At 66.4% G+C, this 56,480-nt stretch carries 53 protein-coding genes (1 of these 53 running past the window's edge); 22 read left to right on the forward strand and 31 right to left on the reverse strand.

Features of this window, described 5'->3' with window-relative positions:
• The first annotated feature begins 761 nt into the window (after positions 1–761).
• Entirely contained in the window at positions 762–983 is a 222-nt protein-coding gene (locus tag U5805_RS31735; protein WP_415914512.1) for a hypothetical protein, read from the forward strand.
• A 777-nt stretch (positions 984–1,760) separates the two neighbouring features.
• On the opposite strand, the gene U5805_RS00010 is transcribed toward U5805_RS31735, so the two are convergent.
• The 10 genes from U5805_RS00010 to U5805_RS00055 all read right to left on the reverse strand — a co-directional run bounded on the left by U5805_RS00010 (position 1,761) and on the right by U5805_RS00055 (position 10,720).
• On the reverse strand, positions 1,761–2,405 hold the full coding sequence (locus U5805_RS00010; RefSeq protein ID WP_322101373.1) for a glutathione S-transferase: 645 nt from the start codon (positions 2,403–2,405) through the stop codon (positions 1,761–1,763).
• 11 nt (positions 2,406–2,416) lie between these two features.
• Positions 2,417–2,953, reverse strand: a complete 537-nt coding sequence (locus U5805_RS00015; protein ID WP_322101374.1) for a chromate transporter — start codon at positions 2,951–2,953, stop codon at positions 2,417–2,419.
• Positions 2,946–3,566, reverse strand: a complete 621-nt coding sequence (locus U5805_RS00020) for a chromate transporter (RefSeq protein ID WP_322101375.1) — start codon at positions 3,564–3,566, stop codon at positions 2,946–2,948. The genes U5805_RS00015 and U5805_RS00020 overlap by 8 nt, the downstream gene beginning before the upstream one ends.
• Positions 3,563–5,104: a tripartite tricarboxylate transporter permease gene (locus U5805_RS00025; RefSeq protein ID WP_322101376.1), complete on the reverse strand. Its 1,542-nt coding sequence runs from the start codon at positions 5,102–5,104 to the stop codon at positions 3,563–3,565. The genes U5805_RS00020 and U5805_RS00025 overlap by 4 nt, the downstream gene beginning before the upstream one ends.
• Before the next feature lie 13 nt (positions 5,105–5,117).
• Entirely contained in the window at positions 5,118–5,765 is a 648-nt protein-coding gene (locus U5805_RS00030; protein ID WP_322101377.1) for a tripartite tricarboxylate transporter TctB family protein, read from the reverse strand.
• A gap of 117 nt (positions 5,766–5,882) precedes the next feature.
• The gene (locus U5805_RS00035) at positions 5,883–6,263 is read right to left on the reverse strand and encodes a VOC family protein (protein ID WP_322101378.1); all 381 of its coding nucleotides are present in this window, start codon (positions 6,261–6,263) and stop codon (positions 5,883–5,885) included.
• Positions 6,264–6,348: 85 nt separating this feature from the next.
• Positions 6,349–7,344, reverse strand: coding sequence for a tripartite tricarboxylate transporter substrate binding protein (locus U5805_RS00040; RefSeq protein ID WP_322101379.1), 996 nt, complete (start codon positions 7,342–7,344; stop codon positions 6,349–6,351).
• 57 nt (positions 7,345–7,401) lie between these two features.
• Entirely contained in the window at positions 7,402–8,385 is a 984-nt protein-coding gene (locus U5805_RS00045) for a PhnD/SsuA/transferrin family substrate-binding protein (protein ID WP_322101380.1), read from the reverse strand.
• Between the two features lie 240 nt (positions 8,386–8,625).
• A complete protein-coding gene (locus U5805_RS00050) occupies positions 8,626–9,366 on the reverse strand; it encodes an FCD domain-containing protein (RefSeq protein ID WP_322101381.1) in 741 nt (246 codons plus the stop codon).
• Between the two features lie 196 nt (positions 9,367–9,562).
• The gene (locus tag U5805_RS00055) at positions 9,563–10,720 is read right to left on the reverse strand and encodes a porin (protein ID WP_322101723.1); all 1,158 of its coding nucleotides are present in this window, start codon (positions 10,718–10,720) and stop codon (positions 9,563–9,565) included.
• Between the two features lie 327 nt (positions 10,721–11,047).
• On the opposite strand from U5805_RS00055, the gene U5805_RS00060 reads away from it, so the two are divergent.
• On the forward strand, positions 11,048–12,316 hold the full coding sequence (locus U5805_RS00060) for an Hsp70 family protein (RefSeq protein ID WP_322101382.1): 1,269 nt from the start codon (positions 11,048–11,050) through the stop codon (positions 12,314–12,316).
• A gap of 303 nt (positions 12,317–12,619) precedes the next feature.
• On the opposite strand, the gene U5805_RS00065 is transcribed toward U5805_RS00060, so the two are convergent.
• Both U5805_RS00065 and U5805_RS00070 read right to left on the reverse strand, forming a co-directional pair.
• A complete protein-coding gene (locus U5805_RS00065; protein ID WP_322101383.1) occupies positions 12,620–13,375 on the reverse strand; it encodes a 3-oxoacyl-ACP reductase FabG in 756 nt (251 codons plus the stop codon).
• Complete coding sequence (locus U5805_RS00070; protein WP_322101384.1) at positions 13,372–14,733, reverse strand: MFS transporter; 1,362 nt, start codon at positions 14,731–14,733, stop codon at positions 13,372–13,374. Before U5805_RS00070 ends, U5805_RS00065 begins: the two co-directional genes overlap by 4 nt.
• Before the next feature lie 505 nt (positions 14,734–15,238).
• Here U5805_RS00070 and U5805_RS00075 point away from each other — a divergent pair.
• Both U5805_RS00075 and U5805_RS00080 read left to right on the forward strand, forming a co-directional pair.
• Positions 15,239–15,961 (forward strand): FCD domain-containing protein, encoded by a 723-nt coding sequence (locus tag U5805_RS00075; protein ID WP_322101385.1) that lies wholly within the window; start codon positions 15,239–15,241, stop codon positions 15,959–15,961.
• A gap of 98 nt (positions 15,962–16,059) precedes the next feature.
• Positions 16,060–17,454 carry an MmgE/PrpD family protein gene (locus U5805_RS00080; protein ID WP_322101386.1) on the forward strand — a complete coding sequence of 465 codons (1,395 nt, stop codon included), beginning with the start codon at positions 16,060–16,062 and terminating at the stop codon, positions 17,452–17,454.
• Positions 17,455–17,541: 87 nt separating this feature from the next.
• Here the strand turns inward: U5805_RS00080 and U5805_RS00085 are convergent, their stop codons facing one another.
• Together U5805_RS00085 and U5805_RS00090 are read right to left on the reverse strand one after the other, a co-directional pair.
• Positions 17,542–18,867, reverse strand: a complete 1,326-nt coding sequence (locus tag U5805_RS00085; RefSeq protein WP_322101387.1) for an MFS transporter — start codon at positions 18,865–18,867, stop codon at positions 17,542–17,544.
• A 394-nt stretch (positions 18,868–19,261) separates the two neighbouring features.
• Positions 19,262–19,693: a VOC family protein gene (locus U5805_RS00090; protein WP_322101388.1), complete on the reverse strand. Its 432-nt coding sequence runs from the start codon at positions 19,691–19,693 to the stop codon at positions 19,262–19,264.
• 375 nt (positions 19,694–20,068) lie between these two features.
• Here U5805_RS00090 and U5805_RS00095 point away from each other — a divergent pair, with 375 nt between their 5' ends.
• Positions 20,069–20,998, forward strand: a complete 930-nt coding sequence (locus U5805_RS00095; protein ID WP_322101389.1) for a LysR family transcriptional regulator — start codon at positions 20,069–20,071, stop codon at positions 20,996–20,998.
• 79 nt (positions 20,999–21,077) lie between these two features.
• Here U5805_RS00095 and acpA read toward each other — a convergent pair whose 3' ends face one another.
• From acpA to U5805_RS00115, 4 genes are all read right to left on the reverse strand, one after another.
• Complete coding sequence (gene acpA / locus U5805_RS00100; protein WP_415914513.1) at positions 21,078–22,883, reverse strand: acid phosphatase; 1,806 nt, start codon at positions 22,881–22,883, stop codon at positions 21,078–21,080.
• Between the two features lie 111 nt (positions 22,884–22,994).
• Positions 22,995–24,458: an MFS transporter gene (locus tag U5805_RS00105; RefSeq protein WP_322101390.1), complete on the reverse strand. Its 1,464-nt coding sequence runs from the start codon at positions 24,456–24,458 to the stop codon at positions 22,995–22,997.
• Between the two features lie 140 nt (positions 24,459–24,598).
• Positions 24,599–26,593 (reverse strand): aconitase family protein, encoded by a 1,995-nt coding sequence (locus tag U5805_RS00110; protein WP_322101391.1) that lies wholly within the window; start codon positions 26,591–26,593, stop codon positions 24,599–24,601.
• Between the two features lie 338 nt (positions 26,594–26,931).
• On the reverse strand, positions 26,932–27,819 hold the full coding sequence (locus tag U5805_RS00115) for a LysR family transcriptional regulator (protein WP_322101392.1): 888 nt from the start codon (positions 27,817–27,819) through the stop codon (positions 26,932–26,934).
• A gap of 95 nt (positions 27,820–27,914) precedes the next feature.
• Here U5805_RS00115 and U5805_RS00120 point away from each other — a divergent pair, with 95 nt between their 5' ends.
• From U5805_RS00120 to U5805_RS00135, 4 genes are all read left to right on the forward strand, one after another.
• On the forward strand, positions 27,915–29,147 hold the full coding sequence (locus U5805_RS00120; protein WP_322101393.1) for an FAD-dependent oxidoreductase: 1,233 nt from the start codon (positions 27,915–27,917) through the stop codon (positions 29,145–29,147).
• A 418-nt stretch (positions 29,148–29,565) separates the two neighbouring features.
• Positions 29,566–30,780 carry a sugar transporter gene (locus tag U5805_RS00125; protein ID WP_322101394.1) on the forward strand — a complete coding sequence of 405 codons (1,215 nt, stop codon included), beginning with the start codon at positions 29,566–29,568 and terminating at the stop codon, positions 30,778–30,780.
• A gap of 422 nt (positions 30,781–31,202) precedes the next feature.
• The gene (locus U5805_RS00130; RefSeq protein ID WP_322101395.1) at positions 31,203–31,397 is read left to right on the forward strand and encodes a hypothetical protein; all 195 of its coding nucleotides are present in this window, start codon (positions 31,203–31,205) and stop codon (positions 31,395–31,397) included.
• Positions 31,398–31,617: 220 nt separating this feature from the next.
• Positions 31,618–32,289, forward strand: coding sequence for a cation transporter (locus tag U5805_RS00135; RefSeq protein ID WP_322101396.1), 672 nt, complete (start codon positions 31,618–31,620; stop codon positions 32,287–32,289).
• A gap of 250 nt (positions 32,290–32,539) precedes the next feature.
• On the opposite strand, the gene U5805_RS00140 is transcribed toward U5805_RS00135, so the two are convergent.
• Positions 32,540–33,376 carry an ATP-binding cassette domain-containing protein gene (locus U5805_RS00140; RefSeq protein ID WP_322101397.1) on the reverse strand — a complete coding sequence of 279 codons (837 nt, stop codon included), beginning with the start codon at positions 33,374–33,376 and terminating at the stop codon, positions 32,540–32,542.
• A 280-nt stretch (positions 33,377–33,656) separates the two neighbouring features.
• On the opposite strand from U5805_RS00140, the gene U5805_RS00145 reads away from it, so the two are divergent.
• From U5805_RS00145 to U5805_RS00160, 4 genes are all read left to right on the forward strand, one after another.
• Positions 33,657–34,268 carry a nitroreductase gene (locus U5805_RS00145; protein WP_322101398.1) on the forward strand — a complete coding sequence of 204 codons (612 nt, stop codon included), beginning with the start codon at positions 33,657–33,659 and terminating at the stop codon, positions 34,266–34,268.
• 183 nt (positions 34,269–34,451) lie between these two features.
• Positions 34,452–35,123 carry a hypothetical protein gene (locus tag U5805_RS00150; RefSeq protein ID WP_322101399.1) on the forward strand — a complete coding sequence of 224 codons (672 nt, stop codon included), beginning with the start codon at positions 34,452–34,454 and terminating at the stop codon, positions 35,121–35,123.
• 252 nt (positions 35,124–35,375) lie between these two features.
• Positions 35,376–36,632 (forward strand): MFS transporter, encoded by a 1,257-nt coding sequence (locus U5805_RS00155; RefSeq protein ID WP_322101400.1) that lies wholly within the window; start codon positions 35,376–35,378, stop codon positions 36,630–36,632.
• 180 nt (positions 36,633–36,812) lie between these two features.
• Positions 36,813–37,709: an alpha/beta hydrolase gene (locus U5805_RS00160; RefSeq protein ID WP_322101401.1), complete on the forward strand. Its 897-nt coding sequence runs from the start codon at positions 36,813–36,815 to the stop codon at positions 37,707–37,709.
• 4 nt (positions 37,710–37,713) lie between these two features.
• Here the strand turns inward: U5805_RS00160 and U5805_RS00165 are convergent, their stop codons facing one another.
• The 3 genes from U5805_RS00165 to U5805_RS00175 form a co-directional block, all read right to left on the reverse strand.
• Complete coding sequence (locus tag U5805_RS00165) at positions 37,714–37,995, reverse strand: DUF1488 domain-containing protein (protein WP_322101402.1); 282 nt, start codon at positions 37,993–37,995, stop codon at positions 37,714–37,716.
• A 58-nt stretch (positions 37,996–38,053) separates the two neighbouring features.
• Complete coding sequence (locus U5805_RS00170) at positions 38,054–38,533, reverse strand: hypothetical protein (protein ID WP_322101403.1); 480 nt, start codon at positions 38,531–38,533, stop codon at positions 38,054–38,056.
• 152 nt (positions 38,534–38,685) lie between these two features.
• Positions 38,686–39,435, reverse strand: a complete 750-nt coding sequence (locus U5805_RS00175) for an SDR family oxidoreductase (protein WP_322101404.1) — start codon at positions 39,433–39,435, stop codon at positions 38,686–38,688.
• A gap of 96 nt (positions 39,436–39,531) precedes the next feature.
• Between U5805_RS00175 and U5805_RS00180 the strand changes: the two genes are divergently transcribed.
• Positions 39,532–40,425, forward strand: a complete 894-nt coding sequence (locus U5805_RS00180; protein WP_322101405.1) for an AraC family transcriptional regulator — start codon at positions 39,532–39,534, stop codon at positions 40,423–40,425.
• A gap of 205 nt (positions 40,426–40,630) precedes the next feature.
• Here U5805_RS00180 and U5805_RS00185 read toward each other — a convergent pair whose 3' ends face one another.
• Positions 40,631–41,095, reverse strand: coding sequence for a low affinity iron permease family protein (locus U5805_RS00185; protein WP_322101406.1), 465 nt, complete (start codon positions 41,093–41,095; stop codon positions 40,631–40,633).
• 184 nt (positions 41,096–41,279) lie between these two features.
• On the opposite strand from U5805_RS00185, the gene U5805_RS00190 reads away from it, so the two are divergent.
• Positions 41,280–42,299: an alcohol dehydrogenase gene (locus U5805_RS00190; protein ID WP_322101407.1), complete on the forward strand. Its 1,020-nt coding sequence runs from the start codon at positions 41,280–41,282 to the stop codon at positions 42,297–42,299.
• A gap of 96 nt (positions 42,300–42,395) precedes the next feature.
• Here U5805_RS00190 and U5805_RS00195 read toward each other — a convergent pair whose 3' ends face one another.
• Positions 42,396–43,697, reverse strand: a complete 1,302-nt coding sequence (locus tag U5805_RS00195; protein ID WP_322101408.1) for an aspartate aminotransferase family protein — start codon at positions 43,695–43,697, stop codon at positions 42,396–42,398.
• 124 nt (positions 43,698–43,821) lie between these two features.
• Between U5805_RS00195 and U5805_RS00200 the strand changes: the two genes are divergently transcribed.
• Positions 43,822–44,721 (forward strand): LysR family transcriptional regulator, encoded by a 900-nt coding sequence (locus U5805_RS00200; RefSeq protein WP_322101409.1) that lies wholly within the window; start codon positions 43,822–43,824, stop codon positions 44,719–44,721.
• Positions 44,722–44,857: 136 nt separating this feature from the next.
• The gene (locus U5805_RS00205; protein WP_322101410.1) at positions 44,858–46,075 is read left to right on the forward strand and encodes a GGDEF domain-containing protein; all 1,218 of its coding nucleotides are present in this window, start codon (positions 44,858–44,860) and stop codon (positions 46,073–46,075) included.
• Positions 46,076–46,138: 63 nt separating this feature from the next.
• Here the strand turns inward: U5805_RS00205 and U5805_RS00210 are convergent, their stop codons facing one another.
• The 3 genes from U5805_RS00210 to U5805_RS00220 form a co-directional block, all read right to left on the reverse strand.
• Complete coding sequence (locus U5805_RS00210; RefSeq protein ID WP_322101411.1) at positions 46,139–47,329, reverse strand: porin; 1,191 nt, start codon at positions 47,327–47,329, stop codon at positions 46,139–46,141.
• Between the two features lie 321 nt (positions 47,330–47,650).
• Positions 47,651–48,481: a CmcJ/NvfI family oxidoreductase gene (locus tag U5805_RS00215; protein ID WP_322101412.1), complete on the reverse strand. Its 831-nt coding sequence runs from the start codon at positions 48,479–48,481 to the stop codon at positions 47,651–47,653.
• 14 nt (positions 48,482–48,495) lie between these two features.
• Positions 48,496–48,963, reverse strand: a complete 468-nt coding sequence (locus U5805_RS00220; RefSeq protein ID WP_322101413.1) for a hypothetical protein — start codon at positions 48,961–48,963, stop codon at positions 48,496–48,498.
• Between U5805_RS00220 and U5805_RS00225 the strand changes: the two genes are divergently transcribed.
• From U5805_RS00225 to U5805_RS00245, 5 genes are all read left to right on the forward strand, one after another.
• Positions 48,950–50,101, forward strand: a complete 1,152-nt coding sequence (locus U5805_RS00225) for an ABC transporter substrate-binding protein (protein WP_322101414.1) — start codon at positions 48,950–48,952, stop codon at positions 50,099–50,101. The genes U5805_RS00220 and U5805_RS00225 overlap by 14 nt on opposite strands.
• Entirely contained in the window at positions 50,098–50,925 is an 828-nt protein-coding gene (locus U5805_RS00230) for an ABC transporter ATP-binding protein (RefSeq protein WP_322101415.1), read from the forward strand. The genes U5805_RS00225 and U5805_RS00230 overlap by 4 nt, the downstream gene beginning before the upstream one ends.
• 76 nt (positions 50,926–51,001) lie before the next feature.
• Entirely contained in the window at positions 51,002–51,790 is a 789-nt protein-coding gene (locus tag U5805_RS00235; RefSeq protein WP_322101416.1) for an ABC transporter permease, read from the forward strand.
• A complete protein-coding gene (locus U5805_RS00240; RefSeq protein ID WP_322101417.1) occupies positions 51,783–52,655 on the forward strand; it encodes a transporter substrate-binding domain-containing protein in 873 nt (290 codons plus the stop codon). The genes U5805_RS00235 and U5805_RS00240 overlap by 8 nt, the downstream gene beginning before the upstream one ends.
• A gap of 235 nt (positions 52,656–52,890) precedes the next feature.
• Positions 52,891–53,106, forward strand: coding sequence for a zinc ribbon domain-containing protein (locus tag U5805_RS00245; RefSeq protein ID WP_322101418.1), 216 nt, complete (start codon positions 52,891–52,893; stop codon positions 53,104–53,106).
• Positions 53,107–53,159: 53 nt separating this feature from the next.
• Here the strand turns inward: U5805_RS00245 and U5805_RS00250 are convergent, their stop codons facing one another.
• The 4 genes from U5805_RS00250 to U5805_RS00265 form a co-directional block, all read right to left on the reverse strand.
• A complete protein-coding gene (locus tag U5805_RS00250; protein ID WP_322101419.1) occupies positions 53,160–53,342 on the reverse strand; it encodes a DUF2474 domain-containing protein in 183 nt (60 codons plus the stop codon).
• Positions 53,343–53,364: 22 nt separating this feature from the next.
• On the reverse strand, positions 53,365–54,375 hold the full coding sequence (gene cydB / locus U5805_RS00255; RefSeq protein ID WP_322101420.1) for a cytochrome d ubiquinol oxidase subunit II: 1,011 nt from the start codon (positions 54,373–54,375) through the stop codon (positions 53,365–53,367).
• Positions 54,376–54,387: 12 nt separating this feature from the next.
• Positions 54,388–55,830: a cytochrome ubiquinol oxidase subunit I gene (locus U5805_RS00260; protein WP_322101421.1), complete on the reverse strand. Its 1,443-nt coding sequence runs from the start codon at positions 55,828–55,830 to the stop codon at positions 54,388–54,390.
• 179 nt (positions 55,831–56,009) lie between these two features.
• A protein-coding gene (locus U5805_RS00265) for a four-helix bundle copper-binding protein (protein WP_415914514.1) crosses the window boundary here: on the reverse strand, positions 56,010–56,480 show its 3' portion. 75 nt of this gene lie beyond the right edge of the window; only the last 471 of its 546 coding nucleotides appear in the window; its start codon lies beyond the right edge, outside the window; its stop codon occupies positions 56,010–56,012.

The raw sequence follows: 56,480 nt of genomic DNA on the forward strand, positions 1-56,480 counted from the left end.
AATTACGTAGGATAACTAATTGAATGACAATGAAGATTAGCGCGGCTACGCCTGAGGTACTGGCATTCAGTGCGGAAGACGGCACGCCATGTCCAGTCACGGCAGATTTCGGTGCAAGTGGACTGGTATAAGTATTACATCTCAGATTCGTCTCAAAAGAGATAGGAATCGTCTGAATTTCCTTACGCCGTCGGATTTACGCCGTCCTGCTGTGGGCGCGTAAAGGCGGGCGAGTAAAAGATGGGGTTGAAGCAGGGCCTGGGCTGCCGGCGCGCGGCTGGTGTCACCGGAGGTTTCGTTCGACTTGGCGCTAACTTCGCTGAAAGCCCCTGCCGCCGCACTGGCGGCCCGATTGGGCGCACTGCGGGCGTGCCGCGCATCCTGATAGCGCGACCCGGATTGGCATGATTGGCTCGAGTCGCCGGGAGGGCCATCTCTGTCAGCCGGAGCTACCCACCTTCCCGATGTCATGCCGGACCTGTCAACATTGACAGATCAGGGTGTATTTCGGAGTTTGTTGGCGCTCTGTTTCAGCGTATGGATTTCAAACCGAGGCATCCGCCGGTAAGCGAACGGTCGGGTCAGCACGCCGAGCGCCAGCTTGACGGTGCGAAGCCAAACCGTACCCGCGCCGACAAGACATCGGGAAAAGACACGAAGCGGGCGCAACTCGACGCGCTGCTCATCTTCATCCGCTGCAGTGACACGCTGGCCGTGCGCTGGCACGACAGCGCGGTGCGAATCGCGGCCGCAGACCTGCGTTGTCCGGTGCGCAGCAAGTCACCGATACGCGGCGTCGCGCGGAGGCCGCTGGACGCAAGGCGCAGATCGCCAGCGATTACGGGATCAGCCGCGAAACGCTGTACCCGGGGCAGAACCGGCTTGCGGTCGACCGCGCGAACCTTGGGCGGATCGAGCGTATGTTGTTCACGCTGAAATGGCTTCGGGACCGTCGCTTCGGCGGCGCGGGTTCGCTGGAATGAACAAGGGGCGTTCTTCTATCGTCTTGGCGAGATACGGGACCGCTCGTACGAAAACCCGCGTCACCGCGCCGGTAGCGCTGTACCTGGCGGCGGCCGCGGTCACGCTCTGCAACACGTTCGATGTGGAACGTTCGGTCTGCGCGTTGCGGCAGCCTTCGGTCGATCTCGTGAAGCGCTTCACGGTGAGCCGCACGCCTCAAGGCGCTGTTCGTGCCGAGCCGCCAATGGCTCGTGGGCCGTTCTGCGCGCCGGCGCCCGCGCGTATCCGCCGTGAGTCTCGTCGACACGCGCGAGCGGCATGGCCGGCGCGCGTTGCTCCATGCGCACCGGCCGGCGGCTTGGCGAGGCTGCCGCAAACCGCGACGTGAATGCGTACTCCTGGGCGAACGTCGCGTATCGCGACGAAGAACAGGTGCATGCGCGCAACGCGATCCTTCAACGCAGTGCTCGACGCGCGGCGCATGCGCGCGAACCGGCTTCGGCATTTCAACACTTCGCTGCTGGGGCGGCTCGCGCGTTCACGCATTCACGCGCCGATCATCGGCGGTATATGAAGCCTATGGCGGACGCTACGGCGCACTTGCCGTAACGCTGATTCGCTCGATCGTGGCGGGGGCTTGGGGAACGGACTGACGGCGAAGCCTGCGTCTATACATTCGCCAGCGCGAAGTATCGGCGGCGGGATCGCGCGACGGATGAGCGACTTCGCAAGTGGGCGGAACACCATGGCTCGCGCTCGGGACGTCGCCGATTTCGCGTGACGACGGCCCCAACCCCTCACCCCCGCAACGCCTCGCCAAACGCCTCGCGCTCGCGCAATGCCGCGAGCCAGCGCGCGACATTCGGCATCTCCGCTTCGGCGGGCAGCAAGTCGGCGAAGCGCTCACCCAGGCCGTACCAGCGGTGCGCCGCCAGTCCCACGACAATATCGGCGAGCGTGAAGCGGCCGAGCGCAATGAACGGCTGCGCCGCGAGTTGCGCATCGAGCAAACGCAGAAGCCGCGCGGCCTCCGCGAACGACGCGTGAATCGCCGCCATGTTGCGCGCTTCGGGCGCCGTGCGCGTCAAGCCAAGAAATGCGACGCGCAGCGTGGCCCAAAGCGTGCCGAGCTGCCAGTCCATCCAGCGCTCGACGCTCGCGCGCTCGCCCGGAGCCGCGGGCAGAAGCGCCGCGCCCGCCGCGTGCGTGCCCGCGAGATAACGCAGGATCGTGTTCGATTCCCAAAGCGTGTTGCCGCCGTCGATCAGCGTCGGCACGAGACCGTTCGGGTTGAGCGCGCGATAGGCGGGCGTATCGATCACGCCGTATTCGAGGCCGGCGTCGATGCGCTCGTAATCGCGGCCTTCGGCGAGGCCGAGTTCGCCGAGACACCAGAGCACCTTCTGCACGTTGATCGAACTGCGTCTGCCATAGAGTTGCATTGCGCGCTCCTTTACGCGAAGCGGCCGGCCACGATATTGAGAAGGCCGGCGCAAAACAGCACGGCCAGGGGATTCGCCTTCGGCCGCGTCATGAACACCGCGAGCGCGCCCAGCGCGAGGCCCCATACGGCCCACGTCGCCGACGACGCGCGCAGCACCGTATACGAGCTCGACAGTATGAGGCCTGTGGCGATGGGCGCAAGCCCGCGTTCGGCAATGCGATGCCACGGATGCCGCTCGTGGCGCCGCCACACGAGCGTGGCCACGTACGCGAGCAGGGAAGACGGCACGAACAGCGCCAGCGAAGCGACCACGGCGCCGAGCCAGCCGCCCGCTCGCCAGCCGATCAGCGTGGTGAGCAGCGCGCCGGGGCCGGGCGCCGCGCGCGAGATCGCGAACAGATCGACGAACTGCGTTTGCGTGACCCAGCCGTGGATCGTCACGGCCTGCTGGTTGATTTCGGCGACGATGCTCTGCCCGCCGCCGATCGAAAGCAGCGAAAGCGGCGCAAACACCGCGATCAATTGCAGATAGAGGTTGTCACGCATCGCGTGCGCTCCTTGCCGCCAGCGCAAGCCCGGCCGCGCCCGCGACCACGGCTACCGGCACGAGCGGCCAGCGCAGAATGCCCACGGCCACGAACACCGCCACGATCAGCACGAGCGGCCAACGCTGCGTGGCCGTGGCCGTGCGCGCCGTGCGAAAGCCGACGGACGCCGTCATGCCGATCGCGCCCGCCGCCACGCCTTCGAGCAGCCGGTGGACCCACAACCATTGCGTGAACGCGTGAAAGACGCTCGCGAACAGCACGATCACGATCATCGGCGGCGCGAGCAGCGCCGTCACCGCCACCGTGCTGCCCGCCGCGCCGCGCATGCGGTAGCCCACGTAGATCGACAGATTCACGACGTTCGAGCCGGGCAGGATTTGCCCGAGCGTGAGCGCGCCGAGAAATTCGTCGTCGCTGAGCCACTGACGCTGGGCGACGACCTCGCGATAGATCCACGCCGAAAGCCCGCCGCCGAAGCTCGTGAGCCCCACGCGCGAGAACAGCACGAAAAGCTGCCAGAGCGAGACGCGCTGCGGCGGCCCGGACTGGCGCAGCGGCAACGGCGGCGGTTCCGGCGACGGCTTCGGCGGCGGCATCTCGCGCGTGCTCAATGGCGTTCCTCGGCGAGATGGTGTTCGGCGAGTTGCGCTTCGGTCTGCCGCATCAGCTTCGACGGACGGCGGCGGCTCCAGATCGAAGCGCCCACGCTGATCGCCGCGCAAGCGAGCAGCGCCGCCGAAATCGGGCTGCGCACGAACACGCCGGGGTCGCCGTTCGAAATCGTGAGCGCCTGGCGGAACGACTGTTCGAGCGTGTGGCCGAGAATCAGGCCGAACAGCAGCGGCGCCTTCGGAATGTCGAAGCGGCGGAACGCGTAACCGAGCATGCCGAAGCCGAGCGCCATGTACAGATCGAACGTGTCGCTGTTGAACGAGAACACGCCCGTGGACGCGATCACGAGAATCAGGCACAGCAGCACGCCGGGCGGCACGTACAGAATGCGCGACAGAATGCCGACGAGCGGCAGGTTCAGCACGAGCAGCATGATGTTGCCGACGTACATGCTCGCGATGAGCCCCCAGACGAGATCGGGCTGCGTGTGGAACAGCATCGGCCCCGGCTGGATGCCGTACATGATGAACGCGCCCATGATCACCGCCGTCGCGCCCGAGCCCGGCACGCCCAGCGCGAGCAAGTGTACGAAGGCGCCGCAGGTGTCGGCGTTGGTGGCCGCCTCGGGCGCGGCCACGCCTTCGATCGCGCCGTGGCCGAATTCCTCGGGATGTTTCGAAATTTTCTTTTCGAGCACGTACGAGAGCATGGCCGCGAGCGTGCCGCCGAGCCCCGGCGCCGCGCCGCACAGAAAGCCCACCGACGAGCCGCGCAGGATAGCCGGGCGCGCGCGCCTCCATTCCTCGCGCGTGAACCAGAGCTTGCCTTCCACCTTGACCGTATGCAGCGTGCCGCCGAGCGTGCCCTCGACCATGCGGCTCACCTCGGCGATGGCGAAAAGCCCCACCACCACCACGAGAAAGTTCACGCGGTCGAGCAGTTGCGTGAAGCCGAGCGTGAAGCGCGGCACGCCGCTTTGCAGGTCGATGCCGACGGTCGCCAGCCCGAGGCCCATGAACACCGCGATCATGCCCTTCGCGAGCGAGTCGCCCGTCAAGGCGCTCACCGTGGAAAGCGCGAAGCAGATCAGCGCGAAATACTCGGTGGGGCCGAAATGCAGCGCCACGGCGGCGAGCGGCGCGGCCACGAACGAAAGCGCCGTCACGCCGATCATGCCCGAGATGAACGAGCTGACCGCCGCGATCGCGAGCGTCGCCGCCGCCCGCCCCTTGCGCGCGAGCGGATAGCCGTCGAGCACCGTCATCACGGCGGCGGCGTCGCCGGGCGTGTTGAGCAGGATCGCCGTGACCGCGCCGCCGTACATGCAGCCGTAGTAGATGCCCGTGAGCATCATGAGCGCCGAGGTCGGGTCCATGCCGAACGTCACCGGAATCAGCAGCGCAATGCCCGCCGACGGTCCGATGCCCGGCAGATGACTGATCATCGTGCCGATGAACACGCCGATCAGCGTATAGAAGAGATGCATCGGCGTCGCGGCGATCGCGAGCCCGTGCAGAATGCCTTGCAGACTTTCCATGTTGCGACCGGCCTCAGAATGGAAGGATGCCGCGCGGCATCGGTACGTCGAGAAGCTGCGAGAACAGCAGATAGATCACCGTCGTGGCGACCACGGCAATCGCGAGATTCGTCTTGACGCGCTTGCGGTTGAAGTAGCTGAGCAGGCCCAGCAGGAACGCGGCGGTGGCGATCAGGTAGCCCACGCGCTCGAAGGCGAAGTAGTAAAGCGCGGTCCACAGCACCATGCCGATCAGCACCAGCGCGGGACGCTTGTGAGCGGGTTGCGCGGCGGCCGCTTCCGCTGCCGTCCCGGTTGCTTCGCTCGCGTCGATCGCGTCGCTCACGTTGATTGCGCCGCTTGCGCCCATTGCACCGTTCGGTCCGGTTGCACGGGCCACGGCGGGCGCCGCGTGCGGCGAAGCCTGTTGCGCCGCGGGCTGCGATGCCGCGCTGCGCGCCGGTTGAGGTTGACGCACGGCGTGACGCGTCCTGGCGCGCCCTTCGAGCAACAGCAGCAGCGCCGAAGCGATCAAACCGACGCCCACGAGCGCCGGAAACGCCTTTGGCCCGAGCGGATCGCTCAGCCGGACTTCGGGCAACTGCAAATCCATGTACAGATAAATGGCTGCACCGACGATCACGACGATCGCAAGCCAGACATCGCCTTTGACGCTTTTCATGTCTCCTCCAGTCCGGTCCTGGCCGGCGCGCGCGCTTGCGCCGCGCGCGCCGGCCGGTCGTGCATGCCGTGAGGTGGCGCGGGCCGCCGTTTTCGCCGGCGGCCCTGCCGCGCGGATTTACTTCTCGTTGTAGCGGCCCGGCTTCACGACTTCGGCGATGGTGCCGTCCGGCGCGCGGAACTTGAGCGCGCCTTCGCCCTTCGCCGAGAGGATTTCGCCGCCGAGTTCGCGGATCTTTGCGGCGGCGGCTTCCTGGTCGTCGACCGTCACGCCCCAGTGATGCAGACGCGGGCCGGCGCCGGCGAGCTGCGCTTCATGCGCGTCTTCGCTGTCGTACTTCATCAGCGTGAAGTCGATGTGGCCGTCGGTCATGTGGCGCGAGATGTGCTGACGGTTGCGACCCGTCTTCACTTCCGTGAAGCCGAAAACTTCCGTGTAAAAACGGGTGGCCGCCTCGAGGTCGTCGACTTTGACTGCGAGGTGAACGATGCGGGACATAGTGCTTCTCCAGGTCAATAGGTACTACGGGGTTGAAATCGTTGCGCGCCCGATGCGTCATGGCACCCGGGCGCATTGCGCGGCGCTACTTCGCGAGGCCGAGATCGCCCAGCAAGGTTTTCAGGCGCGTTTGCTCGCCTTGCAGGAACACGCGCGTCTGTGCGCTGTTCTTGTAGTCGGCGGTCCAGAGATTGCGTTTGACGGCCACGGCCCACTCCGGCGACGACGTGGCTTTTTGCAGCACGTTGTCCCACCAGGCGATCTGTTCCGGCGTCATGTTTTTCGGCCCCACGAGCACGCGCCAGGTGCTGAAGTCGACGTTGACGCCCTGCTCCTTCCACGTCGGCACGTTGGCGAGCGCGCCCTGTTCGCGCTGCGCGCCGGGAATGCCGATCAGGCGCACGCGCCCCGCCTGGCTCGGCCCGAGCACCACGCCCGCGGGCGTGGCGGCCGCCGTGACGTGGCCGCCCATGAGCGCCGTGACGGCCTCGCCTCCCGAATCGAAGAACACGATCTTGAGCTTTTTCGGGTCCTGGCCCGCGCCCTTGATGACGAGCGCGGCGGCGTCGTGGCTTTGTCCGCCGGGCGAGCTGGACACGCCCATCGTCACGCTCGACGGATCTTTCTTGAGCATCTGCACGAAGTCCGCGCCGTTCTTGATCGGCGAATTGCCGGGCACCGAGAACACCACCTGCTCGGTCACGAACACGGCGAGCGGCGTGACGTCGTCGAGACCGGTCGTGCTCAGGCCCGTGATGCGGTTCGTAATGAGCGGCAGCGCCTGCACCGTCACGTATTCGCCGTTGCCCGCATGCGAGTTGATGTACGCGACGCTCACCGTGCCGCCGCCGCCCGGCCGGTTGAGCACCGTCACCGGCTTGCTGGACAGCTTTTCCTGCGTGATGACGCTTTGCAGCGTGCGCGCGACGAGATCGAGTCCGCCGCCGGGTGCGCTCGGCACGACGATTTCCACGGGCCGGCGCGGTTGCCAGGCGTCCGCGGCGCGGCTGGTCGCCGGCTGCGCGACGAATAACGCCGCGCAGGCGCCCGTCATCAACGTTAAAGCTCGCCTCCTTCTCATGCCTCTGTCTCCTGTATTGCGGGTTGCTGTTCTTGTCGGGCGTCGGGTCCGGCGCCGCTAGAAGCGGAATCGGTCCAGCGTGCTGGCCGCGAAAAGCGCCTCGATGGGCACCTCGCCGTCGATCAGCCCGTCGTGTTTCGCGTAGCGCTGCAAGGCGTCGAGATCGGCGCGATTCTCGGCCACGCCGTAGCGCCAGAAGTCCTGGCCCATGATGGCGCGCACGCGCTCGATTTCCGCGGGCAGCCACGGGTGCATCGCGCGCAGCGTGTCCATGATCGTGAGTTCGCCGAGCGCGATGTCGCGCGACTTGCAGAACGCCGCGTAGACGTTCACCGGCAGCCACGGATGCTGCTCGACGAGCGCGCGCCGGATGCCCACGACATGCATCAGCGGAAAGAGACCGGTCTTGGCGAACCAGGCTTCCTCGGCCGCGCGGTATTCGGGAAAGAGCCGCCGCACCTGCGCGTTGCGACCGAAGCACGAAGGCGGCTTGGGCGCGATCACGGCGTCGATTTCGCCCGCGTCGAGCAACGCGGCCAGCGTTTCGTTCGCGCCGATCGGCTGCACCTGAATGCCGGGCGCGAGTTCGTACGGCACGCGCGCCTCGCGGCCGCTTTGTTCGAGGCCGCCCGTCACCCATTGCACGTCGCGGCTCGTGATGCCGTACTCGTCGTGCAACATGCCGCGCACCCAGATACCCGCCGTCTGCTGAAAATCGGGCACGCCCACCTTGCGCCCTTTCAGCGCCTGCGGCGAGTCGATGCCGCAATCGTCGCGCACGTAAATGGCCGAATGACGGAACGAGCGCGAAAGAAACACGGGAATGGCCACATAGCGGCTTTGCCCGCGCGCCGTCGTCATCAGGTGCGTGCCCAGCGAGAGTTCGGAGATGTCGAACTCGCCGTGCCGGAAGGCGCGCTGGAACAGCTCCTCGGCCGGTCCATGAACGAAGTTGATCGAGCATCCTTCCACGGCGGCCTTGCCGTCGACCAGCGCCCTGGTGCGGTCCGTGAGCTGACAGGCGAGCGAAAGTTCGAGCATACGAATGAAAGTCGGGTAACGGTGGCTGAAAACTGCTGCCGGCATCGTGCAAGCGCAGGGTATCGTTAGTACATCAAATTAATATCGGTTAGCATTCCGTAATAACGGAATTGCGACCGGACGCATCAATACGTCCGGCAAATCAGGTGTTTTCCTCGATGTCGCGGCCCGCCATGCGGTTGCTGCCTCAGGCGGCGCGGGCCACGCCTGCCGCCTGCTTGCTGCTTTATTACTTCATGCTCAAGCTATCTTGTCGTCCAGCTCCTCGTGATCCGCGTCCTCGGGGCTGTTCTTCGCCATTTCGTCGAGCGACTTGAGCATGCGCTCCTTGCCCTTCGACACGTGGCTGAAGCTCGTTTCGTAGCTCTGCGCGGCGTCGTGCGCCTTGAGCGCGGCGACGATCTCGCGATGCTCTTCGTTCGAGGTGAGCAGCGCGCCGCGCTGAACCATGCCGTGTACGCGGAACAGATGAAACTCCTTGACGAAGCCGCGATACAGCCGGATGAGCCGCGAATTGCCGGTGCAGCGCACGATGTAATCGTGGAACTCCAGGTTGAGCGGGTCGAAGCGCGAAAAGTCGCCCTGCTCCGCCGCGCTCTGCATCTGGTCGACGTAGCTGTCGAGCTGCGCCGCCATTTCCGCGGTAAGAACGGGCGCGAGCAGCGAAGCCGCGAGCGCCGTCAAACCCGCGCGCAGATCGTAGACTTCGATGGCGTCGTCGCGCGTGACCTTCTTGATGAACACGCCGCGATTCGGCACGAGGTACACGAGGCCCAGCTCGGCCAGCGCGCGGCACGCCTCGCGCACGGGACCGCGGCTCACGGACAGTTTGTCCGCGACCGCTTTCTCGTTCAGCCGTTTGCCGGGCGCAAGCTCGCCGCTCAATATCATCCGTTCGATCTCGTGTTGAACCACGCCGGTCAAGGTGTGGGCGCGGAACTCGGCGAGAGAGACGGTGGTCGGGTTGTGATCGGTTTCCATGAAAAGCAGTCTAGGTTTCTGCGTGCAAACTGTCAACACTTTACTTTTTTCTCTTCACCGATCGTCCGGCCTTGCGCGATCAGCCTCGCGGCGCGCCCTCGACCTGACACTTCCTTACTGACGGCGCCGCCTGTTTTCTGTCAACAGCCCGCCATTTTCCCGCCAGCGGGCCGACCGCTTTTCGCCGGACTCGCGCTCAGAACCGGTGCCGCATGCCGATGCGGAACGCGAGCTGATTCTGAGCATCGCTGCCCGAATTGCCGAAGTAACTCGTCGACTTGCCGATCATCGCCTGCACCGGCACGCCGTCGTTGTCGCCCGACGCCTTCTGGTAGATCGCGAGCGCGTAGACGCTCGTGCGCTTGCTCAGCGAATACTCGATGCTGCTGTTGAACTGGTTCCACGTTCCGCTTTCGGAGCCGCGCACCTGCGTGCGCGTATAGCCGAGCGCGCCCACCAGCGCCGGCGTGATGTGATACGTGAAACCGCCTTCGTAGATGTTGAGCGTCGCCGCGCTGTGATCGATGTTCTCCAGACGCGTGTTGGTCCAGAGCGCATAGACGAGCGTGCGCTCGAAGCGGTACTTCGCGCCGATGCCGAGCGTGCGCAAGTCGCGCTCGCCGAGCGGATCGAGATTCGCGAGCGTGAGCTTCAGCGCCGGCACTTCCTGAAGCGGATACGTGATGTCCGTATAGGCGAACGCCATGCTGAACGGACCGTGGTTGTAATCGAAGCCGAAGCTATATGTGCGCGACGAACCGTTCTTGCCGCCCACGCCGTCCGAGCCGCCGAACTCGCCCGCCTGATTCGAGAATCCGTACATCGCGCCGAAACGGAAACCGTACATGCGCGCGCTGTCGAATTTCACCGAGTTGTTGATCCGCACCGAAGTCAGCAGGTCGAGCGTGTCGATGTGATACATGTACGCGTCGCCGGCGGTGAGGCCGCCCGTCGCGTAACGGTTCAAATAGTCGTGCGAGAACGGATACTGGCGCCCCAGCGTGAACGTGCCCGCGCCGCTTTTCGACACGCCGACGAAGGCCTGGCGGCCGAACAGCGCGCCGCCCTGGCTCAGCGTGCCGTCGCCGAGACCGAAGCCGTTTTCCAGTGTGAAGATGGCTTTGTAGCCGCCGCCCAGGTCTTCCGCACCCTTGAAACCGATGCGATTGCCGCCGTTGATGCCGTCGTCGAACTTCACGAGGCTATGACTGCCGCCGCTCGGCGTGGCCGCGTTGTTCACGTAGCTGATGCCTGCGTCGACCAAACCGTACAACGTCACGCTGCTCTGCGCGTGCGCCGCGCCGGCCATCGAGCCGAGTGCGGCAAGGCACAACGCCTTGCGGGTCTGCTTCATGGTCACTGCATTCACTTCGGTCTCCTTAATTTCTAGTCAGATTGGCAAGGACACCGCGCCGCCGTTCTCGCCTGAGAACCGGTTGCGCTTTGCTTGTGTGCGCTCGTACTCGCTCGCATCCGCTCGTACTTGCTCGTGGGCGGCGTCATGCACGAGGCTCGCCTCGCGCCGCATGCGCCGTTGTCTCCTCCGCTGCCCAGCCGTCACACCCGCCTGTTTCGCGGGAAAGCGTCACGCCGTTCAGCTTGCGTCGAAGTGTCTATCGTCTTATGCTAACTGTCAACACTTTTTCAATGTTGGCGTTTACCCCTAACAGAACGCTTTCCCATGAGTTATTGCGCCATTGATTTCGGCACTTCCAATTCCGCCATCGTCTTGCCGCACGCCGAAGGCATGCGGCTCGCCACCGTCGAAAACGGCCGGCGCACGCTGCCCACCGCCGTGTTCTTCAACGCCGACGAGCACACGCAAAGCTACGGCCGCGCCGCGCTCGCGGCGTATATCGAAGGCCATCACGGGCGCCTGATGCGCTCGATCAAGAGCATCCTCGGGTCGGCGCTCGCGCAAACGAGCACCGACATGGGCAACGGCAGCGCGATCCGCTACACGGACGTCATCGCGCTCTTTCTCGCGCATCTGAAGCGCCGCGCCGAGGCCGAGGGAAGTACGCCGCTGCTGCGCGCCGTGCTCGGCCGTCCGGTGTTTTTCGTCGACGACGACCCGCGCGCCGACGCGCAAGCCGAGCAGCAGTTCGCCGATGCCGCGCGCGCCGTCGGCTTTCGCGAGATCGTCTTCCAGTACGAACCGATCGCCGCCGCGTTCGACTACGAGGCGCGTCTCGCCGACGAACAACGCGTGCTCGTCGCCGACATCGGCGGCGGCACCTCGGACTTTTCGCTCGTGCGCGTGGGCCCCCGGCGCCGGGCGCGCGCGGCCCGGCGCGACGACGTGCTCGCGCATCACGGCGTACACGTAGCCGGCACCGACTTCGACCGGCGCGTGGCGCTCGCGGCGATCCAGCCCGCGCTCGGCTACCGCTCCATCGACACGCAGGGGCGCGAGATGCCGAGCCGTCTCTACTTCGACCTAGCAACATGGCACCTCGTGAACACCGTCTACACGCCGCGGCGCGCGGCCGAATTGCGGCTCATGCGCCATCTCTTTCGCGATCCGGCGCACCATGCGCGCGCGATGCGCGTGGTCGAACACCGGCTCGGTCACGCGCTGCTCGCGCAGGCCGAGCAAGCGAAGATCGCGGTATCGGCGGGCGGAACCACGCGCATCGGTCTCGATGCGGTAGAACCCGGCCTGCACGCGGATTTCGACGCGCCCGCGCTCGTCGACGCATCGCGCGACGACACGGCGCGCATCGTCGAAGCCGCGCGCGACACCGCGCGGCTCGCGGGCGTGCGCGAGGAAACGATATCGGCGCTCTACTTCACCGGCGGCTCGACCGGCCTCGAACATCTCACCGGCGCGATCGCGCGCGCGTTTCCCCACGCGCACGCCGTATTCGGGGACCGGCTCGCGAGCGTGGCAACCGGACTCGGCATACATGCGCGCCGCGTGTTCGGAGAAGCCGGCGGCGATGCGTGAGGCCGGGCATCACAACTTGCGGCGAATCGCGACACGCGCGAAGGCACGGTGGTTGTTCGACGGATCGCCGGGACCGCGGAGACCGCCGATCGTCGCAAATGCCGTGGAGCGTCGCGCTGTCCCGCGCCTGCGCCGTCGCGGCGAACACGCCCGGTTCGGGCAAGATCCACAGCGTTTTTTTCATCCGTGTCTCCATGGCGAGCGGAATGTCCCATCCACCTTCCATTTGTTCGTATAGCTAACTAATTGTTCGAGGCGGCGGTACGAGCGCGGCGCGCGAGGCGAGCCGCCTGCCTCGCCGCGTCAGCCGAGGAACGCGCCTCCGTTCGCGTGAATGACCTGCCCCGTCACGAAGCGCGCCGTCTCGCCGCACAAAAAGCCGACCAGTGCCGCCACTTCCTCGGGATGGCCGCGACGGCCCACGAGCGTCGTGCGATGCGCATGATGCGCGGGCTCGCGCGCGCCGGCCGAGCCGCCGCGCTGCGTGTCGATCAGGCCCGGCACCACGCAGTTCACGGTGATGCCGTCGGGCGCGAGATCGTGCGCGAGCGCGCGCGTAAGCCCGACTAGCCCGGCCTTCGCGGCGATCACGTGCGCGCGCCCGCTCGAACCCGCATGCGCCGACATGCCGCCGATATTGACGATCGCGCCCGCGCCCGCCGCGCGCAAATGCGGCAGCGCCGCGCGCGAGCACAAATACGCGCCGTCCAGAATCACGGCCATCACTTCGCGCCACTGCGTCCAGTCGAGTTCGTCGAACGGCACTTCGCGGCGCAGCGCCGCATTGTTCACGAGCAGGTCGATGCGGCCGAAGCGCTCCACGGCCGCGTCCATCAGCGCCTGCGCGCCTTCCGGCGTGCTCACGTCGGCGAGTTCGACGGCCGCGCGGCCGCCCGCCGCCTCGATCTCGCGCACCACGCTCGCGGCTTCTTCATGCGAGCTGCGCGCGTTGACCACGACGGCCGCGCCCGCGCGCGCGAGTTCGAGCGCGATCGCCCTTCCGATATTGCGCGCGGCGCCCGTGACCACGGCGACGCGCTGCCCCGATCCTGCATTCATGAATGTGCTCCCAGAGTTTCGGTACGAGTGGCGGAATTCGGCGTCGCCTGGAGCGGCCGGTCGGGCCGAATCCAGAACGCGAGCGCGATGCCCGCGACCAGCAGCCCCATCGACATGATGAACGGCAGGCGATAGCTGCCGGTCAGGTCGCTGACGAGGCCGAACGCGAGCGGCGAAACGATCGCGGCAAGTCCCGCCGCCGTGCTCACGAAACCGCTCGCCACGCCCGCGAAGGCCGGCGCGATATCCATCGGCACGGCCCAGATCGGGCCTTCGGTCGATTCGAGGCAGAACAGCGCCGCGGCGAGACATACCGCGATCACGCCGGGATTGCGCACGAAGAACACGGCCGAGATGAACACGAGCGAGCCGAGAAAACCGGCGACGATCACGTTGCGGCGCGCGCGATTGAGGTTGCCGGTGCGGCGATAGATGGCGTCGGTGAGCACGCCGCCCGCCGTGTCGCCGATCACGCCGGCGAGGAACACGCCCGAGGTGAACAGCGCCGAATGCTTGAGCGCGATGCCGTATTCGCCGACGAAAAAGCTCGGCAGCCAGCTCAGATACAACCAGAGCGTCCACGCATGGCAAAAGAACACCAGCGTGACCGGCATGATGCGGCGCATGAGCGGCCACCACGGCACCGGCGTGCGATGGCGCGGCCCCGCGTACGGCGGCAGCGCGGCGATCTGCGCGGGCGTCACGCCCTCGTGCGTGCGCGGATCGTCGCGGAAATAGCGCCACCACACGGCGACCCATACGAGGCTCACGCAGCCGAGCGCGACGAACGCGCCGCGCCAACCCAGCAGCGGAATCAACGCGACGACGAGCGGCGGCGTGATCGCGGCGGCCGCGCGCGCCGACGAATGCGTGAAGCCTTGCGCGAAGCCGCGCTGCGCGCTCGGCACCCAGTTGGTCATGGCGCGCGTGGCATTGGGGATCGTGCCCGCTTCGCCGAGGCCCACGCACATGCGCGCGAACACGAGCGAGCCGAGGCCGCCGATCATGCCCGTCGCGATCGTGCCGATGCCCCACAGCAGGCCCGAAATCGCAAGCATGCGGCGCGGACCGATGCGATCGCCGAGATATCCGTTGACGATCTGGAACGTGGCGTAGCAATAGCCGAACGCCGAAAGCGCGACGCCGAGACTCGTGTTGCTCAAGTGCAGCGTTTGCTTGAGCACGGGCGCCGCGATCGAGAGATTCACACGATCGATGTACTCGATGAAGTACATCATGCACAGCAGCATGAACACGCGGCCGGGCGCGCCCCGAAAGAGAGACGCCTTCATCGTGCTGCGCTCCTGCCCGAGCGGGGCTTGCGATTGCGAATGCTTCGGATACTGCGGATACGACACTGCATGGCCTGTCTCCGTGTAGCGAATTCTTGATGCCGATGCGCGCGGCTTTGCGCTTTTATCGCGCTTCTATTTGCATTCAGTGGCAGTCAGTCGCACTTCAATTGCACAGCTTCGTGGGCGGCAAGCCCGCGAGATAGCTCGTCGAAACAAGCGTGACGGCAAGCGGATACGATCGGATACGAGTGGAACGCAGCGGCGCATGGCGCGACGCGGAATCGCTTTGCTTAGTTGTCCCAATCTCCTGAAATGCCTTGGGGACATGAGCGCTTTCGCACGCCGTTCTCGCCAACGTCGCACCGCCGCATGCCCATTCCCTATCAATGTGCGCACGGCGTTCTTGGCCACCCAGATTGCATTACGAATATTGTCGACAATGTTATCGCCTCGCCGACTCACGCCTTGAATTCCAATCTGGAGATGAGTATATTGTCGACAATAGTCAATGCGCAAGCATTCCGGTAAAATTTCTTCCGTCTTTTCCACTCTACGGACCCCGCCCGTCATGCAACGCGCCGCGAACTCGCTTGAACTGCTCCGCTCCGTCACCTTGTCGGGTCTTGTCCAGGAGGAAATCCTGCGTCGCATCAAGACCGGCGAGTTGCAGGCCGGCATGAAGCTCAACGAAATGGATCTCGCCGATCATCTCAAGATCAGCCGCAGCCCGGTGCGCGAGGCGTTTCGGGCGCTGGAGGAAGCGGGACTCGTCTGGCTGGAAAAGAACCGTGGCGTGTACATCCGCGAGATTTCGGAGGCCGAGGCGGCGGAGCTTTATGAAGTGCGCGCGGGCCTCGACGAAATGGCGGGCCGCCGTCTCGCGCCCGTCATCGCCGACGCGGAACTCGACGAACTGCGCGGCATGCTCGATCAGCTCGAAGCCAGCTCGAAGGAAGGCGAGCTGAACGATTACTTCACGCTGAACATCGCGTTCCACGACCGGCTCGTCGAACTGGCCGGCAACGCGACGATGCTCGCGCTCTATCGTCAGGTCATCAATCGCATGCATTTGCTGCGCCGGCGCGGATTTTCGCTCTCGGGCAGCTCGCGCGCCTCGCACGACGAACATCGCAAGATTCTCGAAGCCCTCGCCTCGCGCGACCCCGAAGCCGTCGCGCGCACGATGCGCGAGCACGTCGAATCGGGTTATCGCCGCGCCCGCACGGCGGGCGCGCAGGAAGGCACCGATCTCGTCAACAGCGCGCCCGAGCGCAGCGGGCAGCCGCGCTGAGGCTCGCCTCGCGCGCGCGTTGCCGTGCAGGCAAGCGCGCGGGAGGCCCGCGTCCCGGACCGATCTTTTCGTAGCACCCGACTGGAGCGAGACACCTGATGAACACGAGTCACCCCGAATCAACCGTTAGTATTGCTGATCAAATCGGCGACTGGATCGCGACGCTCGCCGCCGCCGGCAACGCGGGCCTCCCCCCCGCCGCCGCGGACACCGCGCGCCTGTTGCTGCTCGACGTGACGGGCCTGTGCATCGCGGGGCGCCGCGAGCCGTATATCGACGCCACGCTCGCCGCCACCGACCGCGACGGTCGCTGCACCGCGCTCGGCCACACGGGCGGCTTCAACGCGTTCGAAGCGGCGCTCGTCAACGGCACGGCCGCGCACGGCGAAGATTACGACGACACCTTCGAAGGCGGCCCCGTGCATTCGGGCGCCGTGGTCGTGCCCGCCGTGCTTGCCGCATGCGAGCGCGAAGGACTTGGCGGCGAGGCGTTGCTGCGCGGCATCGTCGCGGGCGCGGAACTGATGTGCCGCTTGAGCCTCGTGGCGCCGCGCGCGATCCACTCCGCGGGCTTCCATCCCACGGCCGTGATCGGCGCGCTCGCCGCCGCGGCCGGCGTATCGGCGGCGCTGCGGCTCGATGCGCGCGCGGCCACGTCGGCGCTCGGCATCGCGGGCAGCATGGCTTCCGGCATCATCGAATATCTGGCCGAAGGCACTTCCACGAAACGCATGCACGCGGGCTGGGCCGCGCAGTCGGGCATCCGCGCGGCGCTGATGGCGCGCGGCGGCTTCGACGGCCCGCGCACCGTGCTCGAAGGCAAGCACGGCTTCTTCAAGGCGTTCGCGCCCTCGCGCGCGCCCGACTTCGCGCCGGTGCTCGACGGCCTCGGCACGCGCTGGATCATGGAGACGATCGCGTTCAAACCCTACGCATGCGGAACCATGACGCAGCCGTATATCGACTGCGCAATCGCGCTCGCCGAACGCGGCGTGCAGGCCGCGCAGATTCGCGAGATCGTCTGCGACGTGGGCGAAGGCACCGTGCATCGGCTTTGGGAAGAACTCGCGGTGAAGCATCGTCCGCCTACGGCGTATGCGGCGAAGTTCAGCACGCCGTTCTGCATGGCCGTGGGTTTCTTCGACCGCAAGGCGGGCTTCGAGCAGTTCACCGAAGCGCGCATTCGCGACGCGCAAGTGCTCGCGCTCGCCGCGAAAATCCGCTATCGCATCGACCCGGAAAACGCGTATCCGAACAATTTCACGGGCCATCTGCGCGCGACGCTCGCGGACGGCAGCGTAATCGAAATCCGCCAGCCGCATATGCGCGGCGGCGCGCACGAACCGCTGTCGAAAGACGAGTTGAGCGCGAAGTTTTTCGACAACGTGCGCTACGGCGGCTGGGACGCCGCGCAAGCCGAAGCCGCGCGCGCCTGGTGCGAGCGGGCTTTCGACGAGCGAGCGTTCGCGAGCCTCGCGCAGTTCCGGCAATAAACGCATGACGATGAACCGCTGCCTTCGGGCGGCGGGTTTTTAGGCTTCCTGCGCGAAAGCCGGCAGGTTCGCGCGATTTATTTCGGATTACGAAACGTCCATTTGAGGCGCGAGTGCGCCGGACGGTTGCAACGATTCGGCGCCATCCGTTTTCGGCTCTCCGAGATACGGACGATCGGGGCGAATCCAGTGCGCGGCAATCGGGCCAAGCACGAGAAAGAAGATCGAGAGCGCGAACACGGGCTGCCACGAATGCATGGCGTCGACGAGAAAACCCACGAGCGGCGGCGACACCGAAGCCGCGAGACCGAGCCCCGTGTTCATGATGCTGCTCGAAGTGGCCGCGTGATTCGGCGCGAGGTCCATGGCGACGGCCCATAGCGGCGCGGTCACGAGTTCGGAGAGAAACAGCGCGGCCGCCAGCGAAAAGCCCGCGGCCGTGGCCGAGGGATGCAGGAACATCGGCACGAAGAAGAGGATCGGGGCGAGAAACCCCACGGTGATGACGGTCTGCCGCGCGCGGCGGATATTGCCCGTGCGCTTGAGCAGCCAGTCGCTCAACGAACCGCCCAACGTGGTGCCCACCACGCCGCTCAGAAAAATGCCCGAGCTGAAGATGGCGGAATGGCGGATGTTGAGGTGATACGCCTGCGCGAAAAACGACGGCATCCAGTTGAGGAAGAACCACAGAATCCAGCCGTGGCAGAAGCTCACGACGGTGGCGGGCCAGAGCGCGCGCAGCAGCGGTTTCCAGCGCATCGGCACGCGTTGGCGGCCCACTTTCGCGGGCAGACGCGCGATTTCCGCGGGCGTGATGGAAGGGTGATCGGCGGGGTCGTCGCGGTAATACCAGACCCATAGCGCGACCCAGGCGAGACTGGCGAAGCCGAGTATCACGAACGCCGCGTGCCACGAAAAGGCGCCGATGAGCGCGGCGACGAGAATGGGCGTGGACGCGTTGCCGAGCCGCGCGCAGGCGTGCGTGATGCCTTGCGCGAAGCCGCGCTGGTCGGGTTTCATCCATGCGGCGAGCGCGCGCGCGGAAGCGGGCACGATGGGACTTTCGCCGAGCCCGACCACGAAGCGTGCGAGCAGCAGCGTGACGAATCCGCCGGCGAGTCCCGTGAGCAGGGTGCCGACGCCCCAGAGCACGCCGCAGATCGCGAGCATCTTGCGCGCGCCGAGCCGGTCGCCGATGAAGCCGCCGGGGATCATGGCGAAGGCGTAAGTGAGCGCGAACGCGGAAAACACGAGGCCGAGCTGAACGTTGCTGAGCGCGAGGTCGTGCCGGATCGCGAGGGCGGCGGTGGAGATGTTCGTGCGGTCCACGTACATCAGGAACGACATGATGCAGAGCACGACCAGGACGCCGTTGGTGGCGCTCAATCGTCTCGTGGGGCGAGTCGATGCCATCTTTGTCTCCTGTCGGTTGGAGTTGGCGCTTTAGCGCTTACTCCAACCCCATGCAAAGCTGTCGGCGGGAGTTAGCGCTTTAGCGCTTACTCCCGCCCCATGCAAAGCTGTCGGCTGGAGTTGGCGCTTTAGCGCTTACTCCAGCCCCATGCAAGGCTGTCGGCGAGAGTTGGCGCTTTAGCGCTTACTCCAGCCCCATGCAAGGCTGTCGGCTGGAGTTAGCGCTTTAGCGCTTACTCCAACCCCATGCAAGGCCGTCGGCGAGCGTTAGCGCTTCAGCATCTATCCGCGCCAAGCCATCCACGGGCACGCCTTCTACGAGGCGCATCCCTCCATCGCCGGCGTTGCCAGCCTCGCGCTGTGACGCGAGCCGCCGCGCAACCACATCATCGGCTTATTCCAGCACTTCTCCATGCACGCCCGCCGCAAGCGTGTCCTTTTCCCAGCGCTTCATCGGCACGACTTCGGCAACGGGTCCGTTCGGCGAGCGGAATTTCACCGGCAAGTGTCCGGGCGCGGTAAGAATCTCGCCGCCGTTCGCCTTGATGTCGGCGATGAACGCGTCGAGGTCTTCCACCTCCATGCCGATGTGATGAATACACGGCGCCGGGCCCGCGAAATCGGCTTCATCCGAATTCGACGACTCGTAGTGGATCAGGGTCAGGTCCATATAGCCGTCGGTAAGGTGATGCGAGATGTGATCGCCGTTCTTGCCTTTGCGGCGCACCGTGTTGACGTGCCGGTAACCGAACACGTTCTCGTAGAACGCACGCTCCTTCTCCACGTCCTCGACCTTGAACGCAATGTGCTTGATGAAATTCGGCATGGCTATCTCCTGGGGTGGCGGCGTGCGGGATGACGTCCGCGATGAAGGCAGTCTAGAACCCCGCTCCGGCAACGTCAATCGAATCATTCGAATGATTCGATTCATTAGGGAACATCCCAGGAGGTTCGACGGCAAGCGCAAAAACGGAGATTTCGACAAGAAAGCCGCGCCACACGCGACATACGCGATATACGCGACACAAAAGCGCCCGATAACAAAAACCGGCAACGCCGATTTAAGGCAAGCTGTCCCAACGACACTGGCAAACTTCCCGAAGCGGCTAAAAACGCCACCCAACGCCGCCATCGCGCGAACTCCCTGCTCCGCCGCCTTATACTGCCCTTCCCCATGCACAAGCACAGCGGACGGCGGCACATGACGGATTTCAACAAGGTCGATCTCAACCTGCTTCGCGTGTTCCAGGCCGTGCTCGAGGAGCGCAGCCTCACGCAGGCGGGCAAGCGGCTCGGTCTTTCCCAGCCGGCCACGAGCTATGCGCTGGGCCGTCTGCGCGCCTTGTTCGACGATCCGCTGTTCGTGCGCACGCCCGACGGCATGCTGCCCACCTCGGTCGCCCAGCGGCTCAAGGACCCCGTCGGCCGCGCCATCGCGGCGGCGCGCGAGGCGCTGCGCCACGGCGAGCCGTTCAACCCCGCCACCAGCACGCGGGAATTTCGCGTGTCGATGTCCGATGTCGGCGAACAGGTGTTTCTGCCGGCCATTTGCGAACAGCTTCAGCAATTGGCGCCCGGCGTGCGAATTTCCGCCGAAGCGGTGTTATTGACCGATATCGAGGAACACATGCGGCTCGGCCAACTCGACTTCGCCATCGGCAATCTTCCTTCGCTCAAGGCGTCCACCGAATATGCGCTGCTGTTTCACGAGGAATATGCGTGCATGACGCGCAAACGGGCCGGGCTGCCCGCGCGCCACCTGTCGGCGGCTCAGTTTCTGGAGATGTCGCATGTGGCCGTGGCCTCGCTCGACCGCAGCCACGTGCTGATCGAGGAGTCGTTGCGGCTCGCGCGGCTGCACCGGCGCATCGCGCTGCGCGTCTCGCATTTCAACGTGTGCCCGGAAATCCTGCGCCGCACCGACTGGATGGTGACGCTGCCGCGCGGCGTGGCCGACTTCTACAACGCCGAGGGCCATTTCGCGATTTACCCGCTGCCCGTGGATCTGCCGCATTTCGAATCGACGATCCACTGGCACGAGCTATACGACGGCGACGACGGCAACCGCTGGTTTCGCGAGCTGCTCGTCGGCATTCTGAACGGCGAGCGCGCGGCGATCCGAAGCGACTGAGCGCGGCCGCCTGGCCAGCCGGAGCCGGTCGATCCGCGCCGCGCCCTCCGCGACGTAAAGCGCAGGTGCGTCGCCGCGCTCAGGCGAGATTGAGCGCGTTGGTCAAATCGCCCATCGGCGCCTGGCCGCGCGCGCGCATCGCCTCGTCGCGCGAGCGCACGCCGTCGAGCGGTTCGAGGTCGTACACGCGCGTGACGAGACGCAGGATCGAGGCCGTGTCGTAAATCGTGTGATCGACGTAACCCTTCTTCGCGAACGGCGAAACCACGAGCGCCGGCACGCGCGTGCCCGGCCCCCAGCGGTCGCCTTTGGGCGGCGCCACGTGATCCCACCAGCCGCCGTTTTCGTCGACGGTAATGACGATCACCATGTTCTCCCACTGCGGGCTCGCGCGCAGCGCCTTCACCGCGTGCACGATATGGCGGTCGCCCGAGGCGACGTCGGCGTAACCCGCGTGCATGTTGAGGTTGCCCTGCGGCTTGTAAAACGTGACGGCGGGCAGGCGCCCGGCGCGCGCGTCGGCGAGAAAGCGGTTGGTGCTTTCGTCGTCGCCAAGACCGCCGTCGCGCAAATGCCGCGCGCGCGAGGCCGTGCCCGGCCCCAGGTTCGCGAAGTAGTTCAGCGGCTGATGGTGATACTGGAAGTTCGGAATGACGGGCGTGCCGGCGGTGAGATTCTTGCCGTGCATCTCCAGCGTCTGCTCGAACGCGCCCGCATACCACGCCCAGCCGATGCCGCGTTTGTCGAGCTTGTCGCCGATGTGCTCGTGCGTTTGCGGCGGCAGCGCCATCGCGTTGCCGTCGAGCGTGAAGTCCACCACGCCGTCGGCCTTGACGGGATAAATCGTGGGCGCGAACGGCGGCATCATCGTATTGACCGCGTAGCTCACCGTGCGGCCGTTGGCGAGCGTTTCGGGCGGCGTGAGCGCGCTCGGGCCGAACTTCGGAATGCCTTCCAGCGCGCTTTTGGGCGAGACGTCGAGTGGCTTGAGATTGGGATCGTCGGGGCGGCCGCTCTGCGTGGTCGCGATCTGGAACTTCGCGATGCTGTTGGCCGGGTCCGCATACACGGGCGGCGTGGCCGCGACCAGATACTGATGATTGAGGAACGAGCCGCCGAACGCGCCCTGGAAGAAGTTGTCGCAAAGCACGTATTCGCTCGCGAGGTCCCACAGGCGCAGGTCGTAGCTCGCGTTCGCGTAGTGGCCCATCGTGAAGGCGGCCGAGTCGGCCCACGCAACGAACTTGTCGTTCTTGCCGCCGTTGATCTGCATCTGGTTCTGATAGAACACGTGCCACAAGTCATGCGTGACGAGCGAAAGCGGCAGGTTTTCGCCCTGCGGCCCCTTGAGCGCGAACGGCGCGTTCGGCAGGTTCGTCTGATATTGCTGGCCGGCCTTGTAGCTCACGCCGTCGGCCACTTGATCCTTGAGCAGCCAGCCTCCGGGCACGGCGGGCAGCCTGGGCAGCACCGAGCCGTCGCGGTCGCGCTGCGTGTAGTCCTCGGGCTTCAGCGCCGAAAGCGGGCGCTCCACGCCGGGGAAGTCGCCGAACAGGTTGTTGAAGCTGCGGTTTTCCGCGTAGATCACCACGACCGTTTTCACCTTGCCGCGCAGCGAACGGTCGAATTCCGGCCCGGCGGCCGCGCCCGTCACGACGCTCTCGCGCGTCGGCGGCGCGGCGCAGCCCGCGAGGCCCGCGCCCACCGCCATGGCGGCCGCGCCGCCGATGAAGCGGCGGCGGCCCGGGCGCGCGGGCGTTTGCGGGTCGCCGGCGCGCGCCGCGCTATCGGTGGCGTTGGAAGCGGCGTTAGAGGCGGCGTTGGAGGCGGCGGGGGCGTCGTCCTCGGTGTCGTGGCGGTCGTTCGGCGCGTCGGGCGTGGTCATCGGAATTCCGTCGATCTGATGATGCGGTGGGGCCACATCTTCGCGTGATTATCATGACAATTCCGTGACGCTGCGCCAAAGCTGCGCGCCCGACCTGCCCCGCATGCGGACTCAGTGCGAAATCCGCTCCAGCGACTTGCCGAGCGTGCGCGGCCCCATCAAGCCGATCGCGACGATCACGAGCGCCATCGCCCCGGCAATGAACACGAACACGCCCGTCACGCCGAATTCCTTCAACGTGAACGCAATCGCGAACGAGCTGAACACCGCCGAAAGCCGGCTCCACGAATAGACGAAGCCCACGGCGCGCGCGCGAATGGCCGTGGGATAAAGCTCCTGCTGATACGTGTGATAGCTGAACGAGATGATGTTGCCCGCCAGCGTGAGCAGCACGCCCAGCACGACGATCGCGCCTGCCGACGTGACCTGGCTGAACACGAGGCCCGCCGCGATATTGACCGCCGACATGAACACGATCACGTGCTTGCGCTCGAAACGGTCGGCGATCCAGTAGCCGAGCAGCGGCCCGAGCGGCGCGGCCAGCCCGATCACGGTGGTGTAAAGCAGGCTCGACGTGACGGAAATGCCCTGCTTCACGAGCAGCGTGGGCACCCAGTTCGCGAAGCCGAAAAACCCGATGGTCTGGAACACGTGGAAGATCACGAGCATGATCGTGCGGCTGCGGTACGGCGGCTTCCACATTTCGGCAAAACCGGCCTTCGCCACCACGGGTTCGGCCGCGGCGGGCGCGGGCAGCGGCTGGCCCGATTCGCGCGCGACCTGCGCTTCGAGGCGGGCGAGCACGGCGTCGGCTTCGGCGAGGCGGCCCTGACCCGCGAGCCAGCGCGGGCTTTCCGGCAGATTGCGGCGGAAGTACCACACGAACAGCGCGCTCACGCCGCCCAGCAGCACGACCCAGCGCCAGCCGTCGAAGCCGTAAGGCGCGTTCGGCACGAGCCGGTAGGAAAGCCAGGCGGCCACCGGCACGGCGAAAAAGCCGATCGTCTGGCATACGGCGAACGCGCGGCCGCGCAGGTGCCGGGGCGCGAGTTCGGAGAGATACGTGCCGATGGTGACGAGTTCCACGCCGATCCCCATGCCCGAGACGAAGCGCCAGAAGTTCAGCCCGGCCGCGCTCTGCTGGAACGCCATCACCGTATTCGCGGCCACGTACCAGAGCAGCGACCACGTAAAAATCGAGCGGCGGCCGAAGCGGTCGGCGAGAAAGCCGCACGCGATGGTGCCGACAAAAAGCCCGCTGAACAGCGCGGCGATGAAGCTCGCGACACCCGAAGTGCCGAACAGGCCCGTCGTGGTCGGCGTGAGCATGCCGCTTTTCACGAGGCCCGGCGCGACGTAGCCCGTGTAGAGCAGGTCGTAAAGCTCGAAGAAAAAGCCCAGGCTCAGGAGCAGGATCAGCTTCCACACGGCGCGCGTGGCGGGCAGCCGGTCGAGGCGCGCGGCAATTACACCCGGACTCGCACCCGGACTCGCGGCCACGACGCGTTCGGGCCCGGCGGGAGTGTCCGTCGCGGCGCGCGCATGGGTCGCGCCCTCCACCTCGAATGAGGCCATGCTTGTCTCCTGAACAGCGTTGCGGTGAATCGCGGCGCGCCGCCGGCGTGTCGTCCGTCGTTACCGGCAACGTCGGCAACGACCGGCGATCGTGGGCCGCGATCCGGCGCGCGTGCGAAGCCCGCTATTTTGCTTGAAATTCAACCGTATCGCGCCTGCAATTCGGCAAACGACGCAATCGTGCCCGCCAACGCGCTCGCCACGACGGTGGGCGGACTCGCGAGCCACACCTGCCCCGGCCCCGAGCGCCCCGGGAAATTGCGGTTGATCGCGCTGATCGTGACCTGGTTCGGGTCCGTCGACGCGCCCGGCCCGCAGTTCGCGCAGGCGCCGCACGAGGGTTGCAACAGGACCGCGCCCACCTGCCCGAACGCCGCGAGATAGCCCTGGCGCTCGCAATAGTCGCGCACGTCCGCAGTGCCGAACTGAAGATAGAGCGTCACGCCCTCGGGCACGCGCAGCCCGCGCGCGGCCGCCCACGCGAGCACGTCGTGATAATGGTCGAAGTCCTCGCGCTTGCCCGCCGTACACGAACCGCCATAAGCGATGTCGATGCGCGGCCGCTCCGTGAGATCGCGCAGCGCCACGCCGTTGCCGGGGTCGCCGGGCGCGGCCAGCATCGGCACGATGCGCGCGCAGTCGATGTCGAGCGTTTCGGCGTAGATTGCGCCGGGGTCGCTGCGCATCCACGGCTCCAGCGCGAAGTCCACGCCGCGCCGCGCCTTCAGGAAGCGCACCGTCTCCTCGTCGGGCGCGACGATGCCCGTGAAGCCGCCCAGTTCGGCAACCATGTTGGTGAGCGTCGCGCGCTCGTCGGTCGAAAGACGCGCGACGGCGGCGCCCGCGAACTCGAACACCTTGCCCACGCCCAGACCCGCGCGTATGCGCGCATCGGCAAGCAGATGCAGCACGAGATCCTTGGCCGTGACGCCGCGTGCGAGCGCACCGTCGCAGCGGATCAACAGCGACTGCGGCACCGTCATGCGCACCGCGCCCGTGACGAACGCGTTCGCCATGTCGGTGGTGCCCACGCCGAACGCCACGCAGCCGAGCGCGCCGCTGTGCGGCGTATGCGAGTCCGTGCCGACCACCACCTGGCCCGGCAGCGCATAACGCTCGGCCATCATCGCGTGCGAGATGCCTTCCGAGCCTTCGGAAGCCTCATCGCCGGCGGGCGCGCCGCCGATCCCGGCGAGCGGATTCAGATAGCCGTGGTGACGAATGCCGTAGTCGCTCACGAACGCGCGGTGCGCGGCCGAAAGCTCGCGCACGTCGGGCAGCAGACCGTTGCGCACGTGCAGCGCGCTCTTGTGCGCATACGAAAGATGATCCTCGAACGCGAGCAGGGAATGCGGCTCGTGCAGCGCGAGCGGACGCCCGAACGCCGCGTGCAGCATGTGCGTGGCCATGCCCGTGTAGTACTCGTGGATAAAGCGCCAGTCCGCGCGCACGAACACGCCCGCGCCGGGCGTGAGCGCCGCGCTCGTGCCCGCCACGCTCAGCGCGTGGCGTTCCAGGATCTTCTGCGCGAGCGTGCGCGGTTTTTCGTCGATAGCAGCCCGCGCCGGCGCGATCGCGCGCATGTGGCGCGCGCCGTAACGCAGCAAGCCGCCGCTGCGCAGAATTTCCGCCGCGAGGCCATCGCGCGAGGCCACGAGTTCGTCGATGAAAATCGGCTCGCCGCGCTGGATGCGCTCGATCAGCCCGAAATTCGTCGACGTGAACAGCCCGAGATTGTCGGCGTTCTGGCGATAGATGCGTTCGAAGCTTCGGGCGATCACGAGCCGGACGCCCGCGCTCAATTCGGCGAGCGGACTATGCTCGCGCGACGAACCCTTGCCGTAGCGGTGGCCCGCGACCGTCACGCAAAAGCCGCCGTCGCGCACCGCGTCCACGCCGATCGGGTTGCGGCCGTCCACGCGCAGACCCACGTAGGGCACGCGTCCCAGCCGTTCGTCGAACCGCGTGAGCACGCTCATCGGCGTGATTTCGTCGGTGGAGACGTCGTCGCGCAACGCCTCGGGCGCGACGTTCGCGAGCGCGCCGCCCGCGAGCTGGCGGTCGATCCGCGCCGCGTCGTTGCACAGAAACAGCACGCGGCCGTTCAGATCGAGGGTTGCTTGCGGGGTTGCCATGCGTCGTCTCCTTGTGCGCAATCTAGACGCCGCGCGCGCGCAAGGCGAAGTGCTCGATGGGCAACGGGGGCATCGCCGATCGAGATGTCCGGGCTAACCCTGGCGCGGCTTGCCGCGATCCCCGGCGAAGTTGCGGCGACATTGCAGCGACATTGCGGCTGAGTTTCGGCGACGTTGCGGCTAAGTTTCGACGACGTTGCGGCTAAGTTGCGGCGACGTTGCGGCTAAGTTTCGGCGACATTGCAGCGAAGTTTCGACGAAGTTGCGACGACATTGCGACAACGTTGCGGCGCGCCGATTTCCGGCGGCAGATCGGCTAGCGCCCGGCGATGTTGCGGTTACGGCTGGATCAACGCGTCGATGAGCGCCTGCACCGCCTTGAGCCGCGACGACTTGCGCAGCGCATGCACGCGCAGCGCGCGCGCTTCGGCCCACGCTTCCTTGAGCGGGCGGCGCACGAAACCGCGCGAGCCCGCGAACGCCGAAGCCGCGCTGATCGGCACGATGCCGATGCCGAGGCCCGCTTCGACCATGCGGCATTGCGCGTCGAAACTGTTGACGGTCACGGCGAGCTTGAGCGGCAACCGCGCGGCGTCGGCGCGCTCCTTGAGCGTCTGGTCGAGCGAGCCGCCCGCCTGCAACGCCACGAGCGGAAAGCGCAGCACCTCGGCGAAGGTGGGCGCGGCGTGCGCGACCAGTTCGTGATCGGGCGGCAGCACCACCATCAGCGGGTCGTTGGCGAACGGCCACGATTCGAGACCGGCGGGCGCGGCCGCGCTGGCCGACACGCCCACGTCGGCGCGATCGTCCACGCAGGCGCGCAGCACTTCGTCGCTGATCTGCTCGGTGAGCGCGATCTGCACGAGCGGATACGCGGCCTGGAACGCACGCAGGCGCTCCGGCAGAAAGCCCACGATCGCGGAGGCGTTCGCATAGAGGCGCACGACGCCCGCGATCTCGCCGCTTTGCGACTGCACTTCGCGTGCGAAGGTCTGAAGCTGATCGTGCAGCGCCTGCGCGCGCGCGAAGGCGTGGCGGCCCGCGTCCGTGAGTTCGACGCCGCCGTGCGAGCGAATCAGCAGCGGCATGCCGACGGCCGCTTCGAGGTCGGCGAGACGGCGGCTGATCGCCGAAGGCGCGATGTGATTGCGGCTCGCGGCGCGCGCGATCGACCCTTCCTGCACGACGGCGATGAAGAGTTCGAGGCTGTAGGGGTCGAGGCGCATGCGGCGAGCTTGAGGAGGCGCCCGCGCGGCACGCGTTCGGGCGTGCCGTATCATAGCGCACACTTCCAGGCGCCTTGAGCGAGGACAAATCCGCGATGAAATTCGATTCGGTGGTGCTCGGCGGCGGCATCGTCGGCGTTTCGGTGGCGCTGCATTTGCAGCAGCGCGGCCTCCACGTCGCGCTCGTGGACCGCCGCGCGCCCGGCAACGAAACCTCGCTCGGCAACGCGGGGCTGATCCAGCGCGAAGGCGTGTTTCCCTACGCGTTTCCACGCGACGCGGCAACGCTCGCGCGCTACGCGAGCAACCGCAGCGCCGACGTGCGCTATCACCCCGCCGCGCTGCCTGCGCTCGCGCCGTTCCTCTATCGCTACTGGCATCATTCGCGCGCCGACCGCCATGCGCGCATCGCGCGCGCGTATTCGACGCTCATCGAGCATTGCGTGACGGAGCATCGCGCGCTGGTCGAAATGGCGGGCGCGCAGGCGTTGCTGCGCACGGGCGGCTGGATCAAGGCGTTTCGCACCGAAGCCGCGCTGCAACGCGCGCTTGCCGAAGCGCGGCGCGCGCAAGTCGAATACGGCGTGCCTTACGAAGCACTCGACCGCGCGGCGCTGCAAGCGGCCGAGCCCGCGTTGCGCGCCGCGTTCGCGGGCGCGCTGCGCTTTACTTCGGCCGATTCGGTGAGCGATCCGGGCGGGCTCGTCGCCGCTTATGCGAAGCTGTTCGAGGCGCGCGGCGGCCAGGTGCTGACGGGCGATGCGAACACGCTTGAACCGGCCTGGCGCGTGACGACGCAAAACGGCCCCGTCGAGGCCAGCCACGCCGTGATCGCCATGGGGCCGTGGTCCGGCGAGATCGCGCGCGGGTTCGGCTACGATCTGCCGCTCGCGGTCAAGCGCGGCTATCACATGCACTACGCGGCCCGCGACGGCGCGCGCCTCAACCAGCCGCTGCTCGACGCCGAAGGCGGTTTTCTCATCACGCCGATGGTGCGCGGCATCCGCCTCACGACCGGCGTCGAACTCGGCCTGCGCGACGCGCCGAAAACGCCGCGCCAACTGGAAGCCGCCGAACCGCGCGCGCGCGAAATCTTCCCGCTGGGCGAACGCGTGGACGCCGAGCCGTGGCTCGGCTGCCGCCCCTGCACGCCGGACATGATGCCAGTCATCGGGCCAGCGCCCCGGCACGACGGCCTTTGGTTCGCGTTCGGCCACGCGCATCATGGGCTCACGCTCGGGCCGGTCACGGGCCGCCTGATCGCGGAGATGGTGACGGGCGCGCGCCCCGTGGCCGACCCGCATCCGTTTCGCGCCGACCGCTTCTAAGCCGCGGCGCCGCGCACGAGCCGCCTCGCCGCCGGCGCTTGCCTTGCTTGCCGCAACGACGTGCCGATGCGCCGGCGCCTGTTCGCGCCCACGCACGGCTGCCGCCCGTCGACGGTCGAATGCCCGCATGGGCTCGCGCCGTGGCGCGACGCGGGCGCGGCCGGTTCCGTTGGGTGAAGCGTGCGTGAAGCGCGAGCGTGAAGCGAGCGTGAAGCGTGCGCGAAGCACGTGTGAAGCATGTGTGAAGCGTGCGCTATTGCCTGCGTGCGCCCGGCCAACGTCCCGGCCGCGCGAGTTCGACGACCGGAGACTTGCGCGCCGCGCGGCGGTGACGCCAAAGCGCCCGCTCACCATGACTTGGCCGAAGAATCGAGTTGTATATGATGTGCGGACGCACGCGCCTCAACCCGATTCCCTCATGCCCTCTTCCGATCTTGCTGACTTCAAGCGCCCCTGGTGGGGCGTGCTTGCACTGACTTTTTCGGCGTTCATCTTCAACACGACCGAATTCGTGCCGGTCGGTTTGCTCAGCGCGATTGGCGCGAGCCTCGACATGCTGCCCACCGACGTCGGCCTCATGATGACGATTTATGCGTGGACGGTGGCCGTCGCCTCGCTGCCGCTCACGCTGCTCACGCGCAAGGTGGAGCGCCGCACGCTGCTGGTGCGCATTTTCGTGCTGTTCGTCGCGAGCCATATCGTGACGGGCGTGGCGCCCAACTTCGCGATTCTCGTGCTCGGCCGCATGGGCATTGCGTTCGCGCATGCGATTTTCTGGTCGATTTCCGTCTCGCTCGTGGTGCGGCTCGCGCCGCCCCAAGACAAGAGCCGCGCGCTCGGCATGCTGGCCATCGGCACTTCGGTGGCAATGGTGGCCGGCATTCCGCTCGGGCGCGTGATCGGCGAGGCGTTCGGCTGGCGCGAAACCTTTCTCATCATCGCCGGCGTGGCCGCGCTCGCCGCGTTCGTGGTGTGGCTCACGCTGCCCGCGTTGCCAAGCGAGCGCACGGGCTCGCTCGCGAGCCTGCCCGGCCTGCTGAAAAATCCGGTGCTGATGCTCACGTATGCCGTGACCATTCTCACCGTCACCGCGCATTTCGCGGCGTACACGTATCTGGAGCCGTTCGTGCATCTCGTGAATGGCGCGAGCAGCAACCGCATCACGTTCCTGCTCGTGCTGTTCGGCGTGGCGGGCATTCCCGCCGCCTTCTTCTTCAACCGCTATTACGCGCGCCAGCCCGACCTGTTCCTGCTGCGCGCCGTGGGCACTGTCGCGGCGTGCCTGCTCGTGCTGTTTCCCTGCGCGCTCACCATCGGCACGCTGGCCGTGCATATTCTCGTGTGGGGCGGCGCGATCATCTGCTTCGGTCTGGCGATGCAGGCGCAAGTGCTGCATCTCGCGCCCGACGCCACGGATCTCGCCGTGTCGCTGTTTTCGGGGCTTTACAACGTGGGTATCGGCGCGGGCGCGCTGCTCGGCAACCATATCGCGCACGATCTCGGCCTCTCTTGGACCGGCACCTTCGGCGGCGTGGTGGGCGGCGCGAGTCTCGGCGTGTGCTGGCTCGCGCAGTGGATCGCGCGGCGCACAGCACGGCAAGGCGCGGAGAACGACGCACGGCACAGCGCCTGACGAAGCGCATCGCCGGGCCGACAAAAAGCGCGGCGCCTTCTTCGGCATTTTTCGGCCCTCTTCGGCCTTCTTTGCGCCTTCATGCGCCGGGTGCGTTGGCCATGCGAAGCGCGCCGGCATTGCGCCTCGCCACCGCAATTATTCAGGCGTTCTGACTAGACCACGGCAGTCGTGGCGCTGCCGTTCCCGTCGATCAAGCCGAACAGGATGGCGGCGCGCTGGTTGATCGGCGGGCGGATTTCGCCGTTGCGGCGCGATGTGGCCCCGCGGCCCTGTGTGAGCAAAAGTAAAAAATCGATGCGGCATCATGGGTTTTGTTGCATCGCACCAAAACCCGGCCTACACTGAATTTGCCGCTTCGGCTCCGCAGGACGCATTCGAAAGGAGGGCAGGATATGGCCGGTTTCCTCGACGCTTTGCCTATGCCGCCCGCGCTGCACGTCTTCGAGCAGGAAGGCGGATGGCATTGGGGCATCACCGTTCCACGGCAGGCCGGGAGCGGGTTCCGGCTGGTTGCTTACAGCGAAACGACGTTTTCCGACGAGCGCGAAGCGCAAAGCGACGGCACGCGCGCGTTGCGCGAATTCGCGCATGCCGACGATGCCTTCGCTTCCTGAGCGACCGGCGGCGCGGCCAACCGCGCATCGCCGTTTTTCCCGCCACGCTTGCGCGTGATTTTGTGGCCGGCGCGCTTCGCGCCAGACGGTTAGTGACATTTGTGCCGCGTTTGCATCCGTTCGCATCCGTTGCCCGCGCAACCTTTCATCCGGCCTGTCATCGCACTGCCATTCTCAACCCCTACCCTCTCGTGACCCGAACTTCGCACATGAACACGGCATGCCTCCGGTCACGGCTCATCCCGAACAGGCGTCACTGCGCGCCGCGCGCCTCAGCGCGGCGGCCAATCTCGCGTTGATGGCAGTCCAGATCGCCACGGGCTACGTCACCGGTTCGCACGCCATCGTGGCCGACGGCATGCACACGTTCGTGGACCTCGCCATCGACGCACTGCTGTTCCTGCCGATCTGGCTCGCGCGCGGCACGGCCCGGCGTCCGGCCGCATGGCTGCCCGCCACCGCGACCACGCTGCTGCCCACGCTGGCCGGCGCGTTCATGCTCGCGCAAGCGCTGGCGGCGCCCGCCGACGACGCGGTTTCGACCGCGGCGCAAACGGGCGCGCTCGTGGTGGCGATCGTGGTGATCGCCACGAGGGAGTGCGTCGCGCGGCATCTGCACGCCACGGCCGCGCAACTCGACGACGCGCACGCGCACGCCGTGGATGCGCTCAAGGCCGGCGCGTGGCATGCGCGCCTCGACGCGCTTTCGGCCACGGCCGCCGCCGTGGGCGCGCTGGGCACGCTCGCGGGCATGCGTCATCTCGATCAACTGGCCGCGACGACCATCGGCGCGATGATGATCGGCATGGGGCTGTTCAGCGCGGGCGGCGTGCTGCGCCGCTGCGGCCGACGCGTGCGCGCGCGTTTTGCGGCGCGCGTGTATGGAACTTGAGCGGCATTTGGCCCGCATCCAGGCGCGTATGAGCCGCGCCTCCGGCATTTGCCGCGCGTAAGCGGCATCGGACGATACGGAAGCGGCCCCGCGCGGAACATGACCGCCGTTTGCTCACGCACGAGCCGCGTATCGGCGACGCACGGGCCGCCTCGTCCCTGGCCTATCTCACTGGCCTATCTCGCTGGCCTATCTCACTGGCCTATAACGGCACGCATAACCGGCAAGCGAGCGCCGCGAACCGCACTGCTTACAGCGCGTAGCTGATCGGCCGCCCGCCGGCCGGATGCGGCACGAGGCCCATCGGCACGCCGTAGATCGCGCCCAGCGTGGCCGACGTCATCATCTGCTCGGCCGTGCCGTGTTCGAGCAGCGCGCCGCCCTTGAGCGCGACGAGTTCGTCGCAAAAGCGCGCGGCCATGTTGATGTCGTGCAGCACGACGACCACGCCGATGCCTCTCTCCTCGCTCAAGCGGCGAACCAGCCCCAGCACTTCGAGCTGATGGCCGATGTCGAGCGCCGAAATCGGTTCGTCGAGCAGCATGCACTGGCTGTCCTGCGCGATCAGCATCGCGATCCACACGCGCTGGCGCTCGCCGCCCGAAAGGCTGTCCACGGGCCGGTCCGCGAAGCCTTCCACGTCGGTGAGCTGCATCGCTTCCTGCACCTTCTCGCGATCCGCGGACGTAAAGCGCCCCAGCGCGCCATGCCACGGATAACGCCCGAGCGCGACCAGTTCGCGCACCGTCATGCCGTCGGCGCTCGGCAACTGTTGCGGCAGATACGCGACCTCGCGCGCGAACGCGCGGTGATCCCACTCGCGCAGCGCGCGCCCCTCGAACGCGATCGAACCCGCGCTGGCCTGCTGCTGGCGCGCGAGCAGCTTGAGCAGCGTGGATTTGCCGGAACCGTTGTGCCCGATCAGACCGATCACGCGGCCCTTCTTCAGCGTGAGCGTGACGTCGCGCAAGAGCGTGCGTTCGCCGACGGCAAACGACGCGCCGTCGATTTCGTAGAGAGATTCGCCGATCGCGGGCGGCGGCGCTGAAACACGGGAAGTCGGGGAGGTTTGAAGGTCGAGATTCATCGGCAAACGGTCGCTGGGGCAGCCTGTGGCGTGGGAGCGGCAAACGCGCGCCAATACGAGGGCGCGCTTCGATCCGGAGAGCAATCCTGAGAAAAATGAGAATTATTTCCATTCATATACCATAAATCGGGCCGATTTGCCGGTACGCGGACGCCGTAAAGCGTTCCTTACGCCAGCTCCCCGCATTCCTCCCGTCCTGCATTTTTTACTAAATGAGAATCATTTGCAAATACGCCGATTTTTGAGCATCATGTCGACTCGACCTACTTCGGAACCTGCAATGGAAACGGTAGCGAACCCGATCGCCTCAACGCCTCGAACCGAGGCCGTGTTCGACATGCTTCTCGGCCGCCGGTCGCACTGGCCGCTGACCGAGCCGGCGCCCAGCGACGCCGAACTCGATCTCATCTTCGACACGGCCCTGCGCGCGCCCGACCACGGCCGTCTGCAACCGTGGCGCTTCGCGCTGATTCGCGGCGAGGCACGCGCGGAACTCGGCGAGGTGCTGGTCGACATCGCCGCCGCGCGCGAACCGGGCACGCCGCGCGCCGCGCACGAGCACCGCCGCCAGCGCGCGCTGGCCGCGCCCGTCATCATCGCGCTCGGCGTGTCGATCACGCGCGGCTCGATCCCGGCAAGCGAGCAATTGCTTTGCGCGGGCGCGGCCGCCATGAACATGCTCAACGCCATTCACGCGCTGGGCTACGGCGGCTTCTGGGCGACCGGCGCCGATTCGTACGACGCCACGCTCAAGGCGGCGCTCGACTTCGAAGCCGAGGACACGCTCATCGGCTTTCTCTTCGTCGGCACGCCAAAGACGCGCGAAAGCGCGCCGCCGCGCCCGCCACGCGCGAACCACGTGCGCGAGTGGTTCGGCCGCGCGTCGATCTGACGATCTGACGCGCGCGATGCAACGCGAAGCGGTGTCACGTCACGGCGCTCCATGCTTAGGGCTCCGAACCAGCGTGCGCCGTCCCGCGCCCCGAGAACACGGATGCCCAATCGACACTTCTCCCCGCCGTCGACCGAACGAAGCGGCACTCACCCCGTCTATCGCACGCCCGGCCTGCATTTCATGCCGAGACGCATCGACGAAGCCGCGTTTCAGCGCAACCGCCTGCCTGCGCGCGGCGAACTCATGCTCTGGCGGCTGCGCGCGGAATGGGACGCCACCACCCGCCCGCTCGCCACACTCGACCTGCCGCGCAAGGAGCAGCATCGCGCCATACGCGGGCTGAGCCCGGCGCTCGGCAAGCGCTATCTCGTGAGCCGCGTGTTTCTGCGCCACACGCTTTCGACCATGCTCGGCTGCGAGCCGGGCAAGATCGAGCTGCACGAAGTGACCGAAGGCGAATTGAAGCTGCTGAGCCCGGCGTGCTCGCCCGCCATCGAGATTCGCGTCGCCTATGCGGGCGTGTGGATTCTGCTGGCGATCTCGCAGCGCCGGCTCGCGATCGGCGCGACGGTGCCCGAGCCCGCGGTGCGCCAGCCCGCGCGCCATCTTTTCGACGACGCGCGCGACCGTCTCTATCGCGAAAGCGCCTCGCGGCTCGGCGGCACGCTGTCCGGTCCCGCGCACGATGCGTGGCCCGCGATCGTTTCGCAGAACGGCGCCACGCTGATCGCCGAAACGGCATCGGGCGGCCAGATTCATGTCGTCGATCTGCCGATGCCGGGACAGATTTGCGCCGCCGTGGCGACGCATGAGCCGCTCGCGACCATACACGCGTTCGGCTGGCCCGGCTAACGCGCGCGCCCGCGAAGCCTCCACACGGCAGTTCGAACACAGACTCTCCACCGAACGCACCAATTGCGCCGATTGCGCCGATTGCGCCGATTGCGCCGATTGCGCCGATTGCACCGAATGCACCAATTGCACCGAACGCGCCGAACGCGCGGGCGCGCGACTTGCTGATGCGACCGAAAACGCCGCCCACGCCGCGCAGCAAAGCGGCGGTGCGCCAACAACAGTCGAAACAGCCAGGAGCCCCGTCTGCGTGTGAAGCCGACTTTTCCTCTTCTCGCCGTCAGCTTCTTTGCGGCCGACATTCAGGCGGGCGCGGGCCCGTTTCTCGGCATCTATCTGCAAGCGCAGGGCTGGACGCCGGACACCATCGGCACCGTGCTCACGCTCGGCGCCATCGTGGGCATGCTGGTGACGGCGCCCGCCGGGGCGCTGGTCGACGCGTTGCGCCAGCGGCGCGCCGTGGTCGTGGGCGCGAGCGTGCTCACCATCATGGCCGCCTGCGTGATCTGGTTTTCGCAAGGCTTCTGGCCGATCACGCTTTCGCAGATCGCCACGGCCATTGCCGGCTCGGTGATGGGCCCGGCGCTCACGGGTCTCACGCTCGGCATGGCGGGCCAGAAAAACTTCGATCGCCAGTTCGGCCGCAATCAGGTCGCCAACCACGCGGGCAACATCGCCGCCGCCGTGCTTTCGGGCGCGGCCGGCTGGTGGCTCGGGCTGCCGTATGTGTTCGCGTTGTGCGCGCTGTTCGGCGTCGCGTGCATCGTCTCCGTAATGCTGATTCCCGCGCGCGCCGTGCATCGCCACTACGCGCGCGGTCTCGCGCAAGACGACGATCAGGACACCTCAAAGATTCACGCGGACAGCATGCGCATGCTGCTGCGCAATCGTTCGCTGCTGCTGCTCGCCATCGTGCTGGCCGCGTTCAGCCTCGGCAATTCGGCAATGCTGCCGCTCTACAGCCTCGCGGTCGCGGCCGCGCATCGCGGCGGCGCGAGCCAGATCACGGCCGCCAACATCGTGATTTCGCAGATCGTCATGCTCGTCGCCGCGATCTATGCGAGCCGGTTGATCCGCCGCTTCGGCTTCTGGTGGGTGCTGCTCGCGACCTTCGTCACATTGCCCGCGCGCGCGCTCACGGCCGCGTGGCTCGCCTCGCCGTGGGGCATCGTGCCGGTGCAGATATTCGACGGTCTGGGCTCGGGCTTGCAGGCGGTCGCCATTCCCGCGCTGGTCGTGCATCTGCTGCACGGCAGCGGCCGCGTCAACCTCGGCCAGGGCGCGGTGCTCGGCATCGAGGCGGCGGGCGGCTGCCTCAGCCCGCTGCTGGGCGGCTGGCTCGCGAACCGCTACGGTTATCCCGTGGCATTCGTCGCGCTCGGCAGTCTCGCGATCGTTTCGCTGGCGGTGTGGATCGCACAAGGCGACGTGATCCGCCGCGACTGCGACACGCGCCGCGACACGCTCGACAAGCTCACCGATCTCGACGCCACCGCGCTATTTCGCTGACGCTCGCCCGATCGGCGCGGATTTGCACGGTGCTCGCCCGCGCCCTTCCGTTTTTCGGAAAGATGCTTGCCGCGTTCGAGGGATTCCGCGAGCGCGCGTCGCGCGCGATCATGCGGCTTGTGCAACGACATGCCTGCATTCGTGCCGCATTCATGCCGCATTCGCCGAACGGAGCCCATCATGAGCGAGAACGCGTCCCCGCCCAACGTTTCCGATTCCACGTCGGTTTCATACCGGCGCGCGAACGTCGAAGGACTGAGCATTTTCTATCGCGAAGCCGGCCCCGCGAGCGCGCCCGCGCTCGTGCTGCTGCACGGCTTTCCTTCGTCGTCGCGCATGTTCGATACGCTGATCCCGCTGCTCGCCACGCGCTATCGCGTCATCGCGCCCGACTACCCCGGCTGCGGCCACAGCGACGCGCCGCCGCCCTCGCAATTCGCCTATACGTTCGACCGTCTCGCGCACACGATCGGCGCGTTGCTCGAACAGCTCGGCATCGACCGTTATAGCTTCTATTTGCAGGACTATGGCGGCCCGGTGGGGTTTCGCATCATGCTGGCGCATCCCGAACGCTTGCAGACGCTCGTGATCCAGAACGCCAACAGCCACGAGGAAAGCCTCGGCCGCAAGTGGGCGGCGATCAAACAGTATTGGAACGACCCGCAAGCGCATCCGGAGGTGTTCGCGGCGTTCACCTCGTACGAAGCCACGAAGTTTCGCCACGACGGCGACAGCCCGCATCCCGAGCGCTACGACCCCGACACCTGGACCGACGAATACGCGTTCCTCACGCGTCCCGGCCAAGCCGCAATCCAGGCCGCGCTGCTCTACGACTATCGCACCAACGTGGCTTCGTACGCGCGCTGGCAAGCCTGGTTGCGCGCGCAACGACCGCCCACGCTCGTGATGTGGGGCCGCTACGACAGCTCGTTCGTAGCGTCGGCGGCGCAGGCGTATCAGCGCGATTTACCCGATGCCGAGGTGCATTTGCTCGACGCGGGCCATTTCGCACTGGACGAGAAAGTGGACGAAGCCGCGGCGCTGATGCACGCCTTTCTCGCGAAGCATCTGCGTTGAGGACTCAGCGGCTGCCGTACATGCGCAGATAACCGCTGCGCAGCGTCACGGCCGCCACTTTGGTTTCTTCGATCAAGCGCGCGGTGGCTTTGTGGATGGCATCGCGATGCGACTCGAATGCCGCGCGCAAATCGTCCTCGCGCGCGGACTGCGCGCCAAAGTGATCTTCGAGCGCCTCGGCCGTGATGATGCGTTCGACGTCGTCGTTGTTCGCCTTGGCCGTGAACACGAGCGCGAGTCGGTCGCCGTCGTAGACGAGCGGGCCTTCAGGAAACGAGATATTCATGATCGATGGACTCCGTTAGACCGTGCCGTCCAGTGAGCAAGTCCCGTTCCGCCGCGCGTCAGCTACCGTGCGCGACCGTTCGCAGCATGGCGATCTGCTCGCGCCAGCGCGGCAGCACGGCTTGCGGATCGTGCAGGCGAAACGTCACGCCGTTCACGACTTCCGCATATTTCGCGCGATGTTCGGCAACGGCTTCGATCGTCACGCGAAACACCGCGAGATCGAGCGCGGTTCGATGTTCGGCTGCGAGACTCGCGCGGGCACGCACTTCGAACAGCGCGCCGCCATGCACGAGCGAGAGCGTGAGCCGCCCGTCGCGCTTCAGGTTTTCCGTGGTGTTCGACTTCGGCCACATCGCCACGAACAGTTCGCTCGCCCCGGTCGCGAGAATTTCGCCCACGCTCAATTGCGCCGCATGCGGCCAGCCGTCCGCGCCCACTGTGGAAAGCCGGATCGCATCGCTCATGCGCGCTTCCAGACGATCGCCGCCGAAATCTTCCACGATTTGCGGCGGCAATACGTTTGCTGCGGTTTGCATCTTCGCTCCTCTTGTTCATCACGTGGCCACGGTGTCCAAGCCGCATGGCGACGCGGCCCCGCGCGGCTAGACGCTAGACGACTTCCTGAAAACGCGCAACGACAAGACGCGTTATTCCGTCACGAACAAGACGAAAGACGCTGGCTCGCCGCTCACGCGTGCGCGGCATCCCACCAGATTTTCGCGTCGGCGCCGGCGGGAATGTTCATCGGGCTGGCGGGGTCGGTGGCCGCTCGCCAAACGGCTTCGGCAACGTCCGCCGCATGCGTGATGGTGGTGTCTTTTTCCCAATGCGCGAACACTTCCTGCGCGATGCCTTCATACGGTTTGGGAAAGCCGGCCTGCATGCGCGTGCGGGCATTGTCGCCGAAACGCGTGTCGGGCGCGCGGCCCGGCAGCACGATGCGCGCGCGTATGCCGAACGGCTCCAGTTCCAGCGCGAGCGATTCCGTGAACGCATTCACCGCCGCCTTGCTGGCCGTGTACACCGAAAGCAGATGCAGCGGGCGCACCGTCACCGTCGATGTCACGTTGACGATCACACCGCGCTTGCGCTCGCGCATTTGCGGCAACACGGCCTGCGTGAGCGCCATCGTGCCTAGCGTATTGGTTTCGAACACTTCGCGCGCGGTCTCCATCGGCGTGCCTTCCAGCGCGTTCAGGAAGCCAATGCCCGCGTTGTTGACGAGCACGTCGAGCTGGCCCGCGGCGTCCACCGCGCGGCGAATGCTTTGCGCGTCGGTCACGTCGAGCGCGATCACGCGCAGCTTGTCCGAGCGCGGCAGCAAATCCTCGCGCGGCGTTCGCATGGTCGCGATCACCTTCCAGTCGCGTTCGAGAAAGTAACGGGCGGTTTCCAGACCGAATCCGGACGAGCATCCGGTGATGAGAACGGTATTCATGAGCACTCCCTGGGCGTTGAGTGCTTGAAACGATAAATCGCCGCAGCCGGACTTGCTACAATCAATCGTCCACTTTTCATTCGAGGAAGTCCGGCAATGACCGACCCGCTCGCCGAGATCGTCACGCTGCTCCAACCGCAGGCCGCGTTCTCGAAAGTCGTGAGCGGCGCGGGGCGCTGGCGCGTGCGCCGCACGCAGGCCGGCGAGCCGTTCTATTGCGTGGTGCTCGAAGGCGCGAGCCGCATGGCCGCCAACCAGCGCGCGCCGCTCGTGCTGGAACCCGGCGACTTCGTGCTCGTGCCCGAAGTGTTCACATTCGAAATGTCGAGTCTCGAACCGCCGGCCGATACCGAGAGTCACACCGCCCCCGTCGAGCTGATCGGCGGCGGCTTTCGTCTTGGCGATGCCGACGCGCCCGCCGAAGTGCAACTGCTCGTGGGCCACTGCATGTTCGGCTCGCCCGACGCGGCGTTGCTGCTCTCGTTGCTGCCCGAACTCGTTCACGTGCGCGGCGACCCGCGCCTGGCCACGCTCGTCAAACTCGTGCGCGACGAATCGCGCGCGCAGCGCCCCGCACGCGAAGTCGTGCTCGCGCGTCTGCTCGAAGTGCTGCTCATCGAGGCGCTGCGTTCCGCGCAAACCTCCACCTCGCCCGGTCTCGTGCGCGGTCTCGCCGACGCGCGCCTCGCGCTCGCGTTGCGCGAAATGCACGAACGCCCCGAAAAAGCGTGGACGGTCGCGCAGCTTGCCGAAACGGCGGCGCTCTCGCGCTCGGCGTTTTTCGAGCGATTCAGCCGCGCCGTCGGCATCGCGCCGATGGAATATCTGCTTTCGTGGCGGATGGCGCTCGCAAAAAATCTGCTGCGCCGCCGGGTTGGCGGCATCGCCCAAGTGGCGGAGCGCGTGGGATATAGCTCGGCGAGCGCATTCAGCGTGGCCTTCGCTCGCCACGTGGGCGTCTCGCCAAGCCGGTTCCTGCAAGACGGTTGAGCGCGCAACGTTCGGCACAAGGCGTTCGAACGCCATCGCCCGATTATTCCGAATATTGTTCCGGCTATTTTTCCCGGCGCGGGCCGCAGTCGCGACGGCCGCCTGCGCGGCGCACGTTCACCGCCGCTGAGCTACCGCACGCATCCGCTCGGCGCGGCCGCGCACGCACGCACGCACGCACGCATCACGCATCACGCATCACGCATCACGCATTCTCCCGCTTGCCGCCGTCATGGCCGTGTTCGTTTTCATTTTCTTCGTCGTCGACGAACGGCGAATCGGTGTCCTTGTTTCCCTTGCGCAGCGCGCCGCGAGCTTCGTCCGCGAGTTTTTCGTACTGCTTACGAAAACGCGTCAAGTCCTTCTCGTCGAGTTCTTCGAGATCGAGCAGCGCGTTATGCGCGCCTTGAAGCGCGCGGATCAATTCGTCGAGCTTGATCTGCATGGCCGCGGTGTCGCGGTTTTGCGTGTTCTGGATCAGGAACACCATGAGGAACGTGACGATGGTCGTCGACGTGTTGATGACGAGCTGCCACGTATCGCTGTAATGAAACACGGAGCCGGTGACGGCCCACACGACCACGAGCAGCGCCGCGATCACGAATGTCGCGGGACGGCCCGCCATCGACGAAAGCCAGCTCGAGAACCTTGAAAACCAGCTCCTGTTCATGTCGGTTCGCTCCTGAGCGGTGGTAATCGCACGCCGTGACGGCAGCAAATATCGGGCCCGATTAAGCGCCAACCGTCCTGTCCTACAATGTCGCGAGGTGGTGCCGCATGTCATGCGTGCGGCGCGCACGACGCGTCGCACGGTTCTCTCTCCGGTTCTCGATTGCAGATGGCAAGGAGCACGTATGCGAACGATGCAGGCAGTGCAGGTCACGAAAGCGGGCGGTCCTCTCGAAGTCGTCGAACGAAACGTGCCGGAGCCGCCCGCGGGGCACGTTCTGGTCAAGGTGCAGGCGTGCGGCATCTGCCACAGCGACTCGCTCACGGTGGAAGGCCAGTGGCCGGGCCTGCAATTTCCGCGCGTGCCGGGCCATGAAATCGCGGGCGTGATCGAGAAAGTGGGCGCGGGCGTGCAGGACTGGAAAACCGGCCAGCGCATCGGCGTGGGTTGGCACGGCGGTCACTGCGGCCATTGCGAGAATTGCCGTCACGGCGACTTCGTTCTCTGCAAGAACGCGCTCGTGCCCGGCATCAGCTACGACGGCGGTTACGCCGAATACATGGTCGCGCCGCAGGAAGCGCTCGCGCGCATGCCCGACGATCTCGCCGATATCGACGCCGCGCCGCTGCTCTGCGCCGGCATCACCACTTTCAACGCGCTGCGCAAGAGCGGCGCGCAGGCGGGCGACGTGGTGGCGATCCTCGGCATCGGCGGGCTGGGCCATCTGGGCGTGCAATACGCGCGCAAGATGGGCTACGTGACGGTGGCCATCGCGCGCGGCGAGGACAAGGCGCCGCTCGCGAAGCAACTGGGCGCGCATCACTACATCGACAGCGAAGCGCAGAACGTGGGCGAAGCGCTCCAGGCGCTCGGCGGCGCGCGCGTGATTCTCGCCACGGCCACGAGCGGCAAGGCAATGAGCGCGGCCATCGGCGGGCTGGGCATCAACGGCAAGCTCATCATGGTCGGCATTTCGCAGGAGCCGGTCGAGGTGCCCATCGCGCAATTCATCATGGGCCGCAATTCGGTGCAGGGCTGGCCCTCGGGCACCGCCGCCGACTCGCAGGAAACGCTGGCCTTCAGCGCGCTTGCGGGCGTGAAGCCGATGACCGAGGAATATCCGCTCGCACGCGCGCCCGAGGCTTACGCGCACATGATGAGCGGCAAGGCGCGCTTTCGCGTGGTGCTCACGCCCGGCAAATAAAGCTCGCCATCGACGATAAAAACGGCGGCGCGCGGTGCGGGCGCCGCCGCTTTTTCACAGCGGCTTTTTCACAGCGGCTTTTTCACAGCCGCGTTTTCACAGCGACCGCTCGATCGCCTGACCGAGCAGCGACAAGCCCAGATCGATCTCTTCTTCGCTTACCGTGAGCGGCGGCGCAATGCGAAACACGCCGCCCATGCCGGGCAACTGCACGATGTTCATGCTCAGGCCGAGCTTCATGCACTCGCGCGTGATCTTCGCGCCCAAGCCGTCGGCGGGCGCTTTCGTGCGGCGGTCCTTCACCACTTCCATGCCGCGCAGCAGGCCGCGGCCGCGCACGTCGCCGATGCAGTCGAAACGCTCCATCAGATCGAGCAGGCCGCGTTCGAGCCGCGCGCCGACTGCATTGGCGCGCGCCACGAGCCCGTCGCGCGCCACGACGTCGAGCACGCGCAAACCGACCGCCGCGGGCAGCGGATCGGAAACGTGCGTCGTGTAGAACAGATAGCCGCGTTCGTGCGCGCGGTCCTCGATTTCCGCCGACGTGACCACGGCCGCGAGCGGCAAGCCCGCGCCCAGCGTTTTCGAGAGCGTGAGGATGTCGGGCGTCACGCCGTCGCGCTCGAACGCGAACATCGTGCCGGTGCGGCCCACGCCCGTCTGCGCTTCGTCGAGGATCAGCAGCATGCCGCGCTCCTCGCACTTGCGCTTGAGCGCCGCGAGATAACCGGGCGGCAGGTCGATGATGCCGCCCGAACTCAGAATGGGCTCGGCGATGAAAGCCGCAAGATTGCCGCTCGACTGACGGTCGATCAGATCGAATGCGTAGTCGAGTTCGGCGCCCCAGTCGTACTGCCCGCCGCGCTCGAAACGCGGACGGTAGGCAAACGGCGCGGGAATCGCGAACGAGCCGACCGCCGCCGGGCCCACGCCGCGCCGTCCCGCGCTGTAGGTGGCCGAAGCGGCCGCGCCCGTCATGCCGTGCCACGACTGCGCGAAGCCCACGATCTCGTACTTGCCGGTGACGAGCTTGGCCATGCGGATCGCGGCTTCGTTCGACTCCGCGCCGGTGCTCAGCAGCAGCGCGCGGTCGAGCCCGGCGGGCGTGATCGCGGCAAGCCGTGTGGCGAGATCGACCACGGGCCGCGAAAGCATGCCGCTGAACAGGTGATCGAGCTTGCCTGCATATTCGTTGACGACGGCCACGATCTCCGGGTGGCTGTGGCCGAGCACGGCGCTCATCTGGCCGGAGGTGAAATCGAGAATCGCGCGGCCGTCGGCGTCGTAGACGAAACTGCCTTGCGCGCGCTCGATGATCATCGGCTCGAACGTGCCGCCGTAGCGGACCAGGTGTTGTCGGGCGTTGCGCCAGAAAGCGGCGTCGTCGTTGCGGGACACGGCGTGCTCCTCGTCGGGTTGAATCCGCAGTCTAGTGGGCGCGCCGCGTTTACAAAATCGAATAGTGTTAATGGCAGCCAGAAGCCGCGCTAATATCGGAGGTTTCCGGCTTTGGGCCTCCGTCATGAGTCAGGCGTTGGAAATCGACCTGTTGCGCAGCTTTGCCGTGATCGCCGAAACGCGCGCGCTGAGTCGCGCCGCGAGCCGCGTGGGCCGCACGCAGTCGGCGTTGAGCCAGCAGATGAAGCGGCTCGAAGGCATCGTCGACCAGCCGCTCTTTCAGCGCACGGGGCGCGGCATCGTGCTGACGAACCCCGGCGAACGGCTGCTCGTACACGCGCAGCGCATCTTGCGGCTGCACGACGAAGCAATGGCCGACCTGCTCGGCAAGGGTTTGTCGGGCAGCATCCGCTTCGGTTGCCCCGACGATTACGCGGCCGTGTTCCTGCCCTCGCTCATGCGCGAATTCGCGCGTCAGCACCCGCACGCGCGAGTCGAGGTCGTGTGCGCGCCCACGCCGCGCCTGCTCGAACATCTCGACAACCGCGCCGTCGATCTGGCGATGATTTCGCTGCCCGATTCCGCCGGCCGCAGCGGCGATAGCGGCGATAGCGGCGACAGCACCGACGGCGGCGGCGACGTCATTCGCCGCGAGCAACTCGTCTGGATCGGCTATCCGGGGCTCGATCCGGCCCATTTCGACCCGCTGCCGCTCGCGCTCTCCGACGCCGACACGCTCGACCATCTCGCCGCCCGCGCCGCACTCGAACGCGCGGGCCGCGCCTACCGCATCGCGTGCGCGAGCAGCAGTCTTTCGGGGCTCATGGCGCTCGTGCGCGCGGGGCAGGCTTTCGCCGTCGTCACGCAAACCGCCGTGCCGCCCGATCTCGCCGTGCTCCCCGCCGACGCCGCGCTGCCGCCGCTGCCCGCCGTGGGCATCAGCGTGAAATGCGACCGCCGCCGCCCGTCGCCGCTCGCCGCCGCGTTCGCGGAGCACATCCGGCAGACGCTGCCGCTCTTGTGACGAATCGACGTAACCGCGCGCGATTAGCGCCCGATCAGGACCATTTAGACGAAATTTAACTTTCGTCGTCGTGCGGCGTTTTCATCGTAAAATGCCGCAGGCGCCGCGATGTACCGGCGCAAAGCCTCCATCCGCGATGCACGTCGACCTCCCCACCCTCTATCTCCTTGCGATCGGAACCCTTTTAGCCAGCGCGGGCATGACGCTGTGGGAGCATCGCACGCATCCCAAGCGCAGCAAGGTGCTCAAGACGCTCGCGGCCGGTTACGCCACGCTCGCGCTCGGCTGCATGACGGCGATGATCCGCACCTCGCTGCCCGGCGCGCTGGGACCGGCGCTGTGCAACGTGGTGATCGTCGTGGGTTATCTGCTGATTCTCGACGGCGTGGCGGCGCTCAACGGCCGCGGCTATCGCGCGCTTTCCATCGCGACGGTGGTGCTGCTTTCGTTCACCTGGTGGCTGGGCGGCATGCCGTGGGTGGCGGCCATGTGGAACTATGGCAGTTCCGTGCCGATCACGCTCGCCTCGCTGCTCACCGCGCGCGAGCTGCTCAAGGACGACATTCGGGGCGACGCTCACGGCGACGGCGCCCGCCAAGCGCCGCGCGGCATCGAGGCGCGTCATATCGGCGTGGTGGTGACCGGCATCCACGCCGTGTTCTATGCGGTGCGCGCGTTCCTGCTGCCGTGGCTCGCGGCGCGCTACGGGCCGGGCATGCTGATGACGATCGGCAAGGCCACCATGTACGAAGGCGTGCTGTATTCGGTCGTGCTGCCGATGACCTTGCTGCGCCTCGTGCGCGAGGAAACGCACGGCAATCTGCTGCGCGAGTCGCAAACGGACTACCTCACGCGCCTCGGCAACCGGCGCTGGTTCTTCGAGGAAGGCACGCGCGTGATCGCCGAAGGCGGCGGCCATCGGCCGGTCTCGCTGCTGGCGTTCGACCTCGATCACTTCAAGGCGATCAACGACCGCCACGGCCACAAGACCGGCGACGAAGTGCTCAAGGCGTTCGCCGAAGTCGCGCGCGAAGTGACCGGCCCGGACACCCTCATCGCGCGCATCGGCGGCGAGGAATTCGCGGCGCTGCTGTGCGGGCGCCATAGCGTGCGCGCGCGCGAAGTGGGCGAAACCATCGCAATGCGCTTTGCGCGCACCGTCTCGGCGCGCATGAGCGACATGCCCATTCACGCCACCGTCAGCATCGGGCTCGCGCAGTCGGGCGAGGACGCGTTCCGGCACAGTCTCGCCGACCTGCTCGCCGCCGCCGACAAGGCGCTTTATCGCGCGAAATCGCTCGGCGGCAACCGGCTCGAACTCGCGCAGATCGTCGAGCGACCCGCGCTCGCCTGAGAACCGGCGCCAGTCGGAAACGCGCCGGCCACGGCGCGCGCGGCCACGCTTTCCCGCCTTTCCTCAGAACCGGTGCGTCACACCGACGATCGCGGCCACGGCGTGACTCGTGCTCGAATACGTCGAGCCGCTGAAGTTCGCCACCGCCGCCTGGCCCGTCGAGTCCGTGCCCGAAGCCGCCTCGTAGAACGCGTCCGCGTACAGCGAGGTGCGCTTCGTCACGAGATAGATCGCGCCCAGGTTGACCTGGTTGTAATGCGCGCTGTCGTAGCCGCCCGCGCCGCTGTTGTGCGTGTAGATGTACGCCGCCGCGAGCGTGAGCGCCGGGCTCAGCGCATATTTGACGTTCAGCTCGCCCGCGTTGAAGGTGGCCGTGCCGCCGTGGTAGACGGTGCCGTAGCTGCCGCCCGCCGCGCTCTTGCCGAGATTCTGGAACTGCGTGTTCGAATAGAGCAGCGCCAGCGTCACGGGGCCGAGGCCGTAGGAGCCGCCTGCCGTGACGATCTGCTGCGAACCGGCCGAGGCATAGCCGCCGTAGATGCGGCTCGGCATGTTGTTGTTCGTGCCCGTCGCCGAGGTCGACGAATTGCCCTGATCGCCGAACGTCGCGTAGTACGGACGATTGGTGAATTCGTAGCTCGCGCCGAGTTTGAGCGGACCGTTCGCATAGGCAAGCGCCACGTCCTTCACCGCGTTCTGGCCAAAATTGCCCGCCACGTTGCCGAAGCTGTAAAGCACGCCGAGCGTGAAGCCCGCGACATTGGGGCTCGTGTACTTCACGGCGTTCTGGATGCGGTTGGAGGTATCCACGTTGTCGACGTCGGCCGCGCGCGTGCCGTAGCCGAGCCCCGAAGCGGCCCAGTCGGCGCCCGAGGCGAACGAACTGGTCGCGTCGTTGCTGGCCGAGTACTGACGGCCCGCCGTGAGCGTGCCCCAGGTCGCGCTGGAAAGTCCCACATAGGCCTTGCGCCCGAATTCCAGGCCGCCCTGGCTGAACGCGCCCGAGCCCAGCGTGAAGCCGTTTTCGAGGTCGAATACCGCCTTGAGGCCGCCGCCCAGGTCCTCCGCGCCGAGCAGGCCCCAGCGCGAGGAGCTTGCCGAGGAAAGACCGTAGAGCGAGCCGCCCTTGACGTTGTTGTTGTAGAGAAAACCGGCGTCGACGACGCCGTAGAGCGTGACGCTGCTCTGTGCCTGCGCTGCGCCGGCGAACAGGCCGAGCGAGATGGCCGCTGCGCGGATCTTGTGGATTTTCATCTGCTTGAATCTTCTGTGGTTATCGAGGTTGGAATCGCTTGCGCGCGGCACGCCGGCAACGCCTGCATCCCCTGACGTTCCCGCACTGGCTGCGCGGCCACCGAGTCTAGGGACAACGTTACGGACTACCAACCAAGTTATTCGACTAAGCTTTACGTCCCGCCTCCAGGATTCTTTCTGGATATTGCGCATATCGTCCGCGCGCGGCGAACGCAACAAAACGGCCGCGGCATGGGCCGAGGCCGTCGTTGGAAACAGCGCTTTCGCGAGATCATTTCACGGGATCATTCGCGAGATCATTCGCGGCATCACTGCACGGGATTAGAAGCGCAGCAACGCGCGCAACTCGATGCTGCGCCGCGGGCGGGCATGCGCCGCCGAAGCGGGATCGTCGAAGGCCGTGTGCGCCGTGAAGCGCGCCGTGCCGCCGCCTGCCGAATCGTAAATCTTCAGCAGCACGACTTCGTCGGGCGTCATGCGCGGAAAGTAATACCAGCGATGCCGCGGATTGAACACGAAGGCATAGGTTTCGCCCACCTTGTCGCGATAGACGAGATCGGACGCGACAAGATCGGTCAGCGCGATACTGCGCGCATCGCACATCGCCAGCGGCGACGACTCCACCACGTTCAGCGGCCGCCACAAGTTGACGATGGCGACGCGGCCTTCGAGCCACTGTTGGGCGCGCTCGGGCGGCAAATGATCGCGCACGCGGCGCGGCCCCGAAACGAAGGTCTGGTCGTTGTGAACGTAGCGCACCGGCACGCGCACGCCATGACCTTCCTCGCGGTGCGCGCCGTCGCGCAACGTGTGATCGAAAATCACCACTTCTTGCGCGCCGGTCCAACGCCTGAGCAGCGCTTCCGACTCGCGGTAGTAGATCGACCCGATTGCTTCGGGGTCCGAAAAGTCGGCGAGTGCGCTGCGATGCGCATGCAGCTCGAAACCGTTGCGGTCGAGCGTGGGACCGCCCGGCGGCGGCGCGACGCGCGCGTCGGCAATGGCCACGCGGTAGCCGCGCCAGGTGCCGCTGCGGCGCGGACGGCCGTCGGGCGGATCGTAGGCGTACGTCACGGGCTTCGCGCCGTCGGCCACGAGATAGTTGAGGTCGGCTTCCACCGTTACCGCTTCATCGACCACGATTTCGCCCATTGCTTTCTCCCCGTTCAGTCGAGCCGCATTTCCGCCATGCAGGGAAACATGAGCGGCGTATAGCTCATGTTGAAATAGCCGTAGCGCGCGTATCGCGCGATGTGTTCCAGGCGCCCGGCGTTATCGGCGCCGGTGTGTTCGGGTTCGCGCGGATGACGTGGAAATAGCCGCTGGAGCAGCGCAATGGGTGCATTCGACATGACGAATACCTCGCATCGGGAGACGTATTTCAATCTAGTCGCGCGCATGCGCCCGGCCAAACAAGCAATTCTGCAATGCTTAGGCTTGCAGAAGGACACGCCGGATACGCACGCGATTCCCTTGTCGATTTCCTTGTCGATTCGCATAACCAAAGCACGTTTTGTTGGTTTGCGTTGCGCGGTCGCGGCGCGAGAATTTTGGCGACTCTTTCGCTCGCGCATCGCGCGGACTTCACTTTCACACGCTATCTCTCGTCGGGCTGACTCCATGAAGGCGCGCATTTCACTACTTCGTTCGCATACCTCGCTTCGCTTTGCGGCAAGCGCCCTTCTCGCGGCCGGCGCCGCTGCCGCCGTTCTGCTGCAAAGCGCGTGTACGCCGCACGACACGCCGGCGCAAACCGCCGCCGCATCGGCAGCGCCCCAGAATGCGGGCCAAAGCGCACCCCGAAGCGCACCCCAAGGCGCACCCCAAAGCGCGGGCCAAAATCAGCAGATCGTCTATTTCAAGTATCCCGACAATCCGGCTTTCGATCTCGTCTATCTCGCCGACAAACTGGGCTATTTCAACAACACGAGCACGCGTCCGCAATACGTGGGCAAGATTTCAGCGCCGCAAATCATTCCGCTCGTGGGAACCGGCGAGATCGACTTCGGCACGCGCATGGTGCCGCTCGTGATTTCGGCCATTGCCAGCGGCGCCGACATCAAGGTGATTTCGGCCGGCGGCGAGACGTTGCCCGACGCGCCGCACATGAAATACTTCACGCGCAAGGACTCCGGCATTCTTGGCCCGAAGGACTTCGAGGGCAAGACCGTGGCATTCAACAGTTTCGGCGCGTGCGCGGAATTCGTGACGAAGAAATATCTCGCGCAGCACGGCGTGGACGTATCGAAGGTCAACTGGCTCGTCGTTCCCGACAACCAGTCGCAACAAGCGCTCGTCACGAAGAACGTGGACATCGCGATCATTCACCCGCCTTTCTCGGGCGCGGCCGAAGCCGACCCGCAACTGCACAAGCTGTGGAGCGACTGGGACGAAGATCACGGCCTGGGCGGCATGGCCCCCTATAGCGTGAACGGCGCGTTCGCCCGCGCGCATCCGCAAGCGGTGCGCGACTTCGTGACGGCCATCGCCAAGGCAGGCAACTGGGTCAACGACCACCCCGACGAAGCGCGCAAACTCACCGCCGAACGCCTTGGCATCGACGAAAAACTCGTCGAGCGTTATGCCTATGTGAAAGACCTCGTGGTCACGGAACCGCCCATTCAGTATTACATCGACATTCTCGAACAGGCCGGCAAGATCCCCAAAGGCAAGGTTCACGTCAAAGACGTTTATACGAACCAGTACAACGCGTTCGCCGCGAAAGAAACCCAGGCTAGCGTCACGCCGGCCGCCCACGGCGCGCGCTCATGAGCACGGCGCCCGGCCGCGAGAAAATCGTCGCGCGCGATCTCTCGCTGGTCTACTCGAACGCCGCGACGCAGGCGAGCCACACCGTGCTGGAACATTTCGATCTGAGCGTGCGCGAAGGCGAGTTCCTCTCGCTGCTCGGGCCGAGCGGTTGCGGCAAGTCGACGTTTCTCAACGCGCTCGCGGGTCTCGTTGCGCCCGCTTCCGGCGAGATTCGCGTGAACGGCGAAGCGGTGAGCGCGGCGCGCCGGAAACTGGGTTTCGTGTTTCAGGGTTACGCGCTTTTTCCGTGGCGAACCGTGCGCCGGAATGTCGAAGCGGGGCTGGAAATTCGCGGGGTGAAACGCGCGCAACGGCGCAGCGAAGCCGAGCGCTTTCTGCGTCTCGTGGGGCTGTCCGATTTCGCCGATCACTACCCGCATCAGCTTTCGGGCGGCATGCGCCAGCGGGTAGCCATTGCACGCGCGCTGGCCTACGGCCCCGAGATTCTGCTGATGGACGAGCCGTTCGGCGCGCTCGATGCGCAAACGCGCGAATCGTTGCAACAGGAATTGCTCGGCATTTGGGAACACAGCGCGAAAACCGTGGTGTTCGTCACGCACAGCATCGACGAAGCCATTTTTCTTTCCGATCGCGTGGCCGTACTCGGGCGCGGCCCCGGCCGCGTGAAGGAGATCGTCACGATCGACTTGCCGCGACCGCGCGATGCCGCCTTGCGCCACTCGCCCGAATTCGTCGCGCTGCGGCAGCGCGCGTGGGAAAGCCTGCGCACGGAACTCGACACCGCGCGTGGCCGCGCGGCGCAAACGGGAGTGGAACATGTCTGACTCGGGCGGCGTTCGACGTAACGCACTTTATGCACGGTTCGTATCGGCGCGCGAAAGACAACGGCCTTCCCGCGCTTTGGCCGCGAGGCGCTCGTTCGCGGGCTGGCTCGCGCCGTTCGAGCGCTCCGTCGCGCTCGTCGCATTCGTGTTGCTGTGGGAAGTGCTGCCGCGCGCGGGCATCGTCAATCCCGCGTATTTGAGCCCGCCTTCGCAAGTGGTGGCGGCCATCGCCAGGCTCACCGCAAGCGGCGAAGTGTGGACGCATCTGGGCGCGAGCGCGCTGCGCTCGATCAGCGGACTGTTGCTCGCCGTGGCGGGCGGCATGGTTTGCGGCTTCGCGCTGGGCGTGTTCCGGCGAGTCGAGCGCATTGTCGATCCCGTGTTCCAGTTGTTGCGGCAGGTTTCGGCATTCGCGCTCTTTCCCGTGTTCATGCTGTTTCTCGGCATCGGCGAATCGTCGAAGATCGCCATTGTCGTGTGGGCCGCGTTCTGGCCGGTGCTGCTCAATACCATCGCGGGCGTGAAGCAGGTCGAACGCATGTTGATCGATTGCGCGCGCGTGATGGGCGCGTCGCCGGCATTCATCGCCCTCAAGGTCGCCTTGCCCGCCGCGCTTCCGCAAATTCTTACCGGCATCCGGCTTGCAGGGGCGTACAGCATAACGGCGCTCGTGGCGGCGGAAATGATCGGCGCGCGCTCCGGCCTGGGCTTTTACACGCTCAATTCGCAGGAAACGTTTCAGATTCCCGATATGTACGCGGGCATCGTATTGCTCGCTATCTTTGGACTACTGATCAATCAGGGTCTTTCGCTGCTCGAGCGCCGCTTGCTGCGCTGGCGCGTGGGTCTCGCGCAAAATGGCTGACGCGTTCGCACTGCCCGCGCGCACGCAATCGCCGCGCGCGCGGGCAGCGTTCCTCGCGTGGCTCGCGTTGCTCGGTCTTGCGCTGGCGGCGGCTGCGTGGCCCGGCGCGTTCGAATCGACACGGCCTTTTGCCGCCGCCGTGGCGCGCGGCAGGCTGGTGGTCGCGGTGCCGCCCAGGCCTGCGCCCACGCTTTACGTCGGCAAGGTCGACCGCAGCGTGCGCGCGCCCGATCCGCTCGCGGCGGCGCTCGCCGGCGATCTCGCGCAACGCTTGGGCTTGCCCGTCGAATTGCGCCTCGTCGAGCCCGCAGAAGCGGGCGCAACGGTCGCGTCAGGCAACGCCGATGCCGCGATTGCGGGCCTTTCCTTCGCGCCCGCCGCCTCGCTCGCGTTCGCGCCCACGGCGTACGCAACGGGGCGCGGCATGGCGCTCGTGCTGCGGCACGGCAACGTGCGGCGCTGGAGCGATTTGCGCGGCAAACCGGTGTGCGCCGCAACGGGCGACGCGTTCGCCGCGCGCGCGGCACGCGACTATCGCGCGAACGTGCTGCCCTTTAATCGCCCGCTCGACGCCTTGCTCGCTTTTCAGGCCGGCGACTGCGCCGCGCTCGTGGCCGACGAATTCGTCGCGCGCGCCTTGCTCAGACAGCCCGACTGGACGTACTACCGCGCGCTGCCCGGCACCGTCGCGCCCATGCCCGCGTACATCGCCACGCGCGGCGGCGACACGGCGAGCACCGTGTTCGTGGAGGAAACCGTGGCGGCGTGGCGGCGCGAGCGCTGGTTGGCCACGGTGCGCAGCGGTCTCGCGACGAATCTCGCCTTCGACATGTTCAACGCCGAAAACGATTTGTACTGCCACTAGCGGCATCGACGACGCTTCACGAACCGGCCGTCGATATTCGCCGCTAGTCGCCGCTAGTCGCCGCTAGTCGCCGCTAGTCGCCGCTAGTCGCCCATGGTCGCGGATACTCGCCGCTAGTCGCGGATACTCGCCCACATTGCGCGAATGCCACCGCTCGTCCCCATGACGCCCGCGGCGCCGGCTTGCCGGATTTGTTGCATACTGGCCGTTGAACTGCCTTCATACGCCCAGCATCATGCCCCTATACGACTATGACTGCCCGAGCTGCGGCATCTTCGAAGCGTCGCGCCGCATAGCCGAACGCGACGCAGCGCTGCGCTGCCCCGCGTGCGGCGCGCTCGCGCAACGGCACATCAACACGAAGGCGGCGTCCGTGGGCGGCAGCGAGAGCGGCAACGAAGACCCGGGCAGTTACGGCATGCGGCACCGAGGCGGCTGCTCCTGCTGCTGATTCCCCGTCAGCCGGCCGCGCGCCCGGTGCGCTCCTCAGTGCGCTCAGTGCGCTCAGTGCGTCTTGAGGCCGGCAGCTTCCATGGCTGCGCGCAACAGCAACACGGCCACGCCCGCGACCGTCACGCTCGCGGCCCACAAGCCCACGAGCCACAACAGCTTTTGCCACCAGGCGCTGCCGCGTCGGCCGCCGTCGACCTGCCCTTCGTCATCTAGCTTCATTTGCGTGAGCTTCATGGCACGAGATGGATTGCGGCGCTCAGTGATAACCGGCTTCGCCGAGCCTCACCTTGCCGCGAAACACGTAATAACTCCACGCGGTGTAGACGAGAATGAACGGCAGAATGAACAGCGCGCCCACGAGCGAGAACAACTGGCTTTGCGGCGGCGCGGCGGCATCCCACAGTGAGATCGACGGCGGAACGATGTGCGGCCACAGGCTGATGGCAAGCCCGCTATAGCCGAGAAAAATCACCATCAGCGTAATGATGAACGGCGTGACGGTGTGGCGGTGCGCGAGCGCATGCAGCTTCGCGAAGAAACCCAGCACGAGCAGCACCGGCACGGGCGCGAAGAACACGAGATTCGGCATGGAAAACCAGCGCTGCGCGATGGCCGAATGCGCGAGCGGCGTCCACAGGCTCACGAGCGCGATGGCGGCGAGCAGCGCCCACGCGAGCTTCACGGAAAGCCGGTACATGTGCTGCTGAAGTTCGCCCTCGGTCTTCATGATGAGCCACGTGCAGCCGAGTTGCGCATACGCGGCGAGCAGCGCCAGGCCGCAAAAAAGCGGAAACGGCCGCAGCCAGTCGAGGCTTCCGCCCGCATAGGCATGGTCGCGCACCGGCAGGCCGTCGATGAACGCGCCCAGCACGACGCCTTGCGCGAACGTCGCGACCAGCGAGCCGCCGATGAAAGCGAGATCCCAGAGATGACGGCGGTTGTCGTGCGCCTTGAAACGAAACTCGAACGCCACGCCGCGAAAGATCAGCCCGATCAGCATGACGATGAGCGGCAGATACAGCGCGCTCAGCACCACCGAATACGCGAGCGGGAACGCGCCGAACAAACCCGCGCCGCCCAGCACGAGCCAGGTCTCGTTGCCGTCCCAAACGGGCGCGACGGTGTTCATCATCACGTCGCGCTCCTCCTTGTCGCGCACCGTGAAAAACAGCAGGCCGATGCCGAGATCGAAGCCGTCCATCACGACATACATCATGATGCCGAAGGCAATGATCGCGGCCCAGATCAACGTGATATCGACGCCCATGCGCGGCTCTCCTCAATGCGCTTCATCGTTGGACCGGGTGCGGCCGTCCACGTCATCCGACGCCGCCGAAAGCGGACGCGCGGGCGTACGCGCACGGCCCGCGCCGCCATGGCGCACGCGTTCGCCTTCGTGCGGCTGCGGCCCCTTGCGCACGAGCCGCAGGATATAGACGAGTCCCGTGCCGAACAGCGCGAAATACACCACGACGAACAGGGCGAGGCTCAGGCCCAGTTGCGCGGCGGGCGTGGGCGAGGTTGCGTCGACGGTGCGCATCACGCCGTACACCACCCACGGCTGCCGCCCGACTTCGGTCGTCACCCAGCCCGCGAGCAAGGCCACGATGCCCGCCGGTCCCATCCATTGCGCGAAGGCGAGAAATACGCGCGACGTATAGAGCCGCCCGCGCAAGCGCAGCACGAGCGCCCAGATGCCCATGAGGATCATCAGCACGCCCATGCCCACCATGAGCCGGAAACTCCAGAACACGATGGTGGAGTCGGGGCGGTCCTCGGGCGCAAACGATTTGAGCGCCGGTATCTGGCGCGTGAGGCTATGCGTGAGAATGAGGCTGCCCAGCACCGGTATTTCCAGCGCGTAGCGCGTTTCCTCCGCCTTCATGTCGGGCCAGCCGACGAGCACGAGCGGCGAAGGCTGCCCCGGCACGTTGACCCAATGCCCTTCGATGGCGGCGATTTTCGCGGGCTGATGCTCGAGCGTATTGAGGCCGTGCTGATCGCCCACCACGGCCTGAATGGGCGCGACGATCACGGCCATCCACATCGCCATGGAAAGCGCGGTGCGAATGGGCGCGTTGTCGTTGCGCCTGCGTAAATGCCAGGCCGCGCACGCGCCCACGAAACAGGCGGTGGCGAGAAACGCCGCGATGGCCATGTGCGCGAGCCGGTACGGGAACGAAGGGTTGAAGATCACGGCGAGCCAGTCCACCGGCACCGCGCGTCCGTCGATCACGCGATAACCTTGCGGCGTTTGCATCCAGCTATTCGAAGCCAGTATCCAGAACGTCGAAATGAGCGTGCCCAGCGCCACCATCGCCGTCGCGAGAAAGTGCAGGCCGCGCCCCACGCGGTTCCAGCCGAACAGCATGACGCCGAGAAAGCCGGCTTCCAGAAAGAATGCCGTGAGCACTTCGTAAGTGAGCAGCGGCCCCGTGATGCCGCCCGCGAAATACGCGAACCGGCTCCAGTTGGTGCCGAACTGCCATGCCATCACCACGCCCGACACCACGCCCATGCCGAAGTTGACGGCGAAGATCTTCGACCAGAAATGGTAGAGATCGCGGTACGCCTCGCGTCCCGTCTTGAGCCACAGCGCTTCCAGCACGGTCAGGAAACTCGCGAGCCCGATCGTAATCGCCGGAAAAACAATGTGAAAGCCGATCGTGAACGCGAACTGGATGCGCGCGAGGAAGAATGCGGTCGTAGCGTGAGTGTCCATGCGGATTCGCGGTGTCGTGGTGCGGGCCGGCGCGCTACGCGTTCAGCGCGCGCCGCGCGGGTGTTGACTGGCTGGTGCGGCGGTTTGCAAACATCGGCGCATCGCCCGGCTTTCACACACTATCGCTCGAATCGGCCATCGGTGCGCCGGACGTGCGCCGCACGAACGCGGTCGCACGATCAAAGGGCACGGCAGGCCTCGGCGCAAGCGCGGCATGCGTCGGCGCAGGCTTCGCAATGCGTCGCGTCGTGGCGGCCGCATTCGTCGGCGCAGGCGTCGCAAAGCCGCGCGCAAAGATTGCAGAAGTCGCGCGCGAACTGCGTCTGCCGCGCGAGCGCCGCCGCCGTCATCCGGCAAAAGGCCTCGCAGTCCAGATCGAGGCGAATGCACTTTTCCATCTGCGGCAAATGACCTTCGGCGATACACGACGAATAGCACGTCGCGCAGGCGGCGGCGCATCGGTCCAGCGCCGCGAGACAACGCTCGTACTGTGCATCGGGCGCATCGGACGCACCGAGCGCATCGGACGCATCGGGCACGTCGGCGCCGCCGCGCGTGCCGGCATGACGCCCGGCTTGCGAAACGCGAAACGTTTCCGGGCCGCCCGGTTCGTCCATCGAATTGACGTTGCCTGTCGATGTCATGATGCG

It is taken from the genome of Paraburkholderia sp. J41, assembly GCF_905220235.1.
Classification (GTDB): domain Bacteria; phylum Pseudomonadota; class Gammaproteobacteria; order Burkholderiales; family Burkholderiaceae; genus Paraburkholderia.

Excerpts from the sequence above, each read along its gene's own strand:
- U5805_RS00225 (WP_322101414.1), top strand. The coding sequence starts at position 48,950 with ATGAAGGCGCGCATTTCACTACTTCGTTCGCATACCTCGCTTCGCTTT.
- U5805_RS00240 (WP_322101417.1), top strand. The coding sequence starts at position 51,783 with ATGGCTGACGCGTTCGCACTGCCCGCGCGCACGCAATCGCCGCGCGCG.
- U5805_RS00210 (WP_322101411.1), bottom strand. The coding sequence starts at position 47,329 with ATGAAAATCCACAAGATCCGCGCAGCGGCCATCTCGCTCGGCCTGTTC.
- U5805_RS00205 (WP_322101410.1), top strand. The coding sequence starts at position 44,858 with ATGCACGTCGACCTCCCCACCCTCTATCTCCTTGCGATCGGAACCCTT.
- U5805_RS00025 (WP_322101376.1), bottom strand. The coding sequence starts at position 5,104 with ATGGAAAGTCTGCAAGGCATTCTGCACGGGCTCGCGATCGCCGCGACG.
- U5805_RS00065 (WP_322101383.1), bottom strand. The coding sequence starts at position 13,375 with ATGAATGCAGGATCGGGGCAGCGCGTCGCCGTGGTCACGGGCGCCGCG.
- U5805_RS00095 (WP_322101389.1), top strand. The coding sequence starts at position 20,069 with ATGACGGATTTCAACAAGGTCGATCTCAACCTGCTTCGCGTGTTCCAG.
- U5805_RS00105 (WP_322101390.1), bottom strand. The coding sequence starts at position 24,458 with ATGGCCTCATTCGAGGTGGAGGGCGCGACCCATGCGCGCGCCGCGACG.
- U5805_RS00245 (WP_322101418.1), top strand. The coding sequence starts at position 52,891 with ATGCCCCTATACGACTATGACTGCCCGAGCTGCGGCATCTTCGAAGCG.
- cydB (WP_322101420.1), bottom strand. The coding sequence starts at position 54,375 with ATGGGCGTCGATATCACGTTGATCTGGGCCGCGATCATTGCCTTCGGC.
- U5805_RS00190 (WP_322101407.1), top strand. The coding sequence starts at position 41,280 with ATGCGAACGATGCAGGCAGTGCAGGTCACGAAAGCGGGCGGTCCTCTC.
- U5805_RS00115 (WP_322101392.1), bottom strand. The coding sequence starts at position 27,819 with ATGCGCCTCGACCCCTACAGCCTCGAACTCTTCATCGCCGTCGTGCAG.
- U5805_RS00030 (WP_322101377.1), bottom strand. The coding sequence starts at position 5,765 with ATGAAAAGCGTCAAAGGCGATGTCTGGCTTGCGATCGTCGTGATCGTC.
- U5805_RS00150 (WP_322101399.1), top strand. The coding sequence starts at position 34,452 with ATGCCGAGACGCATCGACGAAGCCGCGTTTCAGCGCAACCGCCTGCCT.
- U5805_RS00010 (WP_322101373.1), bottom strand. The coding sequence starts at position 2,405 with ATGCAACTCTATGGCAGACGCAGTTCGATCAACGTGCAGAAGGTGCTC.
- U5805_RS00090 (WP_322101388.1), bottom strand. The coding sequence starts at position 19,693 with ATGCCGAATTTCATCAAGCACATTGCGTTCAAGGTCGAGGACGTGGAG.
- U5805_RS00045 (WP_322101380.1), bottom strand. The coding sequence starts at position 8,385 with ATGCTCGAACTTTCGCTCGCCTGTCAGCTCACGGACCGCACCAGGGCG.
- U5805_RS00075 (WP_322101385.1), top strand. The coding sequence starts at position 15,239 with ATGCAACGCGCCGCGAACTCGCTTGAACTGCTCCGCTCCGTCACCTTG.
- U5805_RS00260 (WP_322101421.1), bottom strand. The coding sequence starts at position 55,830 with ATGGACACTCACGCTACGACCGCATTCTTCCTCGCGCGCATCCAGTTC.
- U5805_RS00160 (WP_322101401.1), top strand. The coding sequence starts at position 36,813 with ATGAGCGAGAACGCGTCCCCGCCCAACGTTTCCGATTCCACGTCGGTT.
- U5805_RS00035 (WP_322101378.1), bottom strand. The coding sequence starts at position 6,263 with ATGTCCCGCATCGTTCACCTCGCAGTCAAAGTCGACGACCTCGAGGCG.
- U5805_RS00165 (WP_322101402.1), bottom strand. The coding sequence starts at position 37,995 with ATGAATATCTCGTTTCCTGAAGGCCCGCTCGTCTACGACGGCGACCGA.
- U5805_RS00110 (WP_322101391.1), bottom strand. The coding sequence starts at position 26,593 with ATGGCAACCCCGCAAGCAACCCTCGATCTGAACGGCCGCGTGCTGTTT.
- U5805_RS00040 (WP_322101379.1), bottom strand. The coding sequence starts at position 7,344 with ATGAGAAGGAGGCGAGCTTTAACGTTGATGACGGGCGCCTGCGCGGCG.
- U5805_RS00060 (WP_322101382.1), top strand. The coding sequence starts at position 11,048 with ATGAGTTATTGCGCCATTGATTTCGGCACTTCCAATTCCGCCATCGTC.
- U5805_RS00055 (WP_322101723.1), bottom strand. The coding sequence starts at position 10,720 with ATGAAGCAGACCCGCAAGGCGTTGTGCCTTGCCGCACTCGGCTCGATG.
- U5805_RS00120 (WP_322101393.1), top strand. The coding sequence starts at position 27,915 with ATGAAATTCGATTCGGTGGTGCTCGGCGGCGGCATCGTCGGCGTTTCG.
- U5805_RS00170 (WP_322101403.1), bottom strand. The coding sequence starts at position 38,533 with ATGCAAACCGCAGCAAACGTATTGCCGCCGCAAATCGTGGAAGATTTC.
- U5805_RS00145 (WP_322101398.1), top strand. The coding sequence starts at position 33,657 with ATGGAAACGGTAGCGAACCCGATCGCCTCAACGCCTCGAACCGAGGCC.
- U5805_RS00185 (WP_322101406.1), bottom strand. The coding sequence starts at position 41,095 with ATGAACAGGAGCTGGTTTTCAAGGTTCTCGAGCTGGCTTTCGTCGATG.
- U5805_RS00080 (WP_322101386.1), top strand. The coding sequence starts at position 16,060 with ATGAACACGAGTCACCCCGAATCAACCGTTAGTATTGCTGATCAAATC.
- U5805_RS00230 (WP_322101415.1), top strand. The coding sequence starts at position 50,098 with ATGAGCACGGCGCCCGGCCGCGAGAAAATCGTCGCGCGCGATCTCTCG.
- U5805_RS00135 (WP_322101396.1), top strand. The coding sequence starts at position 31,618 with ATGCCTCCGGTCACGGCTCATCCCGAACAGGCGTCACTGCGCGCCGCG.
- U5805_RS00130 (WP_322101395.1), top strand. The coding sequence starts at position 31,203 with ATGCCGCCCGCGCTGCACGTCTTCGAGCAGGAAGGCGGATGGCATTGG.
- U5805_RS00050 (WP_322101381.1), bottom strand. The coding sequence starts at position 9,366 with ATGGAAACCGATCACAACCCGACCACCGTCTCTCTCGCCGAGTTCCGC.
- acpA (WP_415914513.1), bottom strand. The coding sequence starts at position 22,883 with ATGACCACGCCCGACGCGCCGAACGACCGCCACGACACCGAGGACGAC.
- U5805_RS00085 (WP_322101387.1), bottom strand. The coding sequence starts at position 18,867 with ATGGCATCGACTCGCCCCACGAGACGATTGAGCGCCACCAACGGCGTC.
- U5805_RS00180 (WP_322101405.1), top strand. The coding sequence starts at position 39,532 with ATGACCGACCCGCTCGCCGAGATCGTCACGCTGCTCCAACCGCAGGCC.
- U5805_RS00215 (WP_322101412.1), bottom strand. The coding sequence starts at position 48,481 with ATGGGCGAAATCGTGGTCGATGAAGCGGTAACGGTGGAAGCCGACCTC.
- U5805_RS00200 (WP_322101409.1), top strand. The coding sequence starts at position 43,822 with ATGAGTCAGGCGTTGGAAATCGACCTGTTGCGCAGCTTTGCCGTGATC.
- U5805_RS00220 (WP_322101413.1), bottom strand. The coding sequence starts at position 48,963 with ATGCGCGCCTTCATGGAGTCAGCCCGACGAGAGATAGCGTGTGAAAGT.
- U5805_RS00015 (WP_322101374.1), bottom strand. The coding sequence starts at position 2,953 with ATGCGTGACAACCTCTATCTGCAATTGATCGCGGTGTTTGCGCCGCTT.
- U5805_RS00125 (WP_322101394.1), top strand. The coding sequence starts at position 29,566 with ATGCCCTCTTCCGATCTTGCTGACTTCAAGCGCCCCTGGTGGGGCGTG.
- U5805_RS00175 (WP_322101404.1), bottom strand. The coding sequence starts at position 39,435 with ATGAATACCGTTCTCATCACCGGATGCTCGTCCGGATTCGGTCTGGAA.
- U5805_RS00250 (WP_322101419.1), bottom strand. The coding sequence starts at position 53,342 with ATGAAGCTCACGCAAATGAAGCTAGATGACGAAGGGCAGGTCGACGGC.
- U5805_RS00140 (WP_322101397.1), bottom strand. The coding sequence starts at position 33,376 with ATGAATCTCGACCTTCAAACCTCCCCGACTTCCCGTGTTTCAGCGCCG.